Genomic DNA, 56,865 nt, shown 5'->3' with positions numbered 1-56,865 from the left:
GGCCATGGCCGACATCCCCGAGTGGCCGGCCGAGCAGGCGAGGAACTCGGTGCTCGGCCGGGTGGTGGACGGCGTGCTGCCGCCCGCCCCCGACGCCCTCCAGACCCTCCGCCAGCTGGTCGACGACGACCGCTTCCCGCAGGTCTTCGACGCCCTCCGCCCGACCCCCGACCTCGGCCCGCCGCCGTCGGAGAGCGGGCTGAGCGAGCAGCTGGCGCTGGCGGTGAGCGCGTCGACGGTGAAGGTCGAGGGCGTGGCCTGCGCCCGCATCCAGGACGGCAGCGGGTTCGTGGTCGGCGACCAGCTGGTGGCCACCAACGCCCACGTCGTGGCGGGCGAGGACGAGACGACCGTCGAGCGCAACGACGGCACGATGGTGGACGCCGAGGTGGTCGCCTTCGACGCCGAGCGGGACCTCGCCCTGCTGTTCGCACCGGGCCTCGACCGGCCGGCGCTGCCCATCGGCGACGCCGAGGTGGGCGACCGGGGCGCCGTGTTCGGCCACCCCGGCGGCGGCCCGCTGGCCCTGACCCCCTTCGAGGTCGGCCGCCAGGTGACGGCGACCGGCCGGGACATCTACGGCCAGCGCCGCACGACCCGGGACGTGCTGTTCCTCGCCGCCCGCCTCCGCCCCGGCGACTCGGGCGCCGCCCTCGTCGACCCCGCCGGCGAGGTCGTCGGCGTGGCCTTCGCCATCGCCCCCGACCAGCCCGGCGTGGCCTACGCGCTCACCACCGGCGAGCTCCGCGAGGTCCTCTCCGCCAACGCCGGCACGCCGGTCGAGACCGGCAGCTGCCTCGCCTGACCCGCCTCACCGCGCCGCCACCCGGCCCGGACGCGGCGAGGCCCGCCTCGCGGCGGGCCCCGTCGGCGTCCTCGCGCCGGGTCAGCGCTCGGGTGCTACTCGACCTCGATGAAGATGCACTCGCCGGGGCACTCCTCGGCGGCCTCGATGACCGCCTCCTCCTGGCCGGCGGGAACGACGGCCAGGCCCTCGGCGCCGCCCGGGTCGGAGAAGACCTTGGCCCCCTCCTTGACGTAGGCGAGGCCGTCGTCGAGCAGGGTGAACACGTCGGGGGCGATCTCCTCGCAGAGGCCGTCGCCGGTGCAGAGATCCTGGTCGATCCAGACCTTCATGTCCTGGTGCGCCTTCCGTGAGCGTGGTGGGCGATCGCCGACCAGGCTAGCAGCCGAGACCAATAAACCCGGCAGCGACCGGTGAAAGTCAGAGCTCGAGGTAGATGCACTCCGCCGGGCACTGCTCGGCGGCCTCGATCACCGCTTCCTCCTGCCCGGCCGGCACGACGGCCATGCTCGCCTGCCCGCCCGGGGTGGTGAGCACCTGCCCGTCCGCCACGACGTACGCGAGGCCGTCCTCGCCCATGGCGATGATCCCCGGCGCGAGGTCCTCGCAGATCCCCGCCCCCGTGCACAGGTCCTGATCGATCCACACCTTCACGGCTGCTCCCTCGGCTCATCCGACGTCCGCCGCCCACCGTCGCACCCGCCCCCCCAAGGGCGCGCGAAACGAGCACCAACGGCACGCTAAACCGTGACCTGCGAGACACCGCCCGCTCCGCGCGGTTGCGGAGGGGCCGGTGTATCGTCCGACCGACGAAGGGAGGTGGTCGCCGTCAACCAGGCCGAGTACGAGCGCCGGCTCAGCGCCTACGAGTCGGAGATGGCCGAGCTCCGCGAGCAGTCCAAGGCGTTGGAGGAAGAGGTGATCGCCCTCCGGCGCCGCCTCCAGGACGCGCCGAAGCGGGTGCGCACCCTCGAGGAGCGGCTGCTGGAGACCAAGGGGCAGCTGGCCCAGGCCGTGTCCCAGAACGAGAAGCTGACCTACACCCTCCGCGAGGCGCGGGAGCACATCGCCGCCCTCCGCGAGGAGGTCGAGAAGCTCACCCAGCCGCCGTCGGCGTACGGCACCCTGCTCGGCCGCAACGAGGACGGCACCGTCGACGTGTTCTCCGGCGGCCGCAAGATGCGCGTCGCCGTCCACCCCGAGATCGAGGCGGAGGAGCTGATCCGGGGCGCCGAGGTGGTCCTCAACGAGTCGCTGAACGTCGTCATGGCCCGCGGCCGGGAGATCTCCGGCGAGGTCGTCACGCTGAAGGAGCTGCTGGAGGACGGCCAGCGGGCGCTGATCGTCGGCCGGGCCGACGAGGAGCGGGTGGTCGAGCTGGCCGACGAGCTGCGCGACGAGCACCTCAGGGCCGGCGACACCGTGCTCATGGACGCCCGCTCCGGCCTGCTGCTCGAGCGCCTGCCCCGGCCGGAGGTCGAGGAGCTGGTGCTCGAGGAGGTGCCGGACATCTCCTACGCGGACGTCGGCGGCCTCGACAACCAGATCGAGCAGATCATGGACGCGGTCGAGCTCCCGTTCGTCCACCAGCGCCTGTTCTCCCGCTACAAGCTGCCGGCGCCGAAGGGCATCCTCCTGTACGGCCCGCCGGGCTGCGGCAAGACCCTCATCGCCAAGGCCGTCGCCAACAGCCTGGCGAAGAAGGTGGCCGAGGTGTCGGGGGACAAGGAGGCCCGCTCCTACTTCCTCAACATCAAGGGCCCCGAGCTCCTCAACAAGTACGTCGGGGAGACCGAGCGCCAGATCCGCCTCGTGTTCCAGCGGGCGAGGGAGAAGTCCGAGGAGGGCTGGCCGGTCATCGTCTTCTTCGACGAGATGGACTCGCTGTTCCGCACCCGCGGCACCGGGATCAGCTCGGACATGGAGTCGACGATCGTCCCGCAGCTGCTGGCCGAGATCGACGGCGTCGAGACCCTGAAGAACGTCATCGTGATCGGCGCCTCGAACCGCGAGGACCTGATCGACCCGGCCATCCTGCGCCCCGGTCGCCTCGACGTGAAGATCAAGATCGAGCGGCCGGACGAGGACGCCGCCGCCCAGATCTTCTCCCGCTACCTGACGACCGACCTCCCCCTCGACGAGGACGAGGTGCGGCGCCTGGGCGGCGGGGACCGCGGGAAGGCCGTGGAGGTGATGATCGAGCGGACCGTGGCCGAGATGTACCGGGCCGACGAGAAGAACCGCTTCCTCGAGGTCACCTACCAGAACGGTGACAAGGAGATCATGTACTTCAAGGACTTCTCGTCCGGAGCCATGATCGAGAACATCGTGCGGCGGGCGAAGAAGCTCGCCATCAAGCGGGAGATCGCGGCCGGCACGCCCGGCGTGGGGACCGAGGACCTGATCGCCTCGATCCACCAGGAGTACAAGGAGCACGAGGACCTCCCGAACACCACCAACCCGGACGACTGGGCGAAGATCTCCGGCAAGAAGGGCGAGCGCATCGTCTACGTGCGCACGCTCATCTCCTCGGACGCCGAGGCGGCGGCCGGCGGCCGGGCCATCGAGCGGGTGGCGACGGGCCAGTACCTGTAGGCTCGTCGGCCTCCGACGGGGGAGGTCGGCCCATGACCGGTCACCGTGCGGTCGCGATCGCGGCGCTGCTGTTCGGCGCGGCCTACCCGGACGCGACGGCGGGGGCCGCCGCCGCTCCGCCCCTCGTCCTCACCGTTGACGACCGCGCCGACCTGCCCGACGAGGCCCCGGCCGACGGCGCTTGCCGGACGGCGGCGGGCACCTGCACCCTGCGGGCCGCCGTGCAGGAGGCGAGCGCCGGCGGCGAGCCGACCGTGGTCCGGGTGCCGGAGGGCACGTTCGTGCTGACCGTGCCCGGCCAGGACGAGGACGCCTCGGCCACCGGCGACCTCGACCTCGCCACCTTCGTCACGATCCGGGGCGCCGGCCGGGGCACCGTGGTGACGAGCGAGGTCGACCGCGTCCTCCACGTCGTCCCCGGTGGGAGCGGCACGGTCGAGCGGCTCACGATCCGGGACGCGTCCGTCGACGGCAGCGGCGCCGGCGTGCTGAACGACGGCGACCTGACCCTCGTCGACGTGCTCGTCGCCGGCAACCACGCGGTCGGCGACGGCGGCGGCATCTTCTCCGGCGCCGGCCTCGTGCGACTGGAGCGGACCACGGTCGCCGGGAACACGGCCGGCAACAGCGGCGCCGGCATGACCGTCGCCGGGCCGACCACGGTCGTGCAGTCGACGTTCAGCCACAACCGCGTCCTCGAGTCCTTCGGCGGCGGCGCCGGGCGGGGCGGCGCCGTGCGGGCCCTGCCGACCGCCCGCCTCGACGTGGCCTTCTCCACCTTCGCCGGGAACGGCGCGCCGCTCGCCGGGTCGACGATCACGGCCGACGAGGGCGCGGCCGTGCGGCTGGCGGCGAGCGTGGTGGCCGGGGCCGGGCCGGCGCCCGACTGCGACCGGCCGGTCCGCTCGGGCGGGGGCAACCTGGCCGCCGACGCCTCGTGCCACCTGAAGGCGCAGGGCGACCGGGTGGGGGTCGAGCCGCGCCTCGGCCCGCTGACCTACGCCGGCGGGCCCACGCCGGTGCACGTGCCGGCGGCGGGCAGCCCTGCCGTCGACTCGCTCGTCGGCGGGTTCCCGTGCCCGTCGAGGGACCAGCGGGGGGCGCCGCGGCCGGCCGACGGCGACGGCGACGGGGTGGGCCGCTGCGACCGCGGGTCGGTCGAGCGGTAGGGCGTCGATCAAGGGACCGGGCGGTAGGGTCGCGCCGTGGCCATCCGCAAGGTGTGCGGGATCGAGACCGAGTACGGCATCCAGCTGCGGGGCGCGGGCGAGTCCAACCCCATCGCGGCGTCGTCGGTCCTGATCAACGCGTACGTGAACGAGCTGGCCAGGACGGCGGCCGGCGAGGGTGGCCCGAAGGTCGGCTGGGACTTCGAGGACGAGTCGCCCGGCAACGACGCCCGCGGGTTCTCGCCGGAGGGCACGCTCGCCCCCGAGATCGAGACCCACCTCGTCAACGCCGTGCTCACCAACGGCGCCCGCTACTACGTCGACCACGCCCACCCCGAGCTGTCGACCCCCGAGTGCGCCGACGCCATGGCCGTCGTCCGCTACGACCGGGCCGCCGAGCTGATCCTCCAGCGCTCCATGGAGGCGGCGGAGCGCACCCTGCCGCCCGGCCAGGAGATCGTCGTCTACAAGAACAACTCGGACGGCAAGGGCAACAGCTACGGCTGCCACGAGAACTACCTGATGGACCGGGCCGTGCCGTTCGGCCGCATCGTCACCCACGTGCTGCCGTTCTTCGTCACCCGCCAGATCTTCACCGGCGCCGGCAAGGTCGGCTGCGAGGCGGCCGGCACGTCACGGGGCGACGTCACCTTCCAGATCAGCCAGCGGGCCGACTTCTTCGAGGAGGAGGTCGGGCTCGAGACGACGCTCAAGCGGCCGATCGTCAACACCCGCGACGAGCCCCACGCCGACACCCAGAAGTACCGCCGCCTGCACGTGATCCTGGGCGACGCCAACCTGTCCGAGGTCGCCACCTACCTGAAGGTGGGCACCACGGCCGTCGTCCTGTCGATGATCGAGGACGACTTCCTGCCCCGCGAGCTGGTGCTGTCCGCGCCGGTGGCCGCCCTGCGCCACGTCAGCTACGACCTCACGTGCCGGCGCCCGCTGGAGCTGGCCGCCGGCGGGTCGATCAGCCCGCTCGACGTGCAGTGGGAGTACCTCGACCGGGCCCGCAAGTACGCCGAGGAGGTCGGGCTGGAGTCGGTGGGCGAGGAGGTCGGCGCCGACCTGCTGCGGCGCTGGGAGGCCGTGCTCACGGCGCTCGAGGTCGACCCGATGCGGGTGGCCGACCAGGTGGACTGGGTGGCCAAGCGCCGCCTGCTCGAGGGCTACCGGCAGCGCCACGGGCTGCGCTGGGACGACGCCCGCCTGGCCGCCATGGACCTCCAGTACCACGACCTGCGGCCGGGCAAGTCGCTCGCCGCCCGGGTGGGCCTGGAGCGCCTGGTCGACGACGCCGAGGTCGAGGCGGCGGTGTCGGAGCCGCCCGAGGACACCAGGGCCTACTTCCGGGGCAAGTGCCTCCAGCGGTGGGCGTCGAGCATCGTCGCCGCCAACTGGGACTCGCTCGTCTTCGACGTCGGCAGCGATCCGCTGCGTCGCGTGCCGATGATGGAACCGATGCGTGGCACCAGGGCCCACGTCGCTACGTTGTTGGAGGAGTGCTCGACGCCGGCCGAGCTGGTCGAGCGGCTGGGGTCGTGAGGAGGACGGACTGATGGCCGAACGGGAACAGAAGCGGCGGGCCCCGGCCCGCAGGGACGACGAGGAGGTGGTCGAGGCACCCGCGTCGTCGGAGACCGGCGAGAAGCTGAAGGCGGAGCTCGACGACCTCCTCGACGAGATCGACGAGGTGCTCGAGTCCAACGCCGAGGACTTCGTGCGCGGCTACGTGCAGAAGGGCGGGGAGTGACGCTGCTTCCCCGGTTCGACCCCGGGAAGGACCCGGGGCCCAGCTTCAGCGAGCTCCTCCGGCGGTCCGGCCTCGTGCCGCCGGCTCCCGACGCGCCCGTGGGCGAGCCGCTCCGCGTGCCCCACGGCACCACCGTGGTCGCCATCCGCTACGCCGACGGCGTGGTCATGGCCGGCGACCGCCGGGCGACCTCCGGGCACCTGATCAGCCACCGGAGCATCGAGAAGGTGTTCCCGGCCGACCGCCACTCCGGCGTCGCCATCGCCGGCGCGGCCGGGCCGGCCATGGAGATGGTGAAGCTGTTCCAGCTCCAGCTGGAGCACTACGAGAAGGTCGAGGGGTCGGCCCTGTCGCTCGAGGGCAAGGCCAACCAGCTCGGCCAGATGGTGCGCAACCACCTGCCGGCGGCCATGCAGGGCCTGGCCGTCGTGCCCCTGTTCGCCGGCTACGACGTGCGGCGGCGGGCGGGGCGGCTGTTCCAGTACGACGTCACCGGCGGGCGCTACGAGGAGAGCGACTTCTCGGCCACCGGGTCGGGCAGCCTCCACGCCGGCACCGTCGTCAAGATGGGCTACCGGGAGGACATGGACCGGGCCGCCACCCTGGAGCTGGCCATCACCGCGCTGTTCCAGGCGGCCGACGAGGACTCGGCCACCGGCGGGCCCGACCTCGTCCGGGGCATCTACCCGACGATGGCGACGATCACCGCCGACGGCTTCGAGCGGGTGCCCGAGGACGAGGTGGCCGAGCGCTTCCGCGACCTCGTCTCCCGGATGAGCACGCCCGAGAGCGCGTCGGCCGACGCCGGGGCGCCCCCGACGATCGGGAGGGCGCCGGCATGAGCATGCCGTTCTACGTCGCGCCCGAGCAGGTGATGAAGGACCGGGCGGACTACGCCCGGAAGGGGATCGCGAGGGGCCGCAGCCTGGCCGCCGTCACCTACGAGGACGGGATCGCCATCTGCGCCGAGAACCCGAGCAACACGCTCCGCAAGGTCAGCGAGATCTACGACCGGATCGCGTTCGCCGGGGTCGGCCGCTACAACGAGTTCGACCAGCTGCGCATCGCCGGGGTCCGCCACGCCGACCTGAAGGGCTACTCCTACAGCCGGGAGGACGTGGACGCCCGCAGCCTGGCCAACGCCTACGCCGGCATCCTCGGCCAGATCTTCACCCACGAGATGAAGCCGATGGAGGTGGAGATCCTCGTCGCCGAGGTGGGCACCGACGTCGCCGGCGACCGGCTCTTCCACATCCTCTACGACGGCACCGTGTTCGACGAGAAGGGCTACACGGTCCTCGGCGGCGACTCGGACACGATCATCAGCCGGCTCGAGGAGTCGTGGCGCGAGGGCCTCCCGCTGGGCGAGGCCGTCCACGTCGCCAGCCGGGCGCTGGCCGGCCCCGACCGCCTCCTCGCCCCGGACGACCTCGAGGTCGCCGTGCTGGCGAGGAGCAACGGCCGCCGGGCGTTCCGGCGCCTGGAGGACGAGGCGCTCGCCGCCCTGCTGCCGGCCGGTGCCGGCGAGGGGACCAGCTCCGAGCGGCCCCCGGTCGAGGACGAGGGCGGCGGCCCGGGCCACGAGGGCCCGCCCCCGGCCGCGCCCTGACCGACCCCGCCGCTGACCGGCCGCCCCGCCCGGCCTCAGCCCATCGCCACGATCACGCGGAGCAGGCCGGCCGCGACCATGGCGGCGATGACGAGGACGGCCATCCACACCCGGCCGGCGCCGTCGCCGGCCGCCACCGGGTCCCCGGCGGCGTCCTCCGCGCCGGCCGAGCCGAGCACCTCGCGGGCGGCCTCCACGCAGGCCTCCTCCACGAGGACCTGCACCTGGCCGAGCGGGTAGGGCCCGCCGGCGTTGCCCCGCAGCTCCCAGACGATGCCCTCCGAGCCGAGGCGGGCGGCGATCACGCGGGCCTCGAACTGGTCGCGGGTGACGGCGACCGGCACCATCCGGAGCTCGCCCACGGGCCCACGCTACCGTTCGGCACCACCCGAGGCAGAGGAGCCCTCCGTGACCCGTCGCCACCGGCTCGCCGTCGTCCTGCTCGCCGCCACCGTCCTCCTCGCCGCCTGCGGCGGGGACGACGACGACGGCGGGAGCGGCGACGAGGCCGCCTCGTCGTCCACCTCCGGCACCGAGGCGACCACCGGGTCGACCGAGGCCGAGACGACGACGAGCGAGGCCACCACCGAGACCACCGGCGCCACCGGCGAGGGGGCGTCGCTCGACGAGTACGCCAACGGCGTCTGCACGGCCATGTCGACCTGGCAGTCCGACCTGCAGGGCCTGGCCGGCGACCTCCAGGCCAACCCGCCCACCGACCCGTCCACCGGCAAGGACGTGCTGATCGACTTCGTGGCGGACATGGCCTCGGTCACCGACCAGATGGTGCAGTCGGTCACCGACGCCGGCCCGCCGGCCGTCGACGCCGGCGACGAGATCCACGGCACCCTGGTCAACGGGCTGAACGCCCTGTCCGCCCTGTTCGACCAGCTCCAGACCGACATCGCCGCCGTGCCCGAGGACGACCCGACGGCCTTCACCCAGGCCCTCACCGAGGTGACCACCCAGTTCCAGGCGAGCGCCGAGAAGACGAGCGAGGCGTTCAGCCAGGTGGACGAGCAGTACCCCGAGCAGTCCCAGCAGCTCCAGGCCGCGTTCCAGGCCGAGCCCGCCTGCGCGGGGGTGATCGGCTGAGCACGGCGTAGCCTCCGCGCGATGGACCGGCGCATCTTCGGCCTCGAGAACGAGTACGGGGTCACCTGCACGCTGCGGGGCCAGCGCCGGCTGAGCCCGGACGAGGTGGCCCGGTACCTGTTCCGGCGGGTCGTCTCCTGGGGCAGGAGCAGCAACGTGTTCCTGGCCAACGGGGCCCGGTTGTACCTCGACGTCGGCTCCCACCCGGAGTACGCCACCCCCGAGTGCGACTCGATCCACGACCTCGTCGTCCACGACAAGGCCGGCGAGCGCATCCTCGAGCAGCTCCTCGGCAGCGCCGAGCAGCGCCTCCGCGAGGAGGGCATCCGCGGGGTCATCTACCTGTTCAAGAACAACACCGACTCGGCCGGCAACAGCTACGGCTGCCACGAGAACTACCTGACCAGCCGGCGGGACGACTTCGGCCACTACGCCGAGGTGCTGATCCCGTTCTTCGTCAGCCGCCAGATCTACGCCGGCGCCGGCAAGGTCCTCCAGACCGCCCGCGGCGCCATGTACTGCATCAGCCAGCGGGCCGAGCACATCTGGGAGGGCGTCTCGAGCGCCACCACCCGGTCGCGGCCGATCATCAACACCAGGGACGAGCCCCACGCCGACGCCGAGCGCTACCGCCGGCTCCACGTGATCGTCGGCGACTCGAACATGAGCGAGTACGCCACGTTCCTCAAGGTCGGGGCGACCAGCATCCTGCTGCGCATGCTCGAGGACCCGTCGGTGGTGCTGCGCGACATGACCCTCGAGAACCCGATCAGGGCCATCCGCGAGATCAGCCACGACACGACCTGCACCCGCAGGGTGCGCCTGGCCAACGGGCGGGAGGCGAGCGCCCTCGACATCCAGGGCGAGTACCTGGGCCGGGCCGTGCGCTACGCGGAGACCAAGGGCCTGAGCCCGCTCGAGCAGCGGGCCCTCGACATGTGGCAGCACACGCTCACGGCGCTCGAGAAGGACCCGCTGTCGCTCACGAGGGAGTGCGACTGGGTCATCAAGCACCACCTGATCGAGGCCTACCGGGACCGCCACGGGCTGCCGCTCACCCACCCCAAGGTGGCGCTGATGGACCTGCAGTACCACGACGTCAACCGGGAGCGGGGCCTGTTCTACCGGATGCAGCAGCGCGACCTGGTCGAGCGCACCTGCACCGACGACGAGATCGACACGGCCATGGAGCAGCCGCCCCAGACGACGCGGGCCAGGCTGCGGGGCGAGTTCATCCGCCGGGCCAAGGAGCGCAAGCGGGACTACACGGTGGACTGGGTGCACCTGAAGCTCAACGACCAGGCCCAGCGCACCGTCCTCTGCAAGGACCCGTTCAAGGCCCGCGACGAGCGGGTCGAGAAGCTGATCGCCAGCCTCTAGCCTCCCGGCCGTGCGACGAGCGGCGGCCCTGGTGGTGACGGCCGTGCTCCTGGCGGGGTGCGGTGGCGACGACGACGCGGAGGTGACGGTCACCGAGCCGTCCACGGCGGCCACGAGCGCCCCGCCGCAGGCCTCGACCGAGGCGTTCGCGTCCGGGGTGTGCGGGGCCATCACCACGTTCTCCGGCCAGGCCAGAGCGCTGAACGAGGCCCTGGAGGTGAGCGACGACCCCGGCGAGACCGTCGACGCGCTGGTCGAGACGTACGGCCGCATGGCGACGGTGGTCGACGGGCTGGTCGGGCAGGTCCGCACGACACCGGCGCCGGCCGTCGAGGGCGGCGAGGAGATCAAGGCGGCCGTGGTGGCCGCCTACGAGGACATGGCCGGCGTGGTGCACGGGATCGTGGACGACCTCGAGGCCGTGCCCGAGGGCGACGAGGCGGCGGCGGCCGACGCCGTCGAGGAGGTCGGCACGACCTTCGGCGAGGCCCTCGACCGGATCACCGCCGCCGTCGGCGAGGTGGCCACCGACCACCCGGAGGCCACCGAGGAGCTGGACGAGGCGTTCGCCACCGAGCACGAGTGCGTGGGCCTCACGACCGAGTGACCGGCCGGGCGGCGGGCGCGGCGGCCCCCCGGGTACGGTCCGGCCCATGCCGTCGTTCCGCACCGGGGTCGTCGACGCCGTCCTGTCGGAGCGGGCCGGCCTCCAGCGGGTGACCGTCGACGGCGAGCGGGCCTACGTGCTGACCGAGCTGACCGGGCCGGTGGCCGAGGGCGACCGGGTCGTCGTCAACACCACGGCCGTCGACCTCGGGCTCGGCACCGGCGGCTGGCACGTCGTCCACTGGAACCTGGCGCGGGACGGCTGGTCGGCGGAGGGGCCGGGCCACGTCATGAAGCTCCGCTACACGAGCCTCCAGGCCGACACCGGCTGCGCCGAGGAGCTGGAGGGCGGGGTGCTGGCCGAGGCCGACGACCTGGAGGGCATGCCGGTCGTCGCCTGCGGCCTCCACAGCCAGGTGCCGTGCGTGGCCGCCGCCTTCCGGGCCGCCGCCCCCGGCGCCCGCCTGGCCTACGTGATGACCGACGGCGCCGCCCTGCCCGCCGCCCTGTCCGACCTCGTCGCCGGCCTGCGGTCGTCGGGCCTGGTGGCGACGACGGTGACCGCCGGGCAGGCCTTCGGCGGCGACCTGGAGGCCGTGGGCGTGCCGTCGGCCCTGCTGGTCGCCCGCCTGGTGGCCGGGGCCGACGCCGTCGTCGTCGGCATGGGCCCCGGCGTGGTCGGCACCGCCACCCGCCTCGGGTTCAGCGCCATGGAGGTCGGCCCGGTGCTCGACGCCGCCGCCCTCCTCGGCGGCCGGCCGGTGGCCTGCCTGCGGGTCTCGATGGCCGACCCCCGGCTGCGCCACCAGGGCGTCAGCCACCACACGAGGACGGCGCTGCGGCTCGGGACGGTCAACCGGTGCACGGTCGCCGTCCCCCGGGGCCGGTACGAGGAGCGGATCAGGGGCGACCTCGACGCCGACGGCACGGCCCTGCGCCACCGACTGCTCGGCGTCGACGTCCCCGACGTGCCCGCCCTGCTCGCCGAGGCCGGCCTGCGGGTGACCTCCATGGGCCGGGGGCCGGACGAGGACCCCGCGTTCTACGCGGCGGCCGGCGCCGCCGGCGTGGTCGCCGCCCTGCTGCTCCGCGGTGGGGAAGGGGCCCGCCCGTAGGATCGGCGCGGTGTCGAAGCTGGAGCGGCTGCTCAACCTGACCGCCGCGCTGCTCGAGACCCCCCGCCTGCTGACCGCCGAGGAGATCCGCCGCCGGGTCCCGGGCTACCCGGAGGGCACGACCGCCTTCCGCCGGGCCTTCGAGCGGGACAAGGAGGACCTGCGGGAGATGGGCGTCCCCCTCCTCGTCGAGGAGCGGCCGGGCACCGATCCGCCCATCGAGGGCTACCGCATCCCGAAGGACGAGTACTACCTGCGCGACCCCGGCCTCGCCCCCGACGAGCTGGCCGCCCTGCACCTCGCCGCCTCGGCCGTCCGCCTCGACGGGCTGGAGGGCATCGAGGCGCTCTGGAAGCTCGGCGGGGTGGTGGGCGACGACGGCCCGGCCCGCCCGGCCGTCGCCTCCCTGCCGACCTCGCCCGCCCTGCCGGCCCTGTTCGCCGCCGTCGCCGAGCGCCGGCCGGCCCGGTTCCGCTACCACGGCGAGGAGCGGGAGGTCGACCCCTACCGCCTCGACTTCGCCAGGGGCCGCTGGTACGTGTCCGGCTACGACCACCTGCGGGAGGACGAGCGCCAGTTCCGCCTCGACCGCATCGACGGCCCCGTCGAGCTCGGCGAGCCCGGGAGCTACGAGCGGCCGTCGACGGCGGTCCCCGGCGCCCGGGTGCAGCCCTGGCAGCTGGGGGAGGGCGAGCCCGTCGTGGCCCGCCTGCTGGTCGACGCCGACCAGGCGCCGTGGGCCACCCACCACGTCGGCGCCGACGCCGTCGTGGCCCGCCACGGGGACGGCTCGGTGGAGCTCGCCGTCCCGGTCAGCAACCGGCCGGCGTTCCGGTCGTTCGTCCTCACGTTCCTCGACCACGCCGAGGTGCTCGGCCCGCCCGAGCTGCGCGACGAGGTCGTCGCCTGGCTGGAGGCCATGTGCCCCGGCTGAGCGCCAACGGCCGCCTCCAGCGCCTGCTCTCGCTGGTGCCGTGGGTGGCCGCCCACGACGGGCCGACCGTCGACGAGGTGTGCCGCCGCTTCGGCCTGACGAGGGAGCAGCTGCTCGCCGACCTCGACGTCGTCTTCCTGTGCGGCCTGTACCCGTACACCCCCGACGAGCTTGTGGAGGTGGTGGTCGAGGAGGACCGGGTGTGGATCCGCTACGCGGAGTTCTTCGCCCGTCCCCTGCGCCTCACCCCCGAGCAGGCCCTCGCCCTCGTCGCCGCCGGGGCCAGCCTGCTCGCCGCGCCCGGCGCCGACCCGGAGGGGCCGCTGGCCCGGGGCCTCGCCAAGCTGGCCGCCGTGCTCGGCGTGGCCCCCGACGAGGCGCTGGAGGTGTCGCTCGGGACGGCCGCCGAGGAGACCCTCGAGCTCCTCCAGGAGGCGGTGCGGGCGAGCCGCCAGGTCGAGCTCGACTACTACGCGTTCGGCCGGGACGAGCGGGCCAGGCGAGTGGTCGACCCGTACCGGGTCTACGCCGACCAGGGCCAGTGGTACGTCGCCGGCTGGGACCACCTTCGCGACGGCGAGCGCGTGTTCCGGGTCGACCGCATCTCGTCGGCCACCCTGCTCGCGTCGACCTTCGACCCGCCGGCCGACCAGCCCGACCTCGGCGCCTACCGGCCCCGGCCGGAGGACCCGAGGGTCGTGCTCGACCTCGCGCCCGGCGCCCGCTGGGTGGTCGAGCAGTACCCGCTCGAGCGCTTCGAGGAGCGGGAGGGCGGCGGCTGCCGGGTGACCCTGGCGGTCAGTGCCGTGCCCTGGCTGGAGCGGCTGCTGCTGCGGCTCGGGCCCGACGCCACCGTCGTCGACTGGGACGGCGGAGGGCCCCGCGACCTCGCCGGGGACGCCGCCTGCCGGGTCCTCGCCCGCTACCGCGGCGGTGACGCCTGACCAGGCGGGGCCGGGGGTAGCGTCCGCCCGTGGACCTCACCGAGGGGGACGGGCGCGCCGGCGCGGCCGGCGTCACCGGCACCGAGCCGGTCGAGGACGAGGACGAGGCGACCGGGGAGGAGCGCCGGACGGGCCCGTCCACCCTGCGCTCGGCCGTCGAGTGGGGCGTGGTCGTGGTCGGCGCCCTCCTCGTCGCCTTCGTGGTCAAGACGTTCCTGTTCCAGGCGTTCTACATCCCGTCGGAGTCGATGGAGCCGACCCTCGACGTCGGCGACCGGGTCCTCGTCAACAAGCTGAGCTACGACGCCCACGACGTGAACCGGGGCGACCTCGTCGTGTTCGAGCGCCCGGCCAGCGACCCGGCCTTCGGCCCCTCGGCCACCGAGGACCTCATCAAGCGGGTCGTCGGTCTGCCGGGGGAGACGATCGAGGCCCGCGACGGGGTCGTCTACATCGACGGCCGGCGCCTGGTCGAGCCGTACCTGACCGACGGGGTGCCCACCGACAACCTCCCGGCCCAGGAGGTGCCCGAGGGCCACGTGTTCGTCATGGGCGACAACCGCACCAACTCCGAGGACAGCCGCGTCTTCGGGGCCATCGACCAGTCGCTGATCGTCGGCCGCGCCTTCGTGCGCGTCTGGCCCCTCGACGACCTGAGCCTGCTCTAGCTACGCGTAGCCGACGGCGGCCATGGCGTCGACCATTCGGTCGACGTGGTCGGAGTACACGCCGTCGATCCCCATGTCGAGCAGCTCGTGGAGGATGCGCTCGTGCTGGGCGTCCCAGCCGAGGGCCAGGCGGCCGAACCGGTGGAACAGGGTGGTGAGCCCGCCCGTCCAGTCCGTGTGGTGGAGGTTGACGGCGTCGATGCCGAGCTCGGCCAGCCGGGCCGCCCGCTTCTCGGGCCCCTCCTTGATGCGGCGCAGCCGGGTCGAGTCGACCAGGCGGAACCCGTCGCCCAGCATGCGGAAGCCGACGAGCACGTCCAGGTCGGGATGGCACAGCCACAGCCGCTCGACGGCGCTCCCGCCCGCCGCCCCGGCCACGGCGACGACGGCGCGGGCGGCCGCCGGCTCCTTCACGTCGAGGGACAGCTCGAAGTCCGTGCCGCACTCGGCGTAGAGGTCGCCGAGGGACGGCACGTGGGCCGGCAGGGCGGCGCGGTCGACGTCGGCGATCTGGCGCTTGCGCCGCCCGGTCCGCACCACCCCGTCGTGGTCGAGGACGGCCACCCCGTCGGCGGTCAGCCACACGTCGCTCTCGAGGCCGCTGGCCCCGAGCCGGAGGCCCAGCCGGAACGCCTCGAGGGTGTTCTCGGGGGCGTGCGCCCTGGCCCCCCGATGCGCGAACGTGACCGGAGGGCGGAGGAGCGATGGCAGACGGGGGGGCATCCCTGCCATCCTTGCGCCCGGGAGGGGTAGGCCGCGCGACCCATTCGCCTCAAGGGGTCGTACGGCACTGCCGATGGCTTGGCCGAGCAAGGCTGGAGAGGGAGGCCGGTGCCGTGGCGACGATTCGGGCGAGCTGCGCGGACTGCGGAGACGTCGAGCTGACGACGAGAGATGTGCACGTGCGCGTGTGCGAGGCGGACAACTCCGGCTCGTACTCGTTCCGGTGCCCGCGCTGCCACATGGCGGTCGTGAAGCCGGCCGAGCCGAGGATCGTCGACCTGCTCGTCGCCTCGGGCGTGCCGATGTCGATGTGGAAGCTGCCGGCCGAGCTGGCCGAGCCGCGGTCGGGCGCGCCGATCACCCACGACGACCTGCTGGACTTCCACGAGCTGCTGCACCGCGACGACCGCTGGTTCGCCCAGGTGTCGTCCATGGTCCGCTGACCGCCGCGCCCTAGGCTCTGCGGGCGTGGACCCCCTGTGGGCCGTGCCCGTCGTGCTGCTCGTCCTCGGCGCCGCGCCGATCGCCTACCTGCTGCGGGAGGTCGCCGGCGAGGTGCGGGCCCTGCGGGTGGAGCTGTCGAGGACGGCCGGCGTGCGCCAGGCGGTGGCCGCCCTGCGGGCCGACCTCGAGCGCCGGCCGGCGGCCCCCGGGGCCGACGAGGGCCATCGGTAGACTGCCGCCATGTTCAACATCGGCGGCGGCGAGCTGCTGGTGATCCTCCTCGTGGCCCTGATCGTCCTCGGCCCGAACCGGCTCCCCTCCGCCGCCCGCCAGGTCGGCCAGTTCATGGGCGAGCTGCGGCGCCTGTCGAGCGGCTTCCAGCAGGAGCTGCGCGACGCGCTGGAGGAGCCGCTCGACACCACCGAGCCGGACCCCGGCTGGCAGCACCGCCGCCGGGCGCCGTCGCGCCAGGCCCAGCTCCGCCCGGCCGCCGGCGTCGACCACCAGGCCCGCCCGCCCGTGGACGCCACCGCCACCACCACCGCCGCGGTGCCGACCGCCGAGCCCGCTGTCGCCGAGCCCGAGGCCGACCCGACGGCCAGCTCCGGCCCGGTCGGGGCGGCGCCCGACGCCCCGGAGGCGCCCGAGCCCGAGGAGGCGGCCGACCCGACCGCCGCCACCGGCCCCGTCGTCGCCGCCCCCGAGGCGCCCGACGCCCAGGGCGGCGAGCGGGCCGTCGGCTAGGGCCGGCCGGTGGCCGTCGCGCCCTCCGACCCCACCGACGAGGACCTCCCCGACCCCCTCGAATCGGGGCGGATGACCCTCGTCGAGCACCTGGCCGAGCTGCGGTCGCGGCTGGTCAAGTCCGTCGTCGCCGTCGTCCTCGGCGGCGTGGTGGCCTTCGTCTTCTACCCGGCGATCTTCGACGTGCTGGTCGACCCGTACTGCGCGGTGTCCGCCGACGGCGAGTGCCGACTGCTCCAGACCGACCCGCTCGAGGGCTTCGCCGTCCGCATGAAGATCGCCGGCTACGGCGGCCTCGCCCTCGCCATGCCGGTGATCCTCTGGCAGCTCTGGCGGTTCGTGACCCCCGGCCTGTACCCGAAGGAGAAGCGGTACGCCATCCCGTTCGTGGCGTCGGCCGTCGCCCTCTTCGCGCTGGGCGCCGGCCTCGCCTACTGGACCCTGCCGAAGGCCCTCGGCTTCCTCGCCTCGATCGGCGGCGAGGAGCTCGAGCAGTTCTACACGCCGGGCAAGTACCTCTCGCTGATCACCTACATGATGCTGGCCTTCGGGATCGGCTTCGAGTTCCCGATCCTGCTGATCTTCCTCCAGATGGCCGGCATCATCGAGAGCCGGACCCTGCGGTCCTGGCGCCGCTACGCCATCGTCGGGATCGTCGTGCTCGTCGCCGTCATCACCCCGAGCGGCGACCCCTACAGCCTCGCCATCCTGTCGGTCCCGATGTACCTGTTCTACGAGGGGTCGATCCTCGTGGGGTGGCTGATCGCCCGCCGGCGGCCCGATGGCTGACCCGGCGCTGCTCGCCCACTACGACTTCGACCTCGACGACTTCCAGCTCCGGGCCATCGACGCGCTCGACGCCGGCCGCTCGGTCCTCGTCGCCGCGCCGACCGGGTCGGGCAAGACCGTCGTCGCCGAGTACGCCGTCGCCAGGGCGCTGCACGAGGGCGGCAAGGCGTTCTACACGACGCCCATCAAGGCGCTGTCGAACCAGAAGTACGGCGACCTCGTCCGCCGGCACGGCCCCGACCGGGTCGGCCTGCTCACCGGCGACAACGCCATCAACGGCGACGCCCCCGTCGTCGTGATGACCACCGAGGTCCTCCGCAACATGATCTACGCGGGGTCGCCGGCCCTCGACGGCCTGCGCTTCGTGGTGCTCGACGAGGTGCACTACCTGCAGGACGCCTACCGGGGGCCGGTGTGGGAGGAGGTCATCATCCACGCCCCGCCCGAGGTGCGGCTGGTGTGCCTGTCGGCGACCGTGTCGAACGCCGAGGAGCTGGCCGACTGGATCACCACCGTGCGGGGCCCGACGACGACGGTGATCGAGGAGCGCCGGCCGGTCGAGCTGCGGAACCTGTACCTGGTCGGCGACCGGGCGGCGACCGAGCCCCACCTGCTGCCCACCCTGGTCGACGGCCGCCCCAACCCGGAGGCCGACCGGCTCGACGCCGAGTCCCTGCGCCGCCCGGCGCCGCCGCGGGGCCGGCGCCGCCACCGCCTCTACACGCCCCGCCGGCTCGAGGTCGTCGACCGGCTGGCCGCCGAGGAGATGCTCCCGGCCATCTACTTCATCTTCAGCCGGGCGGCCTGCGACGACGCCGTCGCCGCCTGCCTCGACGGCGGGTTGCGGCTGACGTCGTCGCCCGAGCGGGAGCGCATCCGGACCATCGTCGAGGACCGCACGGCGGCGCTGTCCGACGACGACCTGCACGTCCTCGGCTACCAGCGCTGGGTGGCCGGCCTCGAGGCCGGCATCGCCGCCCACCACGCCGGGATGGTGCCGCCGTTCAAGGAGGCGGTCGAGGCCTGCTTCGCCGAGGGGCTCGTCAAGGTCGTGTTCGCCACCGAGACCCTCGCCCTCGGCATCAACATGCCGGCCCGCTCGGTGGTCATCGAGAAGCTGAGCAAGTTCCAGGGCGAGCGCCACGAGTTCCTCACCCCCGGCGAGTACACCCAGCTGACCGGGCGGGCCGGGCGGCGGGGCATCGACCGGGTGGGCTACGCGGTCGTGCTGTGGTCGCCGTTCGTGCCCTTCGACCAGGTGGCCGGCCTGGCGTCGAGCCGGACGTTCGCGCTCACCTCCGCCTTCCGGCCGACCTACAACATGGCGGCCAACCTCGTCGCCCGCTACGCCGCCGACACGGCCCACCACCTGCTGAACCTGTCGTTCGCGCAGTACCAGGCGGACCGGGCCGTGGTCCGCATGGAGGCGCGGCTCGAACAGCGCGAGGCCGCGCTGCGGCGGGCGAGGGAGGCCGCGACCTGCGACCGGGGCGACGTCGCCGAGTACCGCCGGCTGGTGGCCGAGGTCCACGCCCGCCGGCGGGCCGCCCGGCCGTCCAGGGGCGCCATCGACGCCGCCGTCGAGCGGCTGCGCCCGGGCGACGTCATCCCGCTCCACCACCGGCGCTCGGCCGGCCGGGGGGCGGTCCTGTCGGTGTCGTGGCGCCGGGGCGGGGCGGCCAGGGTCAGGGTCGTCAGCCCGCACCGCCGGGTCATCAACCTCGACGTCGGCGAGTTCACCGAGCCGCCCATCCCCATCGGCCACGTCGAGCTCCCGACCCCCTACGCGCCGAACAACCACGCCTTCCAGCAGGAGGTGGCGGCCGCCCTCCGGCGGGCCAAGCTCGGCCCGCCCCGGGGGTCGCGCCGCGACGACCTCGACGGCGACGGGGCCGGCGACCCGGTGGCCGAGGCGGAGGCGGCGGCGGCCGCCCACCCGGTGGCGGGCTGCCCGGACGCCGAGGAGCACGTGCGGGCGGCGGCGACGGCCGAGCGGCTGGGCAGGGAGATCGACGACATCGAGGAGCGGGTGCGGGGGAGGACCGAGTCGCTGGCCCGCCGCTTCGACCGGGTGTTGCGCCTCCTCGAGGCCTGGGGCTACCTCGACGGGTGGGCGCTCACCGGGCGGGGCCGGCGCCTCGCCCGCATCTACCACGAGTGCGACCTGCTGGTGGCCGAGGCGCTCGAGACCGGGCTGCTCGACGGCCTCGACCCGGCGGCCATGGCGGCCATGGTCTCGTGCTTCACCTACGAGCACCGCAGCCCGACCCCGCCGCCGCCGCCCTGGTTCCCGTCGCCGAGGGTGCGGTCGCGCTTCGAGGCGCTGGAGGAGATCGCCGCCGAGCTGAACACCGACGAGGACGAGGCCGGGCTGACCCTCACGAGGGCGCCCGACCCGACGTTCGCGGCGCTGGCCCACGCCTGGGCGGCCGGCGAGGCCCTCGACGAGGTGCTGGAGGACGAGGACCTCTCCGGCGGCGACTTCGTCCGCAACGTGAAGCAGCTCGTGGACCTCCTGCGCCAGGTCGGCGACGTGGCCGGCGACGAGGCCACCGGCCGGTCGGCCCGCCGGGCGGCCGAGGCCCTCCACCGGGGCGTCGTCGCGGCCTCGTCGACGGTGGCCGACGCCGTCGACGACGACGCGCCCCGCGAGGTCCCGGCCGGCCGCCCCGTCGACCAGCCGTGAGCCCCGCCCGGCCGGGCCCGACGGGCCGGCCCGCCGGCGCCGGCCCGGTCGCCGGGCGAGCGGCGGCGGCGGGCGCCGGGGAGCGCTGAGCGGGGCGTGCCCGTCGAGAAGGGCCGGCCGTGGGGCGAGCCGGGCGACCTGCCGGCCGGCGGCGTGCTCGTCCGCTCCGACGCCGAGGCGGCCGACGCGGTGACCCGGGCCCGGCGGGCAGGGGAGGAGGTGCCGGCGCTCGGCCTGCTCGGCGGCGACCTGTGCCGGACGGTCGGCGGGCGGGGCGACGAGGCCCGGCTGGCGCCCGGCGGCGGGAGCGTCCGCCTGCCGTGCGACCTCGGCGCCGCCCTCCTCGACGGCCGGCTGCACTGGTTCGTCGCCCACCTGGTGGCCCGCCGGTCGTGGTGGCGGGGCCGGCTGTTCGCGGCGATGAACGCCCAGTGGCTCGGCCGCTGGGACGTGGCCCCCCGGGCCCACCCGGGCGACGGGCTGCTCGACGTGCTCGACGTCCCCGCCCTCGGCCCCGGCGACCGGTGGAAGGCGTGGCGGCGGCTGCCGTCCGGCACCCACGTGCCCCACCCGGGCATCCGCCAGCAGCGGGCCGCCGCCGTCCAGGCCACGTTCGACCCGCCCCTGCCGGTGTGGCTCGACGGCCGCCCCGTCGGCGCCGTCCGCCACGTCTCGGTGCGGCTGGAGCCGGACGCGCTGCTCGTCGTCGTCTGAGCGGCGGGCCCGCCGCTACGGTCGGGCCGATGCGCGCCTGGATCCTCGACGAGTCGCCCGGCAGCTACCGCTGGGGCGAGATCGACACCCCGGAGCCCGGGCGGGACGAGGTGCGGGTGCGGCCGGTGGCGTCGGCCCTCAACCACATGGACGTCTGGCTGACGAAGGGCCTGCCCAAGCCGGACCTGCCCCACGTGCCCGGCTGCGACGTGGCCGGGGTGGTCGACGCCGTCGGCGAGGGGGTGGTCGGGGTGGCGGAGGGCGACGAGGTCGTCGTCAACCCGTCGGTCTCGTGCCGGCGCTGCCACTGGTGCCTGGCCGGCGAGTCGCCCTACTGCGACGAGTTCGCCATCCTCGGCGAGGAGGGCTGGGGCGGGCACGCCGAGGGGGTCGTCGTCCCGGCCGCCAACGTGGTCCCCCGGCCGGCGGGGCGGTCGTGGGAGGAGTGCGCGGCCTACCCGCTCGCCACGCTGACCGCCTGGCGGATGCTGCGCCGGGCCCGGCTGGCGGCCGGCGAGACCGTCCTCGTCGTCGGCATCGGCGGCGGCGTGGCCATGGCCGCCCTCGCCCTGGCCAAGTGGTCGGGGGCGACGGTCGTCGTCACGTCCAGGGACGCCGGCAAGCGGGAGCGGGCCCTGGCCCTCGGCGCCGACGCCGCCGTCGACTCGTCCGCCGACCGGTGGGACGTGAAGGCCGACGTGGTCGTCGAGAGCGTGGGCGCGGCCACCTGGGCCCAGTCGGTGCGCAGCCTGGAGAAGGGCGGCCGGCTGGTGCTCTGCGGCGGCACGTCGGGCACCAAGGTCGAGCTGAACCTGCCCCGCCTCTGGTTCTCCCAGCACGAGGTGATCGGGTCGACGATGGGCTCCTACGGCGAGTTCGACGAGGTGACCCGCCTGGTCGCCGCCGGGCTGCCCGTCCAGGTCGACGTCGTCGAGCCGATCGACGCCTACCCGGCCGCCCTCGACCGTCTGGCCAGGGGCGAGCAGATGGGGAAGATCGTCCTGCGCCACGACTGACGTGCCGGCCCGGGGTGTGACCCCCGCCTCGTAGGCTCACGGTGTGCAACTGGACGAGCTGAAGCAGCGGCTGTGCGACGAGGTGGACCGCCGGGCCGAGGCGCTCGTGGACGCCTCCCACCAGATCCACGCCCGGCCGGAGCTCTGCTACGAGGAGCACTTCGCCGCCGACCTGCTGGCGTCGCTCCTCGACGCCGACGGGCTGGAGCCCAACCTCGGCGCCTACGACCTGGAGACGGCGTTCGCGGCCAGGGCCGGGAGCGGCGACGGGCCGACCATCGCCGTGCTCTGCGAGTACGACGCCCTCCCCGGCATCGGCCACGCCTGCGGACACAACATCATCGGCACCGCCGGCCTGGGCGCCGGGCTCGCCGCCGCGGCGCTGGCCGACGAGGTCGGCGGCCGGGTCGTGATCCTCGGCACGCCGGCCGAGGAGGGCGGCGGCGGCAAGGTGTTCATGGCCGACCGGGGCGCGCTCGACGGGGTCGACGCCGCGCTGATGGTCCACCCGGCCAACCGGGACCTCACGGCGATGAACGCCATCGCCATCCAGCAGCTGTGGGTCGACTACCACGGCAAGGCCGCCCACGCCGCCGCCTTCCCGTTCAAGGGCCGCAACGCCCTCGACGCCGCCGTCCTCGGCTACGTCAACGTCGCCGCCCTGCGCCAGCACATCCGGCCCGACGAGCGGGTCCACGGGATCTTCACCAAGGCCGGGGAGAAGCCGAACATCGTCCCCGAGCACGCCGCCGCCCAATGGTACGTGCGCTCGCCCAAGGTGGCCAGCCTGGAGGAGCTGAAGGCCAGGGTGCACGCCTGCCTGGAGGCGGGCGCGGCCGCCGCCGGCTGCACGATGTCGGCGGAGTGGAAGGACCCGATGTACTTCGACATGATCGACAACGGCCCGATGGTGGCCGCCTGGGTGGACAACGCCCGCCGGGTCGGCCGGGAGCCGGTCGACCCGAGCGTGGGCCGGCCCGGCGTCGTCGGCAGCACGGACATGGGCAACGTGAGCCACCGGGTGCCGTCGATCCACCCGATGATCCAGGTGTCGCCGCCCGACATCCCCATCCACTCGCCCGAGTTCACCGCGTTCGCCGGGTCGCCCGACGGCGACCTCGCCGTGCTCGACGGGGCCAAGATGCTGGCCATGACCATCGCCGACCTGTGGCTCCGGCCCGACGTGCTCGACGCCGCCAAGGCGGAGTTCGCGGCGGCGGAGAAGTCGTGACCCGCACGGCCGGGGTCCGCGATCTGCCGCGGGGGCGACCGTAGAGTCGCCCGCCGTGACCCTGTACGTCGCCGAGGAGTTCACCGACGACGAGGAGGACGTCCTCCGCCGCTACTTCACGAACCTCGACGGCCCGGTGTTCGCCCTGGTGAACCTGCCCGAGGTGGTGAAGGGGGCGCTGTTCGCCCGCTACTCCCGGTCGCCGAAGAGCCTGCGCCGGCTCTTCCTCGACGAGTTCGTGGGGGACCTCGACGTCACCGGCGACGCCGGCATCGACGCCACCGTGGGGCTGCGGCGGGCCGAGGAGCTCTACGACCGGGTCTTCTTCGCCTACGGGGACGACTCGGTGGCCCAGCTCGGCGGGGTCCACCTCGCCTGCGAGCAGGCCTCGAACCTGCTCACCAAGGTGCTCGAGTGGGGCCGGCTGATGTCCTACCTGGAGCAGTCGACCAGGTACATCGCCTACGACACGAGGCTCGGCGGGCGCTACCGCTTCTACCGGGACCCGGAGGTCTGCTCGTCGCCGCTCGGCACCCGCTACGTGGGCGACATGGACCGGCTGTTCGACGCCTACGCCGGCCTCGTCCCGGCCCTCCAGGACTGGTTCAGGGTCTGCACGCCGAAGCAGGCCGGCGACTCCGACCTCGTCTACCGCCAGGCGGTGCGGGCCAAGGCGCTGGACGCGGCCCGCGGGGTGCTGCCGGCGGCCTCGCTGTCCAACGTCGGGATCTACGGCACGGGGCAGGGCTACGAGCAGCTCCTGCTGCGCATGCGGGCCCACCCGCTGCCCGAGGCCAGGGCCTACGCCGACCTGATGCTCACCGAGCTGCGCAAGGTCATCCCGTCGTTCCTCAAGCGGGTCGACCTGGCCGACCGGGGCGGGGCCTGGTCGGCCTACCTGGCCTCGACCAGGGAGGCGATGGCGGGCCTGGCCGCCGAGCTGTTCGCCGGGGAGGAGCCGGCGCCGTCGCCCGAGGTCCGCCTGGTCGACCACGACCCCGAGGCCGAGACCAAGCTCGTGACGGCGATGCTCTACCCGTACACGACCCTGCCCGAGGACCAGGTCGAGAAGCGGGTGCGGGGGATGGGCGCCGACGAGCGCTTGGCCGTCGTGCGGGCCTACGTGGGGGAGCGGGCCAACCGGCGCCACAAGCCGGGCCGGGCGCTCGAGCGGGTGGCCTACCGCTTCGACGTCCTCGCCGACTACGGCGCCTTCCGGGACCTCCAGCGCCACCGCATGCTGACCATCGAGTGGCAGGCGCTCAGCCCCCGGCACGGCTACGACCGTCCCGCCGCCGTGGACGCCGCCGGGCTGGACGGGCCCTTCGACGAGGCCATGGACCGCTCGGCCGCCCTGTACGAGGCGCTGGCCGAGCGCTTCCCCGAGCAGGCCGCCTACGTCGTGTGCCTGGCCTACCGGGTGCGGTTCAGCATCCAGCTCAACGCCCGCGAGGCCATGCACCTGATCGAGCTGCGCACCACCACCCAGGGCCACCCCGCCTACCGCCGCATCGGCCAGGAGATGCACCGCCTCATCGAGGAGGAGGCCGGCCACCCGGCGGTGGCGGAGATGATGCGCTTCGCCGACCACTCGCCCGAGCCCGACCTCGAGCGCCTCGAGTCCGAGCGCCGGGCCGAGCGCCGCCGCCCGACCCTCGACTAGAGGTCGAGGTTCGACCTCCACGGGAGGTCGAGGCCGGTCGAGGTTGACAGCGGAGGGCGGCGTTCCGTACCGTTCCGGCCACGGCGGGTGGAGCCCGGGGGCCGTGGAGGTCCCGAGCCGTGCCCTGTCGTGCACCCGTCCACCGCCTGGTCGCGATCGCCGCCGCGCTGGTCGCCCTCGTCGCCGCGCCCGCGGCGGCCGACGTCGTCGTCCGGCCGGGGGAGACCCTCTCGTCGGTCGCCGCCGCCCACGGGGTGGCCCTCGCCGACCTGGCCGCCGCCAACGGCATCGCCGACCCGGACCACGTGGTCGCCGGCACGGTCCTGCGCCTCCCCGCCCGCCCCTACCGGGTGGCCGCCGGCGACACGCTGTCCTCGGTCGCCGCCGCCCACGGGGTGGCGCTCGCCGACCTGGTCGCCGCCAATGGGCTGGCCGACCCCAACCTGGTCCCGGTGGGCACGGTGCTGACGATCCCGGCCGGCGGGGGAGCGGCGCCGGCGGCAGCGCCGGCCGTCGCGGCGACCACCCCGGGGGCGGCCGCCGCCTACACCGTGCAGCCCGGCGACACGCTCTCGGGCATCGCCGGGCGCTTCGGCGTGTCGGTGGCCGCCGTGGCCGCCGAGAACGGAATCGCCGACGCCGGCCTCGTCGTCGCCGGCCGCACCCTGCGCATCCCCGAGCCCCCCTCGATCGCCGAGCGGATCGCCGCCGACCCGGCCCGGGCCGCCCTCGACCCCGAGTTCGACCGGTGGGCGGCGGCCTACGGCGTCCCCGCCGACCTCCTCCAGGCGATGACCTGGCTCGAGTCGGGCTGGCAGGCCGGGCTGCGCTCGTCGGCGGGCGCCATCGGCGTCGGCCAGCTGCTCCCCGAGACCGTCGCCTTCGTCGAGGGGCTGATCGGCGAGGACCTCGACCCCTGGGACGCGGCCGACAACGTGCGCCTCTCCGCCCGCTACCTGCGCTGGCTGCTCGACCAGACCGGCGGCGACGTGGCGACGTCGGTGGCCGCCTACTACCAGGGGCTGGCCTCGGTCCGCACGGTCGGGCCGTACGCCGGGACCGCCGACTACGTCGAGCTGGTGCTGTCCCTTCGCGCCCGATTCTGAACACGACGGCTGACCAGCGCAGACGCGAGAAAGCCCTGGTCAGGGCGTCGCGCGGCCGCTTGACAGGCCGGGCGTCCGCCGTCAACATCTGGGCACCCTCTCGAGGGTGGGAACGGGTGCGAGGGGCCCGGGTCGCCAAGTAGAGAACGCTTCGGTGTGCCCGTGCCGGGTCCCCGGCGCCGGTGCACCGGTGACGGTGCCAACGGCGGGTCGGGCCCCTCCCCAAACAACCCTCGCCGGATCGCGCTGCTCTCGTCGGGACCGAGAAGGGTCCGAGGCCCCCGACGGCGAAGGAAGGCGCCGGGCACGAGCCGCCCACGTCGCCGACCGTCGCCGAACCCGGGAAGGGGGCCCACCCTGGACGCGATCATCTCCCTGCGGGGCGTCACCAAGTCCTTCGGCTCCCACACGGTGCTGAAGGACATCACCTTCGACATCCCGAAGGGCAAGATCAGCGCCATCATGGGCCCGTCGGGGACGGGCAAGTCGGTGCTGCTGAAGAACATCATCGGCCTGCTCCGCCCGGACGCCGGCGAGATCTGGGTGGACGGCGAGGAGACCGTCCGCATGCGGGACCGGGACCTCTACCGGGTCCGGCGCAAGTTCGGCGTGCTGTTCCAGGACGGCGCCCTGTTCGGCTCGATGAGCCTCTACGACAACATCGCCTTCCCCCTCCGCGAGCACACGACGAAGTCCGAGCGCGAGATCCGCCGCATCGTCCACGAGAAGGCCGAGCTGGTGGGCCTGCTCGACCACCTGAAGAAGGCGCCGGGCGAGGTGTCGGGCGGCATGAAGAAGCGGGCCGGGCTGGCCCGGGCGCTCGCCATGGACCCCGAGATCGTCCTGTTCGACGAGCCCGACTCCGGCCTCGACCCCGTCCGCGTCTCCTACCTCGACGAGCTGGTGAAGAAGACCCAGGAGGAGACCGGGGCGACGTTCTTCATCATCACCCACAACATCCCGTCGGTCATGCGGACCGCCGACTACGTCGGGGTCCTCTACCGGTCGGGGCTCGTCCGCTTCGCGGCCAGGGACGAGATGGTGGCCTCGGACGACCCGATCATCCGCCAGTTCCTCGCCGGCCGGGCCAAGGGCCCGATCGGGATCGACGAGCTCGCCGAGGAGGAGAGCGAGATCGAGCGGGAGCTGGTGGCCCGGGAGGAGGCCCGCCTGGCCCGCGACCGGGCCCAGGGCCAGCGCGAGCCCGAGGTCATGACCGTCTGATGGCCGGCCCGACCGTCACTGCCGCCCGCCGCCCGGGGAGCGCCCGCTGATGGCCGCCGTCCGCATCCCGCTCGTCGGCAAGGCGACCACCCTGTTCCGGGAGACCGGGAGCATGGCCGCCCTCGGCATGGAGGCCATGCGGCGGGTCTTCTCCCGTCCCTGGCCGGTCGGCGAGTTCGTCGACCAGTGCTGGTTCATCGCCAAGGTGACGACCATCCCCGTCATCCTCATCTCGATCCCGTTCGGGATCGTCATCGTCCTCCAGGTCGGCGCCCTCACCCGCCAGCTCGGGGCCGAGGCCCACACCGGGTCGGCGCTCGTGCTCGCCGTCGTCCGGGAGCAGGCGCCGATCGCCACGGCGCTGCTGATCGCCGGGGCCGGCGGGTCGGCCATGTGCGCCGACCTCGGCGCCCGCCGCATCCGGGACGAGATCTCGGCCATGGAGGTCATGGCCGTCAACCCGGTCCAGCGGCTGGTCCTGCCCCGCATCCTGGCCGCCACCGTCCTCGCCATCCTGCTCGACGCCGTCGTCACGGCCGCCGGCCTCACCGGGGGGTGGTTCTTCGCCACCCAGGTGAACGACGTGACCTCGTCGAGCTTCTTCGCCTCGTTCAACGAGCTCAGCCAGCTGTCCGACCTGTGGCTGGCGCTCACCAAGGCGGCCATCTTCGGGTTCATCGCCGGCGTGGTCGCCTGCTACAAGGGCATGTCGGTCAAGGGCGGCCCGAAGGGCGTGGGCGACGCCGTCAACCAGGCCGTCGTGATCACGTTCATCCTGCTGTTCTTCGTGAACTACGTGCTCACGACCATCTACTTCAACTTCGTCCCCCAGAAGGTGTGACCGTGGCCGTCCCGACCGCCGCCCGCACCGACCACGGACCCGTCACCCGCCTCGCGGCCAGGCCCATCGGCGCCGGCCTCGGGCCGTTCGCCCAGCTGTTCGACCAGTTCCGGTTCTCGGCCCGGATCCTCCGGGGCATGCCGTCGGCCCTGCACTACCGCAAGGAGATCGTCGCCCTCGTCTCCGACATCACCGTCGGCGCCGGGGCCCTCGTCCTCGGCGGCGGCATGTTCTTCGTGATCTTCACGCTCAGCTTCTTCACCGGCACCGAGGTCGGCCTCCAGGGCTTCCAGGCCCTCGAGCAGATCGGCGCCGAGGCGTTCACCGGGATCATCTCCTCGGTCGCCAACACCCGCGAGATCACCCCCCTGATCGCCGGCGTGGCCCTGGCCGCCCAGATCGGCGCCGGGTTCACGGCCCAGATCGGCGCCATGCGGATCAGCGACGAGATCGACGCCCTCGAGGTGATGGGCGTCGACAGCTTCGTCTACCTCGTCACCACCAGGGTGTGGGCCGCGCTGATCACGATGATCCCGCTCTACCTGGCCGCCCTGTTCTCGAGCTACCTGGCCACCGAGCTGATCGTCACGAAGTTCTTCACCCTGTCGCCCGGCGTCTACCAGCACTACTTCCGGCTGTTCCTGCCGCCGGTCGACATCTTCTACTCGTTCGTGAAGGCGCTGGTCTTCGCCGTCGCCGTCACCCTCATCCACTGCTACTACGGCTACTACGCGAGCGGCGGGCCGGCCGGGGTGGGGGAGGCGGCCGGCAAGGCCATCCGGGTGTCGCTGATCGTCGTCGTCCTGTTGAACCTCCTGTTCTCGCTGCTGTTCTACGGCGGCCAGGACACGGCGAGGATCGTGGGCTGAGGGGCGGGGATGACGAAGGCCCACCGCGCCGTCGGCTCCGTCGCCATCCTGTTGCTGGTCCTGTCGGCCTGCGTGGTCGCCGTGCGGGCCGCCTACGGCGAGTTCGCCGACACCTACGAGGTCTCCGCGCTGTTCCCGAGGGCCGGCGAGGCCATGCGGCCGGGCGCTGACGTGAAGGTGCGGGGCGTCAACGTCGGCGAGGTGAGCGGGATCCGCCTGGAGGACCGGCGGGTGCGGATCACGATGGAGATCGACGACGACGTCCGCATCCCCACCGACGTCACCGCCACCGTCAAGCCGAAGACCCTGTTCGGGGAGAAGTTCGTCGACCTCGAGTTCACCGACGGGGCCGGCGGGCCGTTCCTCGCCGACGGCGACGAGATCGCCGAGGCGGGCGCGGCCACCGAGGTGGAGGAGATGGTCGCCGGCCTGACCCCGCTGTTCGAGGGCATCGACGAGACCGAGCTGGCCACCCTGCTGAGCGAGCTCACCGAGGCGGCCGCCGGGCAGGGCGACGACGTGGCCCGCTCCCTCGACAGCGCTGCCGCGGCCACCGACGTGCTGGCCGACACGATCGACCAGCAGCTGGCGGCGCTCGACTCGTGGGCCGCCTTCCAGGAGGCCATCCGCTCGATCGGCCCCGACCTGAACGCCATCAGCGCCAACTCGAACCTGTCCCTGCCCGAGTTCAACGCCCACGAGGCCGACTTCCAGCGGGTGCTCACCACCGTGAAGCCGTTCGCCGACGACCTCGCCGACCTGCTCGCCACCTACCGGCCGGACATCGACACGATGCTCGACCGGGGCGAGAACGTCGTGCGCGTCCTGCTCGCGAGGGAGCGGGAGGTGTCCGAGACCATCTACGGGCTGTCGCGCTACGTGCTCAAGCTGGGGACGGCGTCGAGCGCCGAGACCCTGCCCGACGGCACGAAGTTCGCCTACTTCAAGAACTTCATCCTCTTCGACGACATCGAGCGGGCGCTGTGCGAGGCGCTGGCCCCGCCGGAGGGCGCCCCGCCGGAGCTGGCCGCCCTGCGGGACGCGCTGCTCGGCTCGGGCAGCGTCATGGACTGCGCCGGCTACGCCGAGTCGCCGCCGACCGACGGCCCGGGCACGCCCGAGCTGCCCGGGCTCCCGGACCCGCCGGCCGCCGGCCAGCCGGCCGCCCCCCAGGCCCAGGCGGGGGCGCCGGGCGCCGTGCAGGACCTCGTCGACGACCTGGGCGCCGGCATCGGCGCGGTCGACACGTCGCAGCCGGCGACGGTCGAGGTGCTGGTGGACCGCATCCTCGGGAGCGACCGGTGAAGCGGCTCGTCTCCCGCCTGTTCAAGGGCGCCCGCGGCAAGCGGGGCCGCACGGTCCTGAAGCTCACCCTCTACTCGCTCGCCTGCCTCGCCACCCTGGCCAAGCTCGTGTCGCTGATCGGCAACGTCGACTTCTTCGCCGACCAGACCGGCTACGAGGCCGAGGTCGACGACGTCACCGGCCTGCTCGTGAACGACGAGGTGAAGATCGCCGGCGTGCCGGTCGGCAAGGTCACCGGCATCTCCGTCGAGCGCGGGGTGGCGGTCGTCCGCTTCGAAGTGGACGACGAGGTGGCGCTGCGGGACTCGACCAGGGTCGGGGTCCGCTGGCGGAACATCTTCGGCCAGAAGTACCTCTACCTCTACCCGGGCGACGAGGGCGACGTCCTCCAGCCGGGCGACCGCCTGCCGATCGAGCAGGCCGTGCCGTCGGCCGACGTCGGCGACTTCCTGAACGCCGTCGGCCCGGTCCTCCAGGCCATCGACCCGGCCGACGCCAACGCCTTCGTCGAGGCCGTCATGCAGGCCCTCCAGGGCAACGAGTCCAACGTGAGGGGCCTGATCGACGACGCCGCCGTCGTGTCCCAGACCGTCGGCGGGCTCGACGAGGAGGTCGGGCGGGTCATCGAGAACATGGAGGACGTGCTGTCCGCGCTCGCCGACCGCGACGAGGCGGTGGACGCCACCATCCGCAACCTCTCGTCGCTGTCGGACACCCTGGCCGCCAACAACGACGCGCTGGAGTCGCTGGTCGTCAACTTCGCCGACGTCCAGTCCCAGCTCCAGGAGCTGGTCGAGTCCAACCGGGGCGACCTCGACACGGCCATCGCCAACCTCCAGGAGATCACCGACGTCCTGGCCGAGCACCGCGACGACCTGGAGGCCGGCCTGTCGACCCTGCCGACCGGCCTGATCCCGTACCACCAGATCTCCTCGTACGGCCAGTGGTTCCAGGTGCGGGCCATCGTGGTCTGCCTGGCCAACCAGTCCTCGTGCACCAGGGAGGACGCCACGAGCGGCGCCCTGCCCGGCGCCGACACCGGCAACGCCGGCGGGCCGACCGTGGCCGACGTCGTCGGCTTCGCGCTGGCGGGGGGCAGCGGGTGAAGGCCTTCACCGAGCGCAACCCCGTCGTCATCGGGATCGTGGTCGTCAGCCTGATCGCCGGCGCCACCCTGGCCGCCGTCGCCCTCGACGCCGGCCTGTTCGCCCACCGCTACACGGTCCTCGCCCGCTTCGAGGACACGGCCGGCCTGAAGGCGGGCGACAAGGTGCGGGTGGCGGGCGTGCCGTCCGGCGAGGTCGGCGGCATCCACCAGCAGGACGGCGCGGTCGAGGTCGAGCTCGAGGTCGACGAGGGGGTCGAGCTGTCGGGCGACACCCGGGCGGCGATCGTGGTCGAGACGCTGCTCGGCCAGAAGTACGTGCGCCTCACCACGGGGGACGACTGGGCCCACCCCCTCGCCGACGGCGACGTAATCACCGACACGAGGACGCCGACCGAGGTGCTCGACCTCCAGAACGTCGGCACCCCGCTGCTCGAGGAGAGCGACGGCCAGGCCCTGAACGACCTGATGCGCAGCTTGTCCGACGTCACCGAGGGCAAGCGCGAGCAGGTCCGCCAGATCATCGAGGGGCTCGACCGGCTGACGTCGGCGGTCAACGAGCGGCAGGCGGAGGCCCGCAGCCTCATCGACTCGGCGGCCGTGCTCGGGTCGACCCTCGCCGAGCGGGACGCCGACCTGCTGAACGCCATCGACAACCTGAACGTCGTCGTCGGCTCGCTGGCCGAGCGCCGCACCGAGCTGGTCCGCCTGCTCGACGCGACCGCGGCGGCCGCCGGCGCCACCGCCGACCTCGTGGGCGACAACCGCGAGCGCCTCGACGCCGTGCTCGACGAGCTCCACGCCGACCTGCAGATCGTCGGCCGCCACCAGGTCGACCTGGCCGAGTCGATCGCCTACCTGGGGGTCGCCGTCGAGGGCTTCGCCTCGATCGGCTACTCGGGCCCCGAGGAGACCCCCAACGAGTGGGCCAACATCTTCACCCAGCTCATCGGCCCCCTCGGGCCCGACGCCCTCTTCGGGTCGTGCGGGCTGGTCGACGACGCCCTCGACCTCGCCCTCGGCCCCGACCCCCTGCCGTGCTCGGAGCGCACCGGCCCGCTGCCCGGCGAGGACACGGGCCCCGGCCCGGCCGACCCGGCGGGCGACCCGCCGGCCGGCGCCTCGGGCTCGGCCCCGGCCGCCGCCCCGCCCCGCACCGAGCTCCAGCAGTCCCTCGACGTGCTGATGGCCCCGCTGCTCGGGGGGGAGCGGCCGTGAGGCGCCCGCTCGCCCTCCTCGTCGCCGCCGCGCTGGCCGCCGGCGGGCTGGCCTCGTGCGCCAACAACGGCGGCGACTACCGGGTCAAGGCCGAGTTCACGAGGGCGGTCGGCGTCTACCCCGGGGCGGCGGTGCGGGTGCTCGGCATCGACGTCGGCAGCATCACCGACGTCGAGCCGGTCGAGGACCGGGTGATCGTGACCATGGACGTCGACCAGGACACCACCCTGCCCGCCGACGCCACGGCCACGATCGTCCCGGTCTCCGTCCTCGGCGAGCGCTACGTGCAGCTGGCGCCGGTGTACGACGGCGGCCCGACCCTCGAGCCGGGCTCGACCATCCCCGTCGAGCGCACGTCGGTGCCGGCCGAGATCGACGAGCTGCTCCGCGGGCTCCAGGACTACCTGGGCGCCATCGAGCCGGCCAACGCCAGCGAGCTGGTCACCAACCTGGCCCGCCTGCTCGAGGGCCAGGGCGAGAGCCTCAACCGGCTGATCGAGAACGCCGCCGGCACCTTCGAGCTCCTGGCCGACAAGAGCGACGAGCTGAGCTCGATCGTCGACTCGCTGGCCGACCTCACCGAGACCCTCGGCAGCCGCACCGAGGTGGTGCAGGCCCTCGTCCGCAGCTACGACGTGCTGTCCGGGGCCCTGGCCGAGAACCGGGGCTCGATCGACGCGTTCGTCACCGAGCTCGACCGGGCCGCCGTCGAGCTGGCCGACCTGCTCACCCGCCACCGGGAGCCCCTCCAGGACGACGTCGAGGTCCTCACCACCGTCGGCCGCACCCTGGTCCGCAACCTCGACAGCCTCGACCGGCTGCTCGAGGCCACCCCCCGGCTGTTCGCGGCGGCCGGCCGGGCCTACGACCCGGTCCACAACTGGCTGCCGCTCAACAACCAGACCGAGCCGACCGTCACCAGCCAGCTGTACCTGTTCCGCATCCGGGACCGGCTGGCCGGCATCTGCCGGCGCCTGGCCGCCAACATGGGCGCCGCCGCCCCGGCCGAGCTGCTGCTGTGCGGCGACACCACGTCGGGGTTCTTCGACCGGATCCTCGGCCTGCTCGGCAACGGCCCGCCGCCCCCGCCCGAGCTGCCCGGCCCCGAGGCCGCCCCGCCGGCGGCCGCGCCCCCGGCCTCGCCCGCGCCGACCGTGCCCGGCGCGCCGGCCGTCACCCTGCCGCCCGTCACCGTCCCGCCGGCCGAGGCCCTGCTCCGCGGCCTCGACCTGCTCCGCTCCCTCCTCGGCCCCGACCAGGTGGTCGCCCTCGACGGGCTCGACCCCGAGCTCCTCGACGCCATCGACGAGCTGACCCCCGACCAGCTCCAGGCCCTGGCCCGGCTGACCCCCGAGCAGCTGGCCGCGCTGCGGTCCGTCGACCCCGACCAGCTCGCCGAGGCCGTCGACAACCTGATCGCCGGGACGCTCGACCCGTCGGACCTGCTCGACCAGACCCTCCTCCCCCCGCTGCCAGGAGGCTGACGTGCGCCCTCGCCTGCGCCTGCCCGCCCTGGTCGTCGCCGCGTCGCTGCTGCTGCCGTCCTGCGGGATGGTCGGCGGCGGCGGCGACACCGTGACCGTCCACGCCACCTTCGACGACGTCGCCGACCTCGCCAACGGCGCGCCCGTCCACTACGCCGACGTGCTCGTCGGCCACGTCACCGACATCCGCCTCGACCGGACCGGCACCAGGGCCGAGCTCGTCCTCGAGGTGGACCGGGACGCCGACGTGCCGGCCAACGTCGAGGCCCGGGTGCGGCGGACGACCCCGCTCGGCGAGAAGTTCGTCGACCTGCGGCCGCTCGGCGACGTCGACGAGGGCGAGGCCCTGGCCGACGGGACCACCGTCGTCCGCACCGAGGTGGTGCCGGACGTGGAGCAGCTGATCGCCTCGGGCACCGACCTGTTCGCCGCGCTCAGCGCCTCGGAGATCGCCATCCTCCTCGACGAGGGGGCAGAGGCGTTCGGCGGCAAGGGCAAGCAGCTCCGCGAGCTGCTCGGCGACCTCGGCACCGTGGTCGAGGGCTACGCCGGTCGGACCAGGACGATCGAGCAGCTGATCGACGCCATCGACGAGCTGGCCGCCGCCACCGGGCCGGCGGCCGAGGCCAACGCCACCTCCATCGAGCACCTGGCCGAGACCACGCGGATCCTCGACGAGCAGGACGACCGGCTCTTCGACCTGATCCGGTCGCTGAACCGGCTGGCCGTCGAGGGCGGCAGCATCCTCGACGAGCACCTCGACGAGATGGCCGTCCAGATCGACGGGCTGCGGTCGGTGACGAGCGCCCTCGCCGCCGAGCAGCAGGCCCTCGGCGACCTCCTCGAGTTCACGCCCGCCCACAACGAGGCGCTGGAGCGGGGCGTGAAGGACGACTTCGTGCAGGTGCTGAACGACTTCGTGATCTGCGGGCTCCCCGGCGGCGGCGAGGACCCGTCGTCGCCGCTGAACAGCTGCTCGTACGTCCCGACGGCCCAGGGGGACGGGCGATGATCGGCCGCCGGGTGATCGTCAACCTGGTCGCCTTCCTCGTCCTCACCGGCGTGCTCATCGGCTACGGGGCGTTCACCCTCCTCGGCAACCCGCTCGACGACCCCCGCCGCATCAGCACGGTGCTGAGCGACGCCTCCGGCCTCCGCGAGGGGTTCAGCGTGGACCTCGACGGGGTGGTCGTCGGCGTGGTCGACGACATCGAGCTCGACCAGGACGGCGTGCGGGTGACCGTGGCCCTGGACGACGGCGTCGTCGTCCCGGGCGACGTGGAGGCCACCGTGGTGCGGGCCAGCGCCGTCGGCGAGCAGCGCCTGGAGCTGACCCCGACGGCCGGCGGGACCGCCCCGCCGCTCGGCGACGGCGACGAGGTGCCCGCCGCCGCCGACCACACCCCGCCCGAGCTGAGCGACGTGCTGCGGGTGGTCGTCGACCTCGTCGAGGCCATCCCCACCGAGGACCTGAACACCGTCGTCCACGAGGCGGCGACGGCCGTGCGGGACCGGGCCGACGACCTCCGCTCGCTGACGGCGAACACCGACGTGTTCAACCGGGAGCTGGTGGCCAACGAGGCCGACTTCCGCCGCCTGCTGGCCGCCGCCCCTCCGGTGCTCGACGCCGTCGCCGCCGTCGGGCCCGAGCTGCGGTCCGCCCTCGCCAACACGCGGGTGCTCTCCGAGGTGCTGGCCGAGCGCCGCTTCGACCTCGTCCACCTGATGCAGAGCGGCGCCGACCTCGGCGAGCAGGCCGGCGCCTTCCTCGACGCCGAGCTGCCCAACCTGGGGTGCCTCCTGTCCGACCTCGCCGACCTGTCGGCGTTCATGGACAGCGGCGACCAGCTGGCCGACCTGGACGAGAGCCTCGCCCTCAACCGCCAGTTCTTCGGCCCGGTCGACCTCATCGCGCCCGAGGGCCCGGCGATCGACGTCGGCCTCGGCGCCCCGGCCAGGAACGACCAGACCTGGCTGCGGGTGCGGACCCTCGTGCCGCCGGGCGAGCCCCCGGCCATCCCGTACGAGCCGAAGCGCCAGACCCCCGACACCAAGCCGGGAGCGGCGTGCGTGAGCGAGTTCGGGCCGGGCGTGCCGGCGGCCAGCCAGGTCGACCCCGTGCCGCCCCTCGAGGGTGGCGAGCTCGATCCCCCCGGCCAGGAGGAGGCGGCGGCGGCCGCCGGCCCGGCCGACGGCCCTGGCGCCGACGTCTCCTCGGCCCGGCAGGCATCCGACACCCGGACGGCGAACCCTACGAGCGTGCCGCTCGTCGTCCTCGGCGCCATCGCCCTGCTGGCCCTCCCGTTCGGTGGGTGGCGGGCGGGCGTCCGCCGCACCAGGAGGCAACCGTGACCGCCGCCGTCCGCCACCGCACCGCCGACCCCGAGCCCACCGTCGACCCCGATCGCGACGACGCCGAGCCGGCCGTCGCCCCGCCGTCCGGGCCCGGGCGGCGCCGCCTGCTGGTGCCGCTGCTGGCCGTCGTGGCCGCCCTCGGCCTGGTCGGCACGGCCGGGTTCGCCTGGGCCTGGAACGGCGAGCGCGCCGACGACGCCGCCCGGGCCGGCATGGCCAGCACGGCGCGCGACTTCCTCGTCGCCCTCACGAACTTCGACGGGGCCACCGTCGACCGGGACTTCGACGCCATCGTGGGCTACGCCACCGGCGACTTCGCCGCCGAGGCCGACCGCTTCTTCGGGTCCGACGTGCGGGCGGCCCTGAAGGAGGTGCAGGCGGCCAGCCGGGGCGAGATCCGCTCGCTCTACGTGCAGGACTTCACCGGCGACCGGGGCCGGGTGTTCGCGGTCGTCGACCAGACCATCGCCAACAACCGCTTCCCCGCCCCCCAGGCCGACGAGCTCCGCCTCGACCTCGGGCTCCAGCGCTCCGGTGGGTCGTGGATGGTCTACGACGTGAAGGTCCTCCAGGCCCCCCTCGACAGCGTCGCCGCCCAGGCGGCGGGCGGCGAGGGCCAGCCCTCCTCGGACGACTGAGCGCCCGACTGAGCCGGGTTGCGATCGGGTAGCCGGTCAGTAGGCTGCCCGCCCGCGACCAGCCGGGGTCGCGTCAGGCGGTGGCCGAGGGAGCGATGGCTGACGACGAGCTGCTCGAGGACGACGACTTCGAGGCCGAGAGCACCGAGGAGGAGCCGGCCGAGGACGACTTCGAGGAGGACGACCTCGAGGCCGACCTGGTCGACGAGGAGGACTTCGGCGACGACCTCGCCGACCCCCTCGACGAGGTGCTCGACGAGGAGGAGGACGAGGTCGCGGACCCCGCCGCGGCAGCGACGGCGACGCGCCCCCGCACGGCCACGAAGACGGCCGAGGACGAGACGGAGTCCGAGGACGACGAGGAGGAGGAGGTCGACCCCGACGACGTCGAGGCCGACCTGGACACCATCCTCAAGGACCGCATCGCGGCCACCGACGACGACGAGGACGACGAGGACGAGGCCGTCGACACCGAGGACCGCAGCGAGGCGGCCAACCGGATCCTGCCCCGCCGCCCCGGCGAGTTCGTCTGCCAGTCCTGTTTCCTGCTGAAGCACCCGAGCCAGCTCGCCGACCGGGAGCACCAGCTCTGCGCCGACTGCGTCTGACCCGTCCCTGACCCGCCGGCCCCGCCGCCTGCGGCCGGGTCGGGGTGGAACTTTGGGCGCGACGGGCGCCGGGTGGTAGGTGACGGGCGTGCGCTGCCCGTCCTGCTCGTCGGTGCTCCCGGACGGCGCCCGCTTCTGCCCGGCCTGCGGCACGGCCGTGGCGGCGGCGGCGCCGTCGCTCGGGGCCGCCGTCGAGGAGCGCCGCGTGGTGACGGTCGTGTTCGCCGACCTCGCCGGGTTCACCACCCTGGCCGAGGGCCGCGACCCGGAGGCCGTCAAAGAGCTGCTGGACCGGTGCTTCGGCGCGCTCGTCCCCGTGGTCGAGGGCCACGGCGGCCACGTGGACAAGATCATCGGCGACGAGCTGATGGCCGTGTTCGGCGCGCCGGTGGCCCACGAGGACGACGCCGAGCGGGCCGTGCGGTCGGCGCTCGGCCTCGCCGCCGCCCTCGAGGCGCCCGGGCCGGGGCTCGTCCTGCGGGTCGGGATCAACACCGGCGAGGTGCTGGCCGGGCCGGTCGGGCCGGGCGGCGCCTACACGGTCACCGGCGACACCGTGAACACGGCCCACCGCCTGGTGTCGGTGGCCCGGCCGGGCGAGGTGCTGGTGGGCGAGCGGACCTGGGCGGCCACCGTCGACGCCATCGCCTACGAGGCGAGGCCCGCGTACCACCTGCGGGGCAAGTCGGCCCCGGTGCGGGCCTGGGCCGCGGTCGGCACCCGCCGGGGCCCGGGCCGGGGCGCGCTCGGGCTCGGCGCGCCGCTCGTCGGCCGGGACGACGAGCTGGCCGTGCTGGCGGCCGAGGCCGAGCGGGCCTTCGCCGAGGGCCGGGCCGGCGTCGTCGCCGTCACCGGCGAGGCCGGGCTCGGCAAGACCCGCCTCGCCCTCGAGCTCGCCATCACCCTGTGGCGGTCGCGCCCCGAGTGCGAGCTGCTGTGGGCCGGCTGCGACCCCTACGGCGGGGCCGGCGCGCTCGACCCGCTGGCCGACCTCGTCCGCTCGGCGTTCGGGGTCGAGACCGGCGACCCGCGCCCGGCCCAGCACCACCGCCTGGCCGAGGGGCTCGGGCCGGTGGCGGCGGCCGTGGGCGCCGACGTCGCCGTCCTGACGGCGCGGATCGCCCAGCTTCTCGGCCTCGCCGAGCCGGGCCGGGGCGCGGCCGACGGCGGGCTCCCGGCGCGGGCCAGGGTGGCCGACGAGCTGGTGGGCGCCGTCCGCATCGTGCTCGAGGGGCTGGCCGCCACCCGGCCCGTGCTCGTCGTGTTCGACGACCTCCAGTGGGCCGACGACGCCGTCCTCGGGCTCCTCCGCCAGCTGGCCGGCCGGGGGCCGGGCCGCCCGCTGCTGGCCGTCGCCCTGGCCAGGGAGCTGCCGGCGGCCGCCGACTGGCCCGGCCCCGCCCTCGCCCTCGCCCCGCTCGACCGGGAGGCCGCCGCCCGCCTCCTCCACGGCCTGCTCGCCGGGCCCGGCGACCCGGCCGGGGTGGGCGCCATCGGCCCCGCCGCCGAGCGCCGCCTCCTCGACGCCGGCGGCGGCAACCCGCTGCTGCTCGAGGAGCTCGTGCGGTGGCTGTCGGAGACCGGCGCCATCACCGAGGTGGGTGGCCGGTGGCTGGCGGCGACCAACCTCGCCACCGTCGGCTTGCCCGACGGCGTCCGCTCCCTGATCGGCGCCCGCCTCGACGCCCTGCCCCTCCACCAGCGCCGGTTCCTCCAGGACGCGGCGATCGTCGGCCGGTCGTTCTGGCGGGAGGCGGTCGCCGCCCTCGACGACCACGCCGACGTCGACGGCACGGTCGACGCCCTCGTCACGAGGGGCGTCATCGAGCCTCACGCCGCCGACGACCCGGCCGGCGACCTCGCCTTCCGCCACGGGCTCACAAGCGAGGTGGCCTACGCGGCCGTCCCCCTCGGCGAGCGGGCCCGCAAGCACGCCAGGGTGGCCGCCTGGCTCCGGAACCGGTGGGGGCCGGAGGGCGAGGCGGCGGTGCTCGGCCTCGTCGCCCACCACTACGAGCGGGCCGTCGCCCTCGACCTCCAGCTCGGCCACACCGACCACGGGTTGGCCGCCACCGCCGTCGACCACCTCGTGCGGGCGGCCAGGGACGCCCACGCCAGGGACGCCCTCCGGGACGCGGACGGCTGGTACCAGCGGGCGCGCGACCTCGGCGCCCTGCCCGCCGGCCGCGACGCCCCCCACCCGGCCAGGGTGGCGCTCGAGCACGGCGTCGTGCTCGTCGGGCTGCGCCGCCTCGACGCCGCCGCAGCGGCCTTCGAGGAGGTGCTGGCCAGGGACGGCGACGGCGGGCCGATGACGGCCGAGGCCATCGCCCGCCTCGGGGCCGTCGACCGTCTGCGGGGCGACGTCGGCCGCAGCCGGTCCCGCTTCGAGGACGCCCAAGCCCGGTGGCGGGCCATCGGCGACCCGCTCGGCGAGGCCGCCACCCTGCGCCTCCAGGGCTGGGTCGAGGTGCTGGCCGGCCGGTCCCGGTTCGCCCTGCCCCGGCTGCTCCGGGCCCTCGACCTCGAGCGATCGGCCGGCGAGGAGACGGCCGAGACCCTCCAGTCCCTCGGGTGGTGCGAGTTCCAGCTCGGCTCGGTGCCCGCCGCGAGGGGCCACCTGTGGCGGGCGGCCGGCCGCTTCGCCGAGCGGGGCGACCCGGCCGGCATCGGCTGGTGCCTCGCCATCCTCGGGTTCACCCTGCTCCAGGAGGGCCGGGTGGCGCAGGCCGCCGACATCGGCGCCAGCCTGCGGGCCCAGGCCCGCTCCCAGGGCGACCCGTGGGCCGAGGGGATCTGCTCGCTGCTGCTGGCCGCCAGCGCGGCCGAGGCCGGCGACCTCGCCGAGGCCCGCCAACGGGCCGACGACGCCGACCGGCTGTTCGCCGAGCTGGGCGACCCGTGGGGCGAGGCCGCCGCCCTGCGGCTCAAGGGGACGGTGGCCCGGGCGGCCGGCGACCGGGCCGAGGCCCGGCGGTGGCTGGCGGCCGGGCTCGACCGGGCCAGGCGGGTCGGGGCGGCCGCCGAGGAGGCGAGGCTCCTGGCCGAGATCGCCGCCGTGGCGGCCGACGCCGGCGAGCGGGACGAGGCGGCCAGGGCGGCGAGGGCGGCGCTCGCCGTCGTGCGGGGCGGTGGCGGGGAGCGGGAGAGCGAGGTCCGGGCGCTCGTCGCGCTGGCCCGGGCGGTGGGGGAGGGGACCGACGACGCCCGCCTCCTGCTCGAGGAGGCGGTCGGGCTGCGGGGCGACGGCCCGGCGACGACGGCGTGGCGCCACGCGGCCGCTGCGCTCGCCCTGCTGGAGGCGGACGGCGGCGACGGCGCCAGGGCGCTCGCCCTCGCCGCCGAGGCGGCGGACGGCTCCGAGGAGAGCGCCGAGACCCGCGACCTCGCGGCGGCCGCGCTGTCGGCCGCGGTCGCCGCCGCGTCCGAACAGGGAGGCGCCCGGTCGATGGCGAAGGGAGCACCGTGACCTACCGAACGGTCGTCGTCGGGACCGACGGCTCGTCCACGGCCGAGGAGGCCGTCCGCCACGCCGGCGAGCTGGCCGCCCGGGCCGGCGCCCGCCTGGTCGCCGTCACCGCCTACCACCCGCACGGCGACGGCGACGGCGAGGTGGCCCCCGAGGACCTCCGTTGGATGGTCGGCGACCGGGCGACGGCCGAGGCCGAGGCGAGGAGGGCCCGGGCGCTCGCCGCCGAGCTCGGGGTCGCCGACGTGGTCGTGCGGGCCGAGCCCGGCGACCCGGCCGACGTGATCGTCGCCACCGCCGAGGAGTTCGACGCCGACCTCGTCGTCGTCGGCTCGAAGGGGCTCGGCACCCCGGCCACCCGCTTCCTCCTCGGCAGCGTCGCCGGCGCCGTGTCCCACCACGCGCCCTGCGACGTGCTCGTCGTCCACACCGCGCCGTAGCCCACGTTGGGAACCGGGCCCGGGCCGCGCCAGGATGGTCGGCCGTGAACGACGACAGCAAGACGCCGGTGGACTGGGCGCTCGACCTCCTCGTGTACGCGCCGCTCGGCCTCGCGCTCGAAGCCCGGTCGCTGCTGCCCCGCCTGGTCGAGCGGGGCCGCCAGCAGGTCACCGGGCAGGTGACGATGGCGAAGGTCGTCGGCCAGTTCGCCGTCCAGCAGGGCCGGGTGGAGGCGGAGAAGCGGCTGGCGACCGTGTGGGAGCAGGCCGAGGGCCTCCTCGGCCGCGACGGCGCCGCCCCCGCCCCTGCGGCGGCGCCGGCCCCGGCGCCCGCGGGGCGGGCCGACGAGGGCGCGCCGGCGGCCGAGCCGCCGCCCCCGGCCGAGCCGCCGGTGGTGACCCGGTCGGCGCCCGCCGTCGGCCAGCTCGCCATCCCGGACTACGACAGCCTGTCGGCGTCCCAGGTCGTGCCCCGCCTGGCCGGCCTGTCGCCCGACGAGCTCGAGGCGGTCGGGGCCTACGAGGCGGAGACCAGGGGTCGCAAGACGATCCTCAACCGCATCGCCCAGCTCCAGCGCTGACGTGGAGAGCGCCCGGCCCGCTCGGGCCGAGGACCTGGACCGCGTCGCCCAGCTGGCGGCCGAGGCGATCGCCGAGCTGGCCGTCGAGAAGGGCGGGGTCGTGTGGCGCCGGCGGGAGGCCCGGGCCGAGCCGGTCGGGCCGGGGCTGGCCGCCGCCCTCGACGACCCCGACCACCACGTGGTCGCCGGCTGCATCGGCGACGCCGTGATGGGCTACGGCGTCGTGAGGGCGGAGCGCCTGCGGGACGGCGACCTCCTCGGCGTGGTCACCGACCTGTACGTCGAGCCGGGGGCGAGGGGGATCGGCCTCGGCGAGGCGGTGATGGACGCGCTGATCGCCTGGTGCGAGGGGCGGGGCTGCGTCGGCGTCGACAGCGTGGCGCTGCCCGGCATGCGGGCGACCAAGAACTTCTTCGAACGGTTCGGGCTGGTGGCACGGGCGATCGTCGTCCACCGCCCGCTGGGCACGACCGGGGAGGACGGGTGACGGCGAGACCTGAGGTGTGCGTCGGGGCGGTGGTCGTCGACGACGGCCGGCTGCTCTTGATCCGCCGGGGCCACGGGCCGGCCGCGGGGTCGTGGTCGATCCCCGGCGGCCGGGTCGAGGCGGGCGAGACCCTGGCCGAGGCGGTGGTGCGAGAGCTGGCCGAGGAGACCGGCCTGGAGGGGGTGTGCGACCGGCTGGTCGGCTGGGTGGAGCGCATCGGCGAGGACCACCACTTCGTGATCCTCGATTTCGCCGTCACCCTGCTCGACTCGGGAGCGCCGGTGGCCGGCCACGACGCCGCCGAGGCCGCCTGGGTGCCGCTCGACGAGGTGGCCGAGCAGCCGCTCGTGGACGGCCTGGCCGAGTTCCTCCACGAGCACGGCGTCATCCCGACGATCGTGTAGCGGTCAGCGGCCCTTCCACTGCGGGGCCCGCTTCTCGATGAAGGCCAGCGGCCCCTCGGCGTAGTCCTCGGTGGCCGACAGGGCGACCATCGCCTCGGCCGACATGCGCCAGCCGACCGCCTCGTCCTGGTCCACGGCGGCGAGCAGCACGCGGCGGCTCTCCCGGACGGCGAGGGGGGCGTTGGCGCAGATCCGCTCCGCGAGGGCGAGTGCGTTGTCGAGGGCGGTGCCCGGCTCGCACAGCTGGTTGACGAGGCCGGCGGCGTGGGCCCGCTCGGCGGAGATCGGGTCGCCGGTGAGGACCATCTCCATGGCCAGGGTCCGGGGCAGGAGGCGCGGGAGGCGGAACAGGCCGCCGGCCGCGGCGACGAGCGACCGCTTCACCTCGGGCAGCCCGAAGCGGGCCGCCGTGGAGGCGACGATCAGGTCGCAGGCGATGGCGATCTCGCACCCGCCGGCGAGGGCCGGCCCGTCGACGGCGGCGATCAGCGGCTTGGCCCGCTCCCGCCGGACGAGCCCGGCGAACCCGCCCCGGGTGGTGCCGAGCGACGAGCCCTGCCCGGCGGCGATGGCCTTGAGGTCGGCGCCGGCGCTGAACACCGGCCCCTCGCCGGTGAGCACGCCGACCCACACGTCGTCGTCGCCCTCGAGCCGGTCGAGCGCGGCCTCGACCCCCTGGGCGACGTCGCCGTTCACGGCGTTGCGGGCCTCCGGCCGGTTCAGCCGGATGACCCCGACCCGCCCCCTGACCTCGTACTCGACGGCCACGGGACGGCCGCTACCCCTCGCCCCGCTCGTCCCCGCCGTCCGCCGGCTCGCCGCGCGGGCTCGCCTCACCGGCGCTCTCGGACGACGCGGCAGCGCCGGCGGGATCGCCCCCGTCGGCCGGCGCGTCGCCGGACCCGGCCGACGCCGTCGCCGCCCCCGCGGCCGCCGGCTCGCCGGTCCGGTCCGCCTTCGGTGCGGACTCCGCGACCGGCGCGTCGGCGGTCGCGGCCGTGCTGGCGTCCGACGGATGGGCGCCCGGTGCCGACCCTGCGGCCGGGGCGTCGGCGGACTCGGCCGACGCCGGATCCGGCTCCGCGGCGGGTGCCTCGGCGGTCTCCGCAGCCGGCGTCGGGCCGGTCGGAGCCGACCCGGTGTCCATCGCGTCGCCCGCCCGAGGACCGGGCTCGGCGGCGTCGCCGAGCGCTGCGTCGGCGCCCTGAACCCATCGGGCATCGGCGGCGTCCGGCGCGTCGGCGGTGTGAGCCTCACCCCCGCTCGGTGCGCCGTCGGTCTCCGGGGTCGCACCCTCCGACCCGGCGGCCGTCGTGTCGGCGGGCTCGCCCGAACCCGGGGACGGCGACCCGGCGGACTCGGCGGCCGGAGCCGCCGACGCCGCAGCCGGCGCGGTCTCGAGGGGCGCGTCGGCGGTCTCCGGCGACGCGTCTGCGGATGCGTCGGTCTTCTCGGGCGGCGCGTCTGCGGTCGCGGGCGCGGCGTCGGCGGGTGCGTCGGCGGTCTCGGTCGACGCGTCTGCGGGTGCGTCGGTCGTCTCGGGCGGAGCGCCGGGGCCGGACGTGGGCGCCGGGGTCCTGGGCGGGCCGCCGGCGGACTCGCCGTTGGCCCGGGCCGGGGGAGCGGGGCGGGGGGTGTCGCCGTTGCTGCCCGGCGGGCGGCGGCGGGGCTGGCCGGGTCCGCCGGCGGGGCGCTGGGGCGGCCGGCCCGGGCGGGTGGGACGGGCCGGGCGGGCCGGCGCCTCGATCCCGAACCGGCTGGCGATCTGGGGCACCCGGTCGGCGATCTTCCGCACGGCGGCGAGCAGCTCGGCGCCCGGCTCGGGCGGCACGCCGGCGGGCTCGACCGTCCGCCGCACCGGTGAGTAGGCGATGGCGTCGAGCACCGCCGCCCACCGGTCCTGGCTGACCTCGGCGGTCAGCGCCGCGTTCGCCTGCTCGGTGAGCTGGGCGACGACCTCGGGGGGGAGCGGCACACCGGCCTTGGGCGGCCGGCTGCTCAGGCGCAGCGCCCGCACGATCCGGCCGTCGGCCAGGGTGGCGGCCAGCTCGGCCTGCCACTCGGCGTGCTCCCGGTCCACCCTCGTGTTGAGCGAGTCCCGCAGGCGGGAGGCCAGCTCCCGGCTCTCCTCGTCCCGGGCCGCGTCGTCGGCGGCGACGACCACCGACCGCAGGTCCCGCAGGTCGACCTCGTCCACCTCGGCGAGCGCCGCCTCGGCCCGGTCCCGCCACTCGGCCGACCGAAGCCGCGGGTGCAGCTCCTCGGCCATGGCCAGCAGCGCGTCGGCCTTGACCTCCGGCTTGCCCTCCGACCGCAGCTGCTCGTTCTGGCGCTCGAGGGCCTGGCGGACCGCCGGGATGCCGCCGCTCAGCAGCTGCTCGGCGACCGGCCGCTGCTCGGGCGGCAGGTCGGCCAGCACGGCGTTGCGGTGCGTGCGGCCGGCCCGCAGGCGCTTGGGCTTGGGCTTCGGCTCGGGCGCCGGGCGCTCCGGCCGGGGGCGGCGCTCGCCACCCGGCGGGCGGCCCCGCCGCTCACCCGGACCACGCTCGCCGGCGCCGACCGGCGCACCCGCGCCCCGTCCCGGCCGGTCCGGCCTGGCCCCGCGGTCGGCTCGGTCGCCGCGGTCGGCGCGATCACCGCGATCCCCCCGCTCCCGCCGGTCGCCGCCGGGGCCCCGCTCGCCCCCCGGGCGGTCGCCGCCCGGGCGGTGGGGCCGGTCGCCCCGCGGCCGCCGGTCGGCGTCGCGGTCGCCGGGACGCCCGGGCCGGCCGTCGCGGTCGCCGTCGCGCCGCTCGCGCCGCCGGTCGCGGTCGCCGCGGCCCCGGGGCGCCAACGTGGTGGTGACCGGCTCGAAGTCCCGGCCAGAGGAGATCAGCTCCAGCCGCTCGGGCCCCTTGCGGTCCTCCTTGGGCGGCACCACGGAGACGACGGTGATCCCGTCGACGTCGAACTCCGCCTCGGCCCGCACGACGTCGCCGACCTTCGCCCCCGGGTACAGGATCGAGCCGTCGAGGACGCCCTTCGGCTGGCGGGCGCCGGCGGCGCGCCAGGTCCACGTGTTGTCGTCGCGCTCGCTCGTGAGCTCGACCTCGATCCTGCGCGCCATGATCGCCAACCTACTCGCCGTGGATCGGGCGCCCACACGGGTGGAGGGCGCCCCGCCGCCAGGGATTTCCTTGTCAGAAGCCGGTGTCGCCGAGCAGCGCGCTGACCGCTGCCCGGTACGACCGCTCCTCGACGGGCTTGCCCGACTTGAGCGTGTCCTTCTGCCACCGGTACAGCTCGCGGAACAGGGCGACCGGGTCGCCCCGGTCGAGCGCCGAGGCGACGCCCTTGGGGGGCGCCTCGCCCACCTCCGCCAGCCGCTCCTTCATCTCGCCGAGCCCCGCGAGGAACCGCTCGGTCTGCTCGAGCAGGGCCTCCTTGACCGTCGCCGGCTGGTTCGGGTCGCCGGCGACGAGGTAGGCGAGGCGCAGCGCGTCGTCGTACTCGCGCGACCCGCCGTAGTCCGCCGTCTGGGTGACCTGCACGGCGGGCATGCGCTCGACCCCGCCGTCCTTCAGCAGGGTGACGAGCAGGGGAGCGGCCGACTTCACCGCCGTCGCCCCCATCATCACGACCTCCGCCCCGCCGACCACGGCGGCCGCCGCGGCCAGCACCGGCGCCGGCTCCAGCCGGGCCCGCCGCCCGCCGCCGTCGCCGTCGCCCGCGGGCGCCAGCCGGCCGTCCTCGGGCGTCCACCGCCAGGGCCCGGCGTCGTCCATGGTGAGCGTGCCGATGCGGTAGCCGGGGAGGCGGACGTCGGTGTGGTCCTTGGCCAGGCCCCGCTCGCCGAGCGTCTCCCGGTAGGCGGTGCGGGCGTCGGCGACGTTCATGCCGTCCCACCGGCCCGTCTTGATCGCCGTGCCCTGCTTGATGACCGGTGGTGCCGGCCAGGACTCCGGGCTGTCCGACGCGCCCGTCGGCATCAGCGCGAACCGGATGGGCATGCCCACCGACCGGCCGAACTCGAGGTCGACCGCGTCGTGGGCCGGGTTGACGAGGACGGCGCCGGTGCCGAAGTCCGGCTTCACCCAGTCCGCCACCCACACGGGGAGCAGGTCGCCGGTGAGCGGGTGGCGCACGTAGAGGCCGGTGAACCAGGAGGGCCGGTCGTCCCACGGCACCCGCCCGCGGACGTACGGGTGGCCGTGGTGGACGGCGACGGCGCACGCGCCGGGGCACGGGCTCCAGTCCGTGATGAACACCTCGATGGCGTCGTCGCCCAACTCGTCCGGGAACGTGAACAGCGCGCCGGCCGACCGCCGCGCCGACTTGGCCATGCGGTTGGCGACCGACGACGGCCACTCCTTCAGCCCGTCCGTGGCCGTGCGGACGACCGCCTCGGACGGCACGTGGTCGACGGCGACCACCCCCGGCTCCCCGGTCGGCCGGAAGTGCAGCACGCCCCGGTCGGCCAGGGCGGCGACGACGGTGGCGAGGTCGGCCTCGGCCGGCTCGACGATCTCCCGCCCGTCCGTGCGGGCGAGGAACCCGGCCACGACGCGGCACCGCCGGGTCGTCGCCACGCTGGCCGGCGAGTCGTCGACGTCGTCCAGACAGGTGATCTTGGTCATTGTCACGACCCTACCTCGCCGTTCACACCGGCCCCTTCGCCGGTCATAGTGCGTCAGGCGCGGGCCGGGTCGGTCTGCACGACGAGGACGCCGGCGATGATGATGCACAGCGCCACGAGCACGGACAATCCGAGCGACTCGTCCAAGAACACCGCGGCCAGCACGACGGTATAGACGGGTACGAGGTTCAGGAACACGCTCGTCCGGGTCGGCCCGATCTCCTGGATGCTGTGGAACCACAGCATCAGCGCGAACACCGTGCCGAACGTCGCCATGTAGATGATCGGGATGTGGAGCATCTCGCCATTGAGGGGCGAGTGGCCGTTGCTGAGGAAGCTCCAGACGACGAGCAGCACCGACCCGATCCCGACCGAGTAGGCCGTCGCCACCCGGGGCTCGACCTCGGCGACCACCTTCTTCATGGCGATCGAGTAGACGGCCCAGCACACGGCGGCGGCGAGGAAGAGGAGGTCGCCGACGAGGTTGTCCGAGTCGAGCAGGCCGGCCGAGGAGTCGAGCGAGGCGAGGAACAGGTAGGCGACGCCGCTGAACGACACGAGCGAGCCGACCACCTTGCGGAGGGTCAGGCGGGTGCCGAGGACGGCCGACTCGAGCAGCGACGTCCACACCGGGATGGTGGCGATGATCAACCCGCCGCTCGACGCCAGCGACAGGTCGAGCCCGGCGAAGAACAGGACGTTGTAGAGGAACACCCCCGCCGACGAGGCGATCAGCAGGTAGACGCCGGTCGACGCCCGCCGGATGCGCACCGGGCGGATGACCCGGGCGACGAAGAGCAGGCCGAACACGAGCGTCGCCAGGGTGAAGCGCTGGGCGGCGACCTCGACGGGCGCCGACGTGCGGACGCTGCGGGCGCCGAACACGAAGATCCCGCTGAGCATGGCGGTGGCGGCCACGTTGCCCAGGTAGACGTGCCCGGCGGCCCGGGCCGGTGGCCTGAGGATGCCGAGCGCGCTCACCGGCGGGCGCCCACCACCGAGGTCGCGAAGGCGGTGAGGTCGTCGAGCACCTGTCGCTCGGTGAACAGGGCCCAGTGGCCGCCCGACGGGTAGACGACCAGGCGGGCGTCCCTGGCCAGGCCCGCGGCCGTCTCGCTCTTGCGGTAGGAGACCATCGTGTCGTCGACGCGCGCCGCGAACCAGGTGGGGCAGGCGAGCGTGGCGAGCACGGCGGCGGGGTCGTAGGCGCAGGCGCCCCGGGTGGCGCGCGCGAACCGCAGCAGGCCGTCGCCCGTCCGGTAGGGCGCGGTGAGCCGGCGGATCAGCGCCGGGTCGGCGTCGAGCCCGGGGATCGTCGTGTCGCCGCCCCGCAGGGTGAGCAGGTGATGGTACTCGGGGGCGAGCGCCTCGTCGGCGTCGATCGCCGCGCACATCGCGTAGACGGAGTTCCCGACCGACCCGCCGGGCGCGCCCTCGAAGAGGAAGGCGCCGTCGATCGACGCGAACGCCGTCGCCCGGGGGCCGAGCTCGGCCGCCAGGAACAGCCCGATCGTGGCGCCGGTGCACCAGCCGGCGACGACCGCGTCGTCCACGCCGAAGGCGTCGAGCACGGCGACCCCGTCGGCGGCGTGGGCCTCGACCGAGAAGTCGCCGGGACCGCCGGTGTCGGCCGGCCCGGGACTGCCCCGCAGCTCCCAGGTGAGGAAGTTGAGGCCGGCGTCCTCGACGTGCGCGGCCACCCCGTCGAGCAGGGGCGCCTCCATGCCGACGGCGTTGACGAACAGCAGGCTCGGCCGGCCCGGGTCGACCGCCGTCGAGCCGACCGTCAGCGCCGTCCCGCCCGACCGGACGGTGTCAACGGCCAGCGCCACGACCCAGCTCCTCCAGCTCGTCGGCCATCCGGTCGATGCCCTCGGCGAGGATCGCCTCGTCCGAGCTCAGGCTGATGCGGATGCAGTGGGTGCCGTGCGGGCCGACCGAGGCGGGGTCGACGAAGAAGTGCCGGCCGGGGACGACGAACACCTTGCGGGCCTTCATCCGCCGGTAGAAGTCGGCGTCGTCGAACCAGTCGTGGTCGAACCACAGCCAGCAGAACATGCCGCCGTCGCTCGTGTGCAGCCGCCAGTCCACCCACTCCGGCAGCCGCTCGGCGAGCAGCTTCTCGGCCGTCCGGCGCTTGCTCGCGTAGTACGGCGTGATGACGGACCCGACCGTGTGGTCCAGGTCGCCCGAGGCGAGCGCGTTGGCCAGCACGATCTGGGAGAGCTGGGGCGCGTGCAGGGCCGAGTTGGCGATGAACGACGTCATCGCCGTCGTGTACTCGGCCGCGCCCACGGCGAAGCCGATCCGCTCGCCCGGCATCCCCGCCTTCGACATCGTGAACAGGTTGATGACGTTGGGGTGCCACACGGGCGGGGACGGCGTGGCCGCCACCTGCGGGAACGGCTCGCCGTAGGCGTTGTCGACGACGACGGGCACGCCCCTCGCCTCGGCGATGCGGACGATGGCGTCGAGCTCCTCGGGGTCGGCCGCCCGGCCCGTCGGGTTGCTCGGCGTCGACAGCAGGAACATGCCGACGTCCTCGACCCGCTCGAGCGCGTCGAGGTCGACGACGTAGCGGAAGCCGCGGTCGCCGTCGGTCTCGATCCTCGGCGGGACGCCGACGATGCCGCCGGCGTGCATGCACACGCCCTGGTAGCCGGTGTAGTCGGGCACGACGGGCAGCACGATGCGGCGCAGGCCGGCGTCGCTCGGCCCCGCGTACAGCGCGGCCGCGACGAAGCAGAGCATCTGGCTGCCCGGCCCGACGACGACGTTGTCGGGGAGCAGCCCCCACCGGTAGCGGTCGTCGAAGTAGCGGACGATGGCGTCGAGGAGCGCCTCGGCCCCCCGCGACGGCCCGTACTGGCAGCTGACCGCCTCGAACTTCGAGGCCAGCGCGTCGGCCGTCAGCCGCCGCCACATGGCGATCACCTCGGGGATCGCCGCCGGGTTGCCGATGCTCAGGTTGAGCCACTCACGGTCGAGCGGGTCGGTGATCGTCGTGGCGACGTCCTGCATGATCGCCCGGAGCCCCGACGGGCTCGTCATCTTCGCTCCGCAGAGCGACAGCAGCGCCATCCCCGTCGCCGCCTCGGCTCGCCGCGCCGGCTACTTCGCCGCCGCGTGCTCGAGGTAGCCCGAGATGCCGGCGACGGTCGAGTGCCGGAACAGGTCGTCCATCGGCACCTCGACGCCGAGCTCCTCGCTGATGCGGGTCTGGATCCTCGCCATCACCAGCGAGTGGCCGCCCAGGTCGAAGAAGTCGTCGTCGTCGGAGAACTCGCCGAGGTCGAGCTCCTTGCGCCAGATGCTGCGGATGGTGTCGGCCACCATGTCGGGGTCCTTTCCGAGCGGGGCCGCCGCGCCGGCTGGCGGGCGGCGGCCGTCACCGCTCTCGATCGTCGGGGCGGGCCGCGCCGCTCAGCGCGGGAAGTTCGTGGTGAACGGCTCGCCGAGGTTGTTGTGGGTCCTGATCCGGTTGTGGTCGTAGTCGTTGCGGCCGGCGACCAGCACGCTCCCGTAGTTGCTCAGGTCGAAGCGGGCGCCGTGGGCCGTGAACCAGTCCTGCTCCGGGTAGACGCGGACGTGGGTCGGCACGTACCGCCCGGCGATGGCGAACCGGGTCTGGCGCTCGGTGCGGTTGGGGAGCGAGCCGTGGACGCAGTTGGCGGTGAAGATCACGGCCTCGCCCGGCTCCATCACGAGGTTGACGACGTCCTCGTCCGGCGGCACCCAGGACGGGTCGATCTTGAAGTCCGAGAACTCGTAGCCGAAGAACTGGGTGTCGACCTCGTTGACGTCGTACTCGCCGGTGCGGCCCCTCGCCGTCGCCTTGCGCTCGTCGAAGTACCAGTGCTTGTGCGACCCGCGCATGAACCGCATGCAGCCGGTCTCGAGCGTCGCCGGCGTGAACGTCGTCCACACCGTGATGTCGATGAACGCGTTCCACTCGGTCTCGGTGGGCAGCAGCTGCGGGTTGCCGTTAGCGTAGCTGTAGTCCCGCACCTGGTGCCACTCCGTGCCCTCCGAGCCCGGGAACTTCGGGAAGAACTCGGTGCGCCACAGGAGCACGTCGGGCCCGAGGATGCCCTGGAGGTACCGGGCGATGGTCGGGTGGCAGACGTGGCGGGACAGCAGCGAGATGTCGAAGTGGCGGTCGTAGTTGACGCTGTTGTGGTAGAGCGCGTTCTCCCGCCGCTGGTTCTGCACCCGGATCTCGCGGATCATCTCCGTCGCCTCGTCCGGCTCGTAGAGCTTGATCGGCCCCAGGAAGCCGTCGGCCTCGAACCGGGCGATGTCGTCGCGGATGTCGTCGTCGACGACGGCGTCGCGGGCGACGTGGGGCGTGGGTGCGGGCAGCTGGGCAGCGTCGGTCATCTCGTCCTCGATTCCTGAGGTGGTGGTCGTCGGTCGGGCGGCCGTCACGACGCGGAGGCGCCGATCGGGGCCCGGGTGGCGGGCGTGCGGGACAGGGCGGCGCGGTCGACCTTGCCGTTCGGGGTGAGCGGGAAGCGGTCGACCACGACGAAGGAGCGGGGGACCATGTGCCGGGGGAGCAGGGCGGCGGCCTCGGCCCGCAGGGCCGGCTCGTCGGACTCGCCGTCGTAGGTGGCCGACAGGATGACGTGGGCGACCAGGTCGGTCTCGCCCTGCTCGTCCTTGACGGCGACGACGACGGCGTCGTGGATGCGCTCGCTGCGGCGCAGGGTGGTCTCGACGTCGCCGAGGTCGATGCGCATCCCGCGCACCTTCACCTGGTCGTCGACCCGGCCGATGCAGGCGATGGCGCCGTCGGGGCGGAGCCGGCCCAGGTCGCCCGTGCGGTAGAGGCGCTCGACGCCGACGGCCGGCGCCGGCACGAAGCGGGTGCGGGTCAGCGCCTCGGCGTTGAGGTAGCCGGCGCCGACCCCCGCCCCGGCGATGCAGATCTCGCCGACGTCGCCGTGGGCGACGGGCTGCAGGTCCTCGTCGAGGAGGTGGATGTCGGTGTTGTGGATCGGGCGGCCGATGGGCACGCCGGTCTCGGTGTAGCCGGCGAAGTCCTCGAGCACGTGGAACGTCGACACGTCGCTGCACTCGGCCACGCCGTAGACGTTCACGAGCCTGCCCTGGCGCTCCGGCCGGTTCGGCCAGTCCCGCACCCGGCGGGCCGAGAGCGGCTCGCCGCCGACGAACACGTACTGGACGGTGTCGAGCGCGCCCGTGTCGTGGGACGCCTCGCGCTCCATCATCAGGTAGAGGGCGCTCGGCGCGCAGTGCAGGGTCCGGATCCCGAGCCGGGCGACCAGCCGGTTGGCCAGCATGGCGTCGAAGTTGCGGCTGGGCAGCAGGTGGAGCGTGGCGCCGGTGAACAGCGGCGTCATGAGGCTGCGCTGGCTGATGTCGAAGCCCATCGAGCTGATGTGGAGGTTGCTCGACCAGTCGTCGAGGCCGAAGTCGGCCCGCAGCCAGCTGAGCAGGTTGTGCCAGCCGGCGTGGCGCACGGCGGTCGCCTTGGGCGGCCCCGTCGACCCGGACGTGAACACGACGTAGCAGAGGTCGTCGCCGGTGACCCGGCGCTGCGGGTTGGTCGTCGGGAACGTCGCCAGGCCGGGCGCCACGGCGTCGACGTCGAGGACCTGCGCCTCGGCCCGGTCGACGAGGGACCGGGTCCGCGTCGAGGCGACGACCCACTCCATCGTGTCGAGCTGGGCGGTCATCAGCGCCAGCCGCTCGTCCGGGTACGTCGTGTCGAGCGGGGAGTAGGCCGCGCCCGCCTTCAGGATGCCGAGGATGCTGGCGACGAGCTCGGGGGAGCGGTCGAGGCAGACGCCGACGACCGACCCGGGACCGACGCCGTTGGCGACGAGGAAGTGGGCGAGCTGGTTGGCCCGCTCGTTCAACTGACCGTAGGTGAAGGCCCGTTCCCCGCAGGTGACCGCGAGCCGTTTCGGCGCGCGCTCCGCATGGAGCTCGAAGCTCCGATGGGCGACGGGCTCCGTCGCCTGATCGGTCCGCTGACCGTATATGGGCACGCTCGAATCCCCCCCGAAAGCTCCATGGACGCGCGGTTGGGGCGCGCGAAGGAGCGATCATTCGCCACTACCGAGGTGTCAATGCCGGCCGCGAAGGGGGGACCGACGAACCGATGGACGCACGAAACGCCCGCCTGCCGCCGACACCGCCTCCGGACCCGGAGTTGCTCCGATCCCTTCCGCTCTTCCGAACGCCGTCCCCTGCCCTTTCCCACCCGTCGTGACGGCGACACGACGCAACGTCCGGGGCCATTCTCGGCACCGAATCGGCGGCCCCGGCAATGGCGGCGACCGAATCGTCACACGATCGCAACCTAGAAGGGCACCAAAGCCCCGGCGCGGCGGAGAGCGGCGAGAGGGGCGGACAGGATGGACGGCGTGGACCTGACCGAGTTGCATGTCGACACGACCGGCCGGGAGGTCGTCGACCTCACCGGCGACGCCGAGGAGTTCTGCCGGGGACGGGGCGACGGGCTGCTGTCGGTGTTCGCACCGCACGCCACGGCGGGCGTGGCGATCATGGAGACGGGGTCGGGCTCGGACGAGGACCTGCCCGACCTGCTCGACCGCCTGCTGCCGCGCGACGACCGCTACCGGCACCGCCACGGCTCACCGGGCCACGGCGGGGACCACCTCCTGCCCGTGCTCGTCGCACCCTCGCTGACGGTGCCCGTGCAGGGGGGCCGGCCGCTGCTCGGGACCTGGCAGCGGGTCGTCCTCGTCGACCGCAACCGGGACAACCCCCGCCGACGGGTACTGCTCGGGTTCCTCGCCGGGTAGGGCATCGGGCATGAGCGACCAGACCACGGGCGATCCCGAGCAGAGCCAACCGGGCCTCGACCCGGCGATGGGGTCGGGCGGCTCGAACACGGGCCTCGAGGGCACCGGCGACGCCGACCTCAGCCAGCCGGCCGGCGACCCGTCGATGGGCGGCGACGACGTCGACGCCGGCGAGCCCCGCGAGGGCCGCAGCTGATGTCCGACGCCGACACCCCGAGCACCGCCGACCCGGCGGAGGTCCGGCTGCCGGAGGACCCGTCGCTGGTGGACGTGTCGCCCGACGAGGCGCTGGCGCCCGACGAGGGGGCGGGCGCCTCGATGGGCGGCGACGTCCGGCCCGGCGACGGCGCCGGCGACGACGACGGAATGGCCGGCGGTTGACCGAACACGAGGAGACGACGACATGCCGATGAGCAGCGCCAAGCCGATGAAGGGACGCATGCGCCGGGCCGCCGAGCGGCTCCTGCGCCGCAAGGGCGGCACCGACGACCAGCGCCAGGCCGCCCAGCGCCGCCTGGGCCGCCGCCTGCGAACCCGCTAGTCCCGTCCGCCGCTCGGCGCACCGGGCGGCGGCCAGGTCCTCGACGAAGGGGCGGCGTTCCCGCACGGGGCGCCGCCCTCGTCGTGTCGTCCCGCGTCTCCGCCCTGACCGCCCAGAATCCTCGTTACGTAAAGTTGATCGTGCGACCGGGCGCTCGGCGGCCCTTCGGTGTCACACCCCCCTGGTACACCTGCGCCCATGACGCGGACGCCGGGTGAGAAGCAGGCCCTCCACGACTCGATGAACCTGCACCGGGACATCGTGCTCTGGCGGCTGGACGGGCTGAGCGACGACGACGCCTGCCGGCCGATGACGCCGTCGGGCACGAACCTGGCCGGGATGGTGAAGCACCTGGCCGCCGTCGAGTACTCGTGGTTCTGCACGACGTTCGGGCGCCCCACCGAGCCGCTGCCCTTCGACGAGGACGACGAGGACGCCGACCTGCGGCTGGCGCCCGGCGAGACCGTCGCCGACGTCGTCGCCTTCTACGGCCGGGCCCGCGCCGCCGCCGACCGGACCATCACCGAGCTCGACCTCGACGCCACGGGGGCGTCGTGGGCGGGCGACACCGTGTCGCTGCGGTGGGTCCTCGTCCACATGATCGAGGAGACCGCCCGCCACGCCGGCCACATGGACATCCTCCGCGAGCTCATCGACGGCCAGACCGGCCACCGCCCACCCGGCTGGTCCCCCGGCTGACCTCCCGGCCCGGCCGGTCACGCCGGCCGGCCGAGCCATAGGCGGGCCGTGTCCCGGCGCGCCCCGTCGGCGAGCAGTGTCCCGGCGCGCCGCCGTTGGTGAGCGGTGTCCCGGCGCGCCGCCGCCCGGCCAGCGGTGTCCCGCCGCGCCACCGCCCGGCGAGCAGTGTCCCGCCGCGCCACCGCCCGGCGAGCAGTGTCCCGGCGCGCCCGCGGTGGGGACGGCGGCCGGGCTAGGCGTCGTCCGGGCCGCCCTCGAGCTCGTCGAGGCGCTCGAGGAGGACGGGAGCGCCCTCGCTCAGGGTCACCCAGACCTCGTCGTGGTCGACCCGGGTGTCGCCGGTCGCCTCGGGGGCGCGCCGGTCGAGCCAGTCGTCCCGCTCGCCGCCGAACACGGCCGAGGCGACGTCGTCGGGCAGGGTGTCGGCGGCCTGCCCGACACGGGCGAGCACGGCCTCGGCGGCGAGGCGCAGCAGGCGGTCGCCGTCGTAGGCCCGGCGGCCCCGGAACACGAGGTCGGCCGCCGAGACGAGGTCCTCACGCAGCGTGCCGAGGACGTCGTCGGACGGGCGGCGGGCGAGGCTCATCCCGGCCTCAGGCTCCCCCGTCCCCGTCGAAGCGGGCCGACCGGCCCGCCACGATCTCGGCCTCCTCGTCGGCCGCGTCCTCGGCCAGGAACCACGGCTCCGCGTTCACGTCCTTCAGCTCGGCGGCCGACCGCTTGAAGTCGAACTCGTCGTCGCGCCGGCGGCGGAGGGGTGCCACGGGACCAGTGTGTCACCCGATGACCCGGTCGAGGAGGCCGGAATCGCCCGGCCAGGCCGCTTCCAGTACGGACCTCGGGATGCGGCGGGCCGCCCACCGCAGCGCGAGGGCCACCACGACCAGGTCGTCGAGGGGCCCGAGCACCGGGATGAACTCCGGCACGAGGTCGATCGGCGAGGCCACCCAGAGTGCGGCGAGGGCGACGACGACCTTCGCCCGCCGGGGCACGTCGGGGTGCCGGGCGAGGCGCCGGACCGTCACGAGGGCGGCCGGCACGACGATCGCCGCGTCCCGCAGGGGACCGGGCGGCAGGCGGCGGGCGGCGACGGCCAGCAGCACCCACCCGAGCACGACCAGCCCCGCGACCACCGCTCCCAGCACGAGCAGCCGCTCCCCCACACCCCCAGCGTGCCAGCGCCCGGGCCCGAAGCCGCGGGTGGGCAACCGGAAGGGCGGGCGAGGTGGGCCCTCGCCGCCGGCCTCGCGACGCTGGCCGGCAGCCCGCCGGGCCGAGGGCCGACACGGGCCGGCCTGCGCCGCCGGCCTCGCGACGCCGGGCCGGCGCGGGCCAGCCTCCGCCGCCCGCCCTCGGGACCCGGGCCGCAGCCCGCTGGGCCGGAGGACCGGCG

The 56,865-nt window shown here is 74.7% G+C and carries 61 protein-coding genes (1 of these 61 only partly in view); 45 read left to right on the top strand and 16 right to left on the bottom strand.

Annotation, left to right across the window (positions count from 1 at the left end; all coding sequences use genetic code 11):
* Nucleotides 1–805: the 3' portion of a MarP family serine protease gene (locus VGB14_03085; GenBank protein ID HEX9991891.1), read on the top strand. Its footprint begins 362 nt before the window's first position; only the last 805 of its 1,167 coding nucleotides appear in the window; its start codon lies off the left edge, out of view; the stop codon is at nt 803–805.
* Between the two features lie 95 nt (nt 806–900).
* Here VGB14_03085 and VGB14_03080 read toward each other — a convergent pair whose 3' ends face one another.
* Nucleotides 901–1,137, bottom strand: coding sequence for a ferredoxin (locus VGB14_03080; GenBank protein ID HEX9991890.1), 237 nt, complete (start codon nt 1,135–1,137; stop codon nt 901–903).
* An 88-nt stretch (nt 1,138–1,225) separates the two neighbouring features.
* Nucleotides 1,226–1,459 (bottom strand): ferredoxin, encoded by a 234-nt coding sequence (locus VGB14_03075; GenBank protein ID HEX9991889.1) that lies wholly within the window; start codon nt 1,457–1,459, stop codon nt 1,226–1,228.
* Between the two features lie 165 nt (nt 1,460–1,624).
* Here VGB14_03075 and arc point away from each other — a divergent pair, with 165 nt between their 5' ends.
* The 6 genes from arc to prcA are packed head-to-tail and all read left to right on the top strand — an operon-like array spanning nt 1,625 to nt 7,934.
* Nucleotides 1,625–3,400 (top strand): proteasome ATPase, encoded by a 1,776-nt coding sequence (gene arc / locus VGB14_03070; protein ID HEX9991888.1) that lies wholly within the window; start codon nt 1,625–1,627, stop codon nt 3,398–3,400.
* Nucleotides 3,401–3,432: 32 nt separating this feature from the next.
* Complete coding sequence (locus VGB14_03065; GenBank protein HEX9991887.1) at nt 3,433–4,569, top strand: choice-of-anchor Q domain-containing protein; 1,137 nt, start codon at nt 3,433–3,435, stop codon at nt 4,567–4,569.
* A gap of 36 nt (nt 4,570–4,605) precedes the next feature.
* Nucleotides 4,606–6,117 (top strand): depupylase/deamidase Dop, encoded by a 1,512-nt coding sequence (gene dop, locus VGB14_03060; protein HEX9991886.1) that lies wholly within the window; start codon nt 4,606–4,608, stop codon nt 6,115–6,117.
* 13 nt (nt 6,118–6,130) lie between these two features.
* A complete protein-coding gene (locus VGB14_03055) occupies nt 6,131–6,325 on the top strand; it encodes a ubiquitin-like protein Pup (protein HEX9991885.1) in 195 nt (64 codons plus the stop codon).
* Entirely contained in the window at nt 6,322–7,167 is an 846-nt protein-coding gene (gene prcB, locus VGB14_03050; GenBank protein ID HEX9991884.1) for a proteasome subunit beta, read from the top strand. The genes VGB14_03055 and prcB overlap by 4 nt, the downstream gene beginning before the upstream one ends.
* On the top strand, nt 7,164–7,934 hold the full coding sequence (gene prcA / locus VGB14_03045; GenBank protein HEX9991883.1) for a proteasome subunit alpha: 771 nt from the start codon (nt 7,164–7,166) through the stop codon (nt 7,932–7,934). Before prcB ends, prcA begins: the two co-directional genes overlap by 4 nt.
* A 35-nt stretch (nt 7,935–7,969) precedes the next feature.
* Here the strand turns inward: prcA and VGB14_03040 are convergent, their stop codons facing one another.
* Nucleotides 7,970–8,296 (bottom strand): hypothetical protein, encoded by a 327-nt coding sequence (locus VGB14_03040; protein HEX9991882.1) that lies wholly within the window; start codon nt 8,294–8,296, stop codon nt 7,970–7,972.
* Between the two features lie 46 nt (nt 8,297–8,342).
* On the opposite strand from VGB14_03040, the gene VGB14_03035 reads away from it, so the two are divergent.
* From VGB14_03035 to lepB, 7 genes are read left to right on the top strand one after another with little or no spacing between them, the layout of a single operon-like run.
* Entirely contained in the window at nt 8,343–9,029 is a 687-nt protein-coding gene (locus tag VGB14_03035) for a hypothetical protein (GenBank protein ID HEX9991881.1), read from the top strand.
* Between the two features lie 21 nt (nt 9,030–9,050).
* Nucleotides 9,051–10,409: a Pup--protein ligase gene (gene pafA, locus VGB14_03030; protein ID HEX9991880.1), complete on the top strand. Its 1,359-nt coding sequence runs from the start codon at nt 9,051–9,053 to the stop codon at nt 10,407–10,409.
* 10 nt (nt 10,410–10,419) lie between these two features.
* Nucleotides 10,420–11,016, top strand: a complete 597-nt coding sequence (locus VGB14_03025) for a hypothetical protein (GenBank protein HEX9991879.1) — start codon at nt 10,420–10,422, stop codon at nt 11,014–11,016.
* Between the two features lie 46 nt (nt 11,017–11,062).
* Complete coding sequence (locus VGB14_03020; protein HEX9991878.1) at nt 11,063–12,130, top strand: DUF3866 family protein; 1,068 nt, start codon at nt 11,063–11,065, stop codon at nt 12,128–12,130.
* A 10-nt stretch (nt 12,131–12,140) separates the two neighbouring features.
* Nucleotides 12,141–13,064: a WYL domain-containing protein gene (locus VGB14_03015; protein HEX9991877.1), complete on the top strand. Its 924-nt coding sequence runs from the start codon at nt 12,141–12,143 to the stop codon at nt 13,062–13,064.
* A complete protein-coding gene (locus VGB14_03010; protein ID HEX9991876.1) occupies nt 13,052–14,008 on the top strand; it encodes a WYL domain-containing protein in 957 nt (318 codons plus the stop codon). The genes VGB14_03015 and VGB14_03010 overlap by 13 nt, the downstream gene beginning before the upstream one ends.
* Before the next feature lie 29 nt (nt 14,009–14,037).
* A complete protein-coding gene (gene lepB / locus VGB14_03005) occupies nt 14,038–14,676 on the top strand; it encodes a signal peptidase I (GenBank protein ID HEX9991875.1) in 639 nt (212 codons plus the stop codon).
* On the opposite strand, the gene VGB14_03000 is transcribed toward lepB, so the two are convergent.
* Nucleotides 14,677–15,399, bottom strand: coding sequence for a glycerophosphodiester phosphodiesterase (locus VGB14_03000; protein ID HEX9991874.1), 723 nt, complete (start codon nt 15,397–15,399; stop codon nt 14,677–14,679).
* A gap of 179 nt (nt 15,400–15,578) precedes the next feature.
* On the opposite strand from VGB14_03000, the gene VGB14_02995 reads away from it, so the two are divergent.
* The 26 genes from VGB14_02995 to VGB14_02870 all read left to right on the top strand — a co-directional run bounded on the left by VGB14_02995 (nt 15,579) and on the right by VGB14_02870 (nt 42,820).
* Complete coding sequence (locus VGB14_02995) at nt 15,579–15,842, top strand: hypothetical protein (protein ID HEX9991873.1); 264 nt, start codon at nt 15,579–15,581, stop codon at nt 15,840–15,842.
* 25 nt (nt 15,843–15,867) lie between these two features.
* Nucleotides 15,868–16,074 carry a hypothetical protein gene (locus VGB14_02990; protein HEX9991872.1) on the top strand — a complete coding sequence of 69 codons (207 nt, stop codon included), beginning with the start codon at nt 15,868–15,870 and terminating at the stop codon, nt 16,072–16,074.
* 9 nt (nt 16,075–16,083) lie between these two features.
* A complete protein-coding gene (gene tatB / locus VGB14_02985; protein ID HEX9991871.1) occupies nt 16,084–16,587 on the top strand; it encodes a Sec-independent protein translocase protein TatB in 504 nt (167 codons plus the stop codon).
* A 9-nt stretch (nt 16,588–16,596) separates the two neighbouring features.
* On the top strand, nt 16,597–17,376 hold the full coding sequence (gene tatC, locus VGB14_02980) for a twin-arginine translocase subunit TatC (GenBank protein ID HEX9991870.1): 780 nt from the start codon (nt 16,597–16,599) through the stop codon (nt 17,374–17,376).
* A complete protein-coding gene (locus tag VGB14_02975; protein ID HEX9991869.1) occupies nt 17,369–20,062 on the top strand; it encodes a DEAD/DEAH box helicase in 2,694 nt (897 codons plus the stop codon). Before tatC ends, VGB14_02975 begins: the two co-directional genes overlap by 8 nt.
* Nucleotides 20,063–20,158: 96 nt before the next feature.
* Nucleotides 20,159–20,776, top strand: coding sequence for a hypothetical protein (locus VGB14_02970; protein ID HEX9991868.1), 618 nt, complete (start codon nt 20,159–20,161; stop codon nt 20,774–20,776).
* Between the two features lie 29 nt (nt 20,777–20,805).
* Nucleotides 20,806–21,792 carry a zinc-binding dehydrogenase gene (locus VGB14_02965; GenBank protein ID HEX9991867.1) on the top strand — a complete coding sequence of 329 codons (987 nt, stop codon included), beginning with the start codon at nt 20,806–20,808 and terminating at the stop codon, nt 21,790–21,792.
* A gap of 43 nt (nt 21,793–21,835) precedes the next feature.
* The gene (locus tag VGB14_02960) at nt 21,836–23,023 is read left to right on the top strand and encodes a M20 family metallopeptidase (protein HEX9991866.1); all 1,188 of its coding nucleotides are present in this window, start codon (nt 21,836–21,838) and stop codon (nt 23,021–23,023) included.
* 55 nt (nt 23,024–23,078) lie between these two features.
* Nucleotides 23,079–24,686 (top strand): FAD-dependent thymidylate synthase, encoded by a 1,608-nt coding sequence (locus tag VGB14_02955; protein ID HEX9991865.1) that lies wholly within the window; start codon nt 23,079–23,081, stop codon nt 24,684–24,686.
* Between the two features lie 119 nt (nt 24,687–24,805).
* The gene (locus VGB14_02950) at nt 24,806–25,792 is read left to right on the top strand and encodes a LysM peptidoglycan-binding domain-containing protein (GenBank protein ID HEX9991864.1); all 987 of its coding nucleotides are present in this window, start codon (nt 24,806–24,808) and stop codon (nt 25,790–25,792) included.
* 411 nt (nt 25,793–26,203) lie between these two features.
* The gene (locus VGB14_02945) at nt 26,204–27,016 is read left to right on the top strand and encodes an ATP-binding cassette domain-containing protein (GenBank protein HEX9991863.1); all 813 of its coding nucleotides are present in this window, start codon (nt 26,204–26,206) and stop codon (nt 27,014–27,016) included.
* Between the two features lie 49 nt (nt 27,017–27,065).
* Nucleotides 27,066–27,857 carry an ABC transporter permease gene (locus VGB14_02940; GenBank protein HEX9991862.1) on the top strand — a complete coding sequence of 264 codons (792 nt, stop codon included), beginning with the start codon at nt 27,066–27,068 and terminating at the stop codon, nt 27,855–27,857.
* A 2-nt stretch (nt 27,858–27,859) separates the two neighbouring features.
* Complete coding sequence (locus tag VGB14_02935; GenBank protein HEX9991861.1) at nt 27,860–28,726, top strand: ABC transporter permease; 867 nt, start codon at nt 27,860–27,862, stop codon at nt 28,724–28,726.
* A 9-nt stretch (nt 28,727–28,735) separates the two neighbouring features.
* Nucleotides 28,736–30,031: an MlaD family protein gene (locus VGB14_02930; GenBank protein HEX9991860.1), complete on the top strand. Its 1,296-nt coding sequence runs from the start codon at nt 28,736–28,738 to the stop codon at nt 30,029–30,031.
* Nucleotides 30,028–31,137: an MCE family protein gene (locus tag VGB14_02925; GenBank protein ID HEX9991859.1), complete on the top strand. Its 1,110-nt coding sequence runs from the start codon at nt 30,028–30,030 to the stop codon at nt 31,135–31,137. The genes VGB14_02930 and VGB14_02925 overlap by 4 nt, the downstream gene beginning before the upstream one ends.
* Nucleotides 31,134–32,354 (top strand): MlaD family protein, encoded by a 1,221-nt coding sequence (locus VGB14_02920; protein HEX9991858.1) that lies wholly within the window; start codon nt 31,134–31,136, stop codon nt 32,352–32,354. Before VGB14_02925 ends, VGB14_02920 begins: the two co-directional genes overlap by 4 nt.
* A complete protein-coding gene (locus VGB14_02915) occupies nt 32,351–33,838 on the top strand; it encodes an MlaD family protein (protein HEX9991857.1) in 1,488 nt (495 codons plus the stop codon). The genes VGB14_02920 and VGB14_02915 overlap by 4 nt, the downstream gene beginning before the upstream one ends.
* Before the next feature lies 1 nt (nt 33,839).
* Nucleotides 33,840–34,850, top strand: coding sequence for an MlaD family protein (locus VGB14_02910; protein HEX9991856.1), 1,011 nt, complete (start codon nt 33,840–33,842; stop codon nt 34,848–34,850).
* The gene (locus VGB14_02905; GenBank protein HEX9991855.1) at nt 34,847–36,190 is read left to right on the top strand and encodes an MCE family protein; all 1,344 of its coding nucleotides are present in this window, start codon (nt 34,847–34,849) and stop codon (nt 36,188–36,190) included. Before VGB14_02910 ends, VGB14_02905 begins: the two co-directional genes overlap by 4 nt.
* The gene (locus VGB14_02900) at nt 36,187–36,831 is read left to right on the top strand and encodes a hypothetical protein (GenBank protein ID HEX9991854.1); all 645 of its coding nucleotides are present in this window, start codon (nt 36,187–36,189) and stop codon (nt 36,829–36,831) included. Before VGB14_02905 ends, VGB14_02900 begins: the two co-directional genes overlap by 4 nt.
* A 95-nt stretch (nt 36,832–36,926) precedes the next feature.
* Nucleotides 36,927–37,439: a DUF4193 family protein gene (locus VGB14_02895; GenBank protein ID HEX9991853.1), complete on the top strand. Its 513-nt coding sequence runs from the start codon at nt 36,927–36,929 to the stop codon at nt 37,437–37,439.
* Nucleotides 37,440–37,527: 88 nt separating this feature from the next.
* Nucleotides 37,528–40,908, top strand: a complete 3,381-nt coding sequence (locus VGB14_02890; protein HEX9991852.1) for an adenylate/guanylate cyclase domain-containing protein — start codon at nt 37,528–37,530, stop codon at nt 40,906–40,908.
* Nucleotides 40,905–41,348, top strand: a complete 444-nt coding sequence (locus VGB14_02885) for a universal stress protein (protein ID HEX9991851.1) — start codon at nt 40,905–40,907, stop codon at nt 41,346–41,348. Before VGB14_02890 ends, VGB14_02885 begins: the two co-directional genes overlap by 4 nt.
* A 44-nt stretch (nt 41,349–41,392) precedes the next feature.
* Nucleotides 41,393–41,929, top strand: a complete 537-nt coding sequence (locus VGB14_02880) for a hypothetical protein (GenBank protein ID HEX9991850.1) — start codon at nt 41,393–41,395, stop codon at nt 41,927–41,929.
* A gap of 1 nt (nt 41,930) precedes the next feature.
* The gene (locus VGB14_02875) at nt 41,931–42,416 is read left to right on the top strand and encodes a GNAT family N-acetyltransferase (GenBank protein HEX9991849.1); all 486 of its coding nucleotides are present in this window, start codon (nt 41,931–41,933) and stop codon (nt 42,414–42,416) included.
* Nucleotides 42,413–42,820, top strand: a complete 408-nt coding sequence (locus VGB14_02870; protein ID HEX9991848.1) for an NUDIX hydrolase — start codon at nt 42,413–42,415, stop codon at nt 42,818–42,820. The genes VGB14_02875 and VGB14_02870 overlap by 4 nt, the downstream gene beginning before the upstream one ends.
* Nucleotides 42,821–42,823: 3 nt before the next feature.
* On the opposite strand, the gene VGB14_02865 is transcribed toward VGB14_02870, so the two are convergent.
* From VGB14_02865 to VGB14_02825, 9 genes are all read right to left on the bottom strand, one after another.
* A complete protein-coding gene (locus VGB14_02865; protein HEX9991847.1) occupies nt 42,824–43,588 on the bottom strand; it encodes a crotonase/enoyl-CoA hydratase family protein in 765 nt (254 codons plus the stop codon).
* Nucleotides 43,589–43,598: 10 nt separating this feature from the next.
* Nucleotides 43,599–45,926, bottom strand: coding sequence for a hypothetical protein (locus VGB14_02860; GenBank protein ID HEX9991846.1), 2,328 nt, complete (start codon nt 45,924–45,926; stop codon nt 43,599–43,601).
* Nucleotides 45,927–45,999: 73 nt separating this feature from the next.
* Nucleotides 46,000–47,436, bottom strand: a complete 1,437-nt coding sequence (locus VGB14_02855) for a hypothetical protein (protein ID HEX9991845.1) — start codon at nt 47,434–47,436, stop codon at nt 46,000–46,002.
* 53 nt (nt 47,437–47,489) lie between these two features.
* Nucleotides 47,490–48,416, bottom strand: coding sequence for a DMT family transporter (locus VGB14_02850; protein ID HEX9991844.1), 927 nt, complete (start codon nt 48,414–48,416; stop codon nt 47,490–47,492).
* On the bottom strand, nt 48,413–49,267 hold the full coding sequence (locus tag VGB14_02845) for a hypothetical protein (protein HEX9991843.1): 855 nt from the start codon (nt 49,265–49,267) through the stop codon (nt 48,413–48,415). Before VGB14_02845 ends, VGB14_02850 begins: the two co-directional genes overlap by 4 nt.
* Nucleotides 49,251–50,516: a valine--pyruvate transaminase gene (locus tag VGB14_02840; GenBank protein ID HEX9991842.1), complete on the bottom strand. Its 1,266-nt coding sequence runs from the start codon at nt 50,514–50,516 to the stop codon at nt 49,251–49,253. Before VGB14_02840 ends, VGB14_02845 begins: the two co-directional genes overlap by 17 nt.
* Before the next feature lie 30 nt (nt 50,517–50,546).
* A complete protein-coding gene (locus VGB14_02835; protein HEX9991841.1) occupies nt 50,547–50,771 on the bottom strand; it encodes an acyl carrier protein in 225 nt (74 codons plus the stop codon).
* Between the two features lie 87 nt (nt 50,772–50,858).
* Nucleotides 50,859–51,863: a chlorinating enzyme gene (locus VGB14_02830; GenBank protein HEX9991840.1), complete on the bottom strand. Its 1,005-nt coding sequence runs from the start codon at nt 51,861–51,863 to the stop codon at nt 50,859–50,861.
* Entirely contained in the window at nt 51,860–53,452 is a 1,593-nt protein-coding gene (locus VGB14_02825; GenBank protein ID HEX9991839.1) for an amino acid adenylation domain-containing protein, read from the bottom strand. Before VGB14_02825 ends, VGB14_02830 begins: the two co-directional genes overlap by 4 nt.
* 369 nt (nt 53,453–53,821) lie before the next feature.
* Here VGB14_02825 and VGB14_02820 point away from each other — a divergent pair, with 369 nt between their 5' ends.
* From VGB14_02820 to VGB14_02800, 5 genes are all read left to right on the top strand, one after another.
* On the top strand, nt 53,822–54,232 hold the full coding sequence (locus tag VGB14_02820; protein HEX9991838.1) for a YjbQ family protein: 411 nt from the start codon (nt 53,822–53,824) through the stop codon (nt 54,230–54,232).
* Nucleotides 54,233–54,242: 10 nt separating this feature from the next.
* Entirely contained in the window at nt 54,243–54,428 is a 186-nt protein-coding gene (locus VGB14_02815) for a hypothetical protein (GenBank protein ID HEX9991837.1), read from the top strand.
* Nucleotides 54,428–54,613 carry a hypothetical protein gene (locus tag VGB14_02810; GenBank protein HEX9991836.1) on the top strand — a complete coding sequence of 62 codons (186 nt, stop codon included), beginning with the start codon at nt 54,428–54,430 and terminating at the stop codon, nt 54,611–54,613. The genes VGB14_02815 and VGB14_02810 overlap by 1 nt, the downstream gene beginning before the upstream one ends.
* A 22-nt stretch (nt 54,614–54,635) precedes the next feature.
* Complete coding sequence (locus VGB14_02805) at nt 54,636–54,773, top strand: hypothetical protein (GenBank protein ID HEX9991835.1); 138 nt, start codon at nt 54,636–54,638, stop codon at nt 54,771–54,773.
* A 198-nt stretch (nt 54,774–54,971) separates the two neighbouring features.
* Nucleotides 54,972–55,472, top strand: a complete 501-nt coding sequence (locus VGB14_02800; protein HEX9991834.1) for a DinB family protein — start codon at nt 54,972–54,974, stop codon at nt 55,470–55,472.
* Nucleotides 55,473–55,704: 232 nt separating this feature from the next.
* Here the strand turns inward: VGB14_02800 and VGB14_02795 are convergent, their stop codons facing one another.
* The 3 genes from VGB14_02795 to VGB14_02785 are packed head-to-tail and all read right to left on the bottom strand — an operon-like array spanning nt 55,705 to nt 56,635.
* A complete protein-coding gene (locus VGB14_02795) occupies nt 55,705–56,058 on the bottom strand; it encodes a hypothetical protein (protein ID HEX9991833.1) in 354 nt (117 codons plus the stop codon).
* Between the two features lie 7 nt (nt 56,059–56,065).
* On the bottom strand, nt 56,066–56,236 hold the full coding sequence (locus VGB14_02790; GenBank protein ID HEX9991832.1) for a hypothetical protein: 171 nt from the start codon (nt 56,234–56,236) through the stop codon (nt 56,066–56,068).
* A 12-nt stretch (nt 56,237–56,248) separates the two neighbouring features.
* Nucleotides 56,249–56,635 carry a DUF1232 domain-containing protein gene (locus VGB14_02785; protein HEX9991831.1) on the bottom strand — a complete coding sequence of 129 codons (387 nt, stop codon included), beginning with the start codon at nt 56,633–56,635 and terminating at the stop codon, nt 56,249–56,251.
* Nucleotides 56,636–56,865 lie beyond the last annotated feature (230 nt).

The organism is Acidimicrobiales bacterium (genome assembly GCA_036399815.1).
Taxonomy (GTDB): Bacteria; Actinomycetota; Acidimicrobiia; order Acidimicrobiales; family DASWMK01; genus DASWMK01.
This window is presented reverse-complemented; position numbering and strand designations above follow the sequence as displayed.

Excerpts from the sequence above, each read along its gene's own strand:
- VGB14_03080 (HEX9991890.1), bottom strand. The coding sequence starts at position 1,137 with ATGAAGGTCTGGATCGACCAGGATCTCTGCACCGGCGACGGCCTCTGC.
- VGB14_03065 (HEX9991887.1), top strand. The coding sequence starts at position 3,433 with ATGACCGGTCACCGTGCGGTCGCGATCGCGGCGCTGCTGTTCGGCGCG.
- VGB14_03055 (HEX9991885.1), top strand. The coding sequence starts at position 6,131 with ATGGCCGAACGGGAACAGAAGCGGCGGGCCCCGGCCCGCAGGGACGAC.
- prcA (HEX9991883.1), top strand. The coding sequence starts at position 7,164 with ATGAGCATGCCGTTCTACGTCGCGCCCGAGCAGGTGATGAAGGACCGG.
- pafA (HEX9991880.1), top strand. The coding sequence starts at position 9,051 with ATGGACCGGCGCATCTTCGGCCTCGAGAACGAGTACGGGGTCACCTGC.
- VGB14_03020 (HEX9991878.1), top strand. The coding sequence starts at position 11,063 with ATGCCGTCGTTCCGCACCGGGGTCGTCGACGCCGTCCTGTCGGAGCGG.
- VGB14_03000 (HEX9991874.1), bottom strand. The coding sequence starts at position 15,399 with ATGCCCCCCCGTCTGCCATCGCTCCTCCGCCCTCCGGTCACGTTCGCG.
- tatB (HEX9991871.1), top strand. The coding sequence starts at position 16,084 with ATGTTCAACATCGGCGGCGGCGAGCTGCTGGTGATCCTCCTCGTGGCC.
- VGB14_02975 (HEX9991869.1), top strand. The coding sequence starts at position 17,369 with ATGGCTGACCCGGCGCTGCTCGCCCACTACGACTTCGACCTCGACGAC.
- VGB14_02965 (HEX9991867.1), top strand. The coding sequence starts at position 20,806 with ATGCGCGCCTGGATCCTCGACGAGTCGCCCGGCAGCTACCGCTGGGGC.
- VGB14_02940 (HEX9991862.1), top strand. The coding sequence starts at position 27,066 with ATGGCCGCCGTCCGCATCCCGCTCGTCGGCAAGGCGACCACCCTGTTC.
- VGB14_02930 (HEX9991860.1), top strand. The coding sequence starts at position 28,736 with ATGACGAAGGCCCACCGCGCCGTCGGCTCCGTCGCCATCCTGTTGCTG.
- VGB14_02905 (HEX9991855.1), top strand. The coding sequence starts at position 34,847 with ATGATCGGCCGCCGGGTGATCGTCAACCTGGTCGCCTTCCTCGTCCTC.
- VGB14_02895 (HEX9991853.1), top strand. The coding sequence starts at position 36,927 with ATGGCTGACGACGAGCTGCTCGAGGACGACGACTTCGAGGCCGAGAGC.
- VGB14_02860 (HEX9991846.1), bottom strand. The coding sequence starts at position 45,926 with ATGGCGCGCAGGATCGAGGTCGAGCTCACGAGCGAGCGCGACGACAAC.
- VGB14_02855 (HEX9991845.1), bottom strand. The coding sequence starts at position 47,436 with ATGACCAAGATCACCTGTCTGGACGACGTCGACGACTCGCCGGCCAGC.
- VGB14_02840 (HEX9991842.1), bottom strand. The coding sequence starts at position 50,516 with ATGGCGCTGCTGTCGCTCTGCGGAGCGAAGATGACGAGCCCGTCGGGG.
- VGB14_02835 (HEX9991841.1), bottom strand. The coding sequence starts at position 50,771 with ATGGTGGCCGACACCATCCGCAGCATCTGGCGCAAGGAGCTCGACCTC.
- VGB14_02820 (HEX9991838.1), top strand. The coding sequence starts at position 53,822 with ATGGACGGCGTGGACCTGACCGAGTTGCATGTCGACACGACCGGCCGG.
- VGB14_02815 (HEX9991837.1), top strand. The coding sequence starts at position 54,243 with ATGAGCGACCAGACCACGGGCGATCCCGAGCAGAGCCAACCGGGCCTC.
- VGB14_02810 (HEX9991836.1), top strand. The coding sequence starts at position 54,428 with ATGTCCGACGCCGACACCCCGAGCACCGCCGACCCGGCGGAGGTCCGG.
- VGB14_02805 (HEX9991835.1), top strand. The coding sequence starts at position 54,636 with ATGCCGATGAGCAGCGCCAAGCCGATGAAGGGACGCATGCGCCGGGCC.
- VGB14_02800 (HEX9991834.1), top strand. The coding sequence starts at position 54,972 with ATGACGCGGACGCCGGGTGAGAAGCAGGCCCTCCACGACTCGATGAAC.
- VGB14_02795 (HEX9991833.1), bottom strand. The coding sequence starts at position 56,058 with ATGAGCCTCGCCCGCCGCCCGTCCGACGACGTCCTCGGCACGCTGCGT.